Origin of the sequence: Streptomyces sp. NPDC059917, assembly GCF_042730635.1 — a bacterium.
Taxonomy (GTDB): domain Bacteria; phylum Actinomycetota; class Actinomycetes; order Streptomycetales; family Streptomycetaceae; genus Streptomyces.
In genome coordinates, this window is the sequence record NZ_JBHWLC010000047.1 from 1 (window position 1) to 43031 (window position 43031).

Annotated in this window: 29 protein-coding genes; 13 read left to right on the forward strand and 16 right to left on the reverse strand. The window is 73.1% G+C overall.

Annotation, left to right across the window (positions count from 1 at the left end; translation table 11 throughout):
- The first annotated feature begins 86 nt into the window (after window positions 1-86).
- From ACFWAR_RS25105 to ACFWAR_RS25115, 3 genes are all read left to right on the forward strand, one after another.
- Window positions 87-1163, forward strand: a complete 1077-nt coding sequence (locus tag ACFWAR_RS25105; protein WP_385781155.1) for a TIGR04222 domain-containing membrane protein — start codon at window positions 87-89, stop codon at window positions 1161-1163.
- Window positions 1164-1247: 84 nt separating this feature from the next.
- Window positions 1248-2039, forward strand: a complete 792-nt coding sequence (locus ACFWAR_RS25110; RefSeq protein ID WP_385781158.1) for a TIGR04222 domain-containing membrane protein — start codon at window positions 1248-1250, stop codon at window positions 2037-2039.
- Window positions 2040-2121: 82 nt separating this feature from the next.
- Window positions 2122-3795, forward strand: coding sequence for an alpha/beta hydrolase (locus ACFWAR_RS25115; RefSeq protein WP_385781160.1), 1674 nt, complete (start codon window positions 2122-2124; stop codon window positions 3793-3795).
- 112 nt (window positions 3796-3907) lie between these two features.
- Here the strand turns inward: ACFWAR_RS25115 and hemQ are convergent, their stop codons facing one another.
- Together hemQ and hemG are read right to left on the reverse strand one after the other, a co-directional pair.
- Window positions 3908-4621, reverse strand: coding sequence for a hydrogen peroxide-dependent heme synthase (gene hemQ / locus ACFWAR_RS25120; RefSeq protein WP_385781163.1), 714 nt, complete (start codon window positions 4619-4621; stop codon window positions 3908-3910).
- A gap of 23 nt (window positions 4622-4644) precedes the next feature.
- Window positions 4645-6168: a protoporphyrinogen oxidase gene (gene hemG / locus ACFWAR_RS25125; protein WP_385781166.1), complete on the reverse strand. Its 1524-nt coding sequence runs from the start codon at window positions 6166-6168 to the stop codon at window positions 4645-4647.
- A gap of 204 nt (window positions 6169-6372) precedes the next feature.
- Between hemG and ACFWAR_RS25130 the strand changes: the two genes are divergently transcribed.
- Entirely contained in the window at window positions 6373-7758 is a 1386-nt protein-coding gene (locus ACFWAR_RS25130; protein ID WP_385781169.1) for an FAD-dependent oxidoreductase, read from the forward strand.
- Between the two features lie 82 nt (window positions 7759-7840).
- Here ACFWAR_RS25130 and hemE read toward each other — a convergent pair whose 3' ends face one another.
- On the reverse strand, window positions 7841-8905 hold the full coding sequence (hemE, locus tag ACFWAR_RS25135) for a uroporphyrinogen decarboxylase (protein WP_385781172.1): 1065 nt from the start codon (window positions 8903-8905) through the stop codon (window positions 7841-7843).
- Window positions 8906-8996: 91 nt separating this feature from the next.
- Here hemE and ACFWAR_RS25140 point away from each other — a divergent pair, with 91 nt between their 5' ends.
- The 6 genes from ACFWAR_RS25140 (at window position 8997) to ACFWAR_RS25165 (ending at window position 16520) form a co-directional block, all read left to right on the forward strand.
- A complete protein-coding gene (locus ACFWAR_RS25140; RefSeq protein ID WP_354379178.1) occupies window positions 8997-9647 on the forward strand; it encodes a DUF3000 domain-containing protein in 651 nt (216 codons plus the stop codon).
- Window positions 9648-9967: 320 nt separating this feature from the next.
- On the forward strand, window positions 9968-10630 hold the full coding sequence (locus ACFWAR_RS25145; RefSeq protein ID WP_385781174.1) for a LuxR C-terminal-related transcriptional regulator: 663 nt from the start codon (window positions 9968-9970) through the stop codon (window positions 10628-10630).
- 148 nt (window positions 10631-10778) lie between these two features.
- Window positions 10779-12059: an HRDC domain-containing protein gene (locus tag ACFWAR_RS25150; protein ID WP_385781177.1), complete on the forward strand. Its 1281-nt coding sequence runs from the start codon at window positions 10779-10781 to the stop codon at window positions 12057-12059.
- A 161-nt stretch (window positions 12060-12220) separates the two neighbouring features.
- A complete protein-coding gene (locus tag ACFWAR_RS25155; RefSeq protein WP_385781180.1) occupies window positions 12221-12988 on the forward strand; it encodes a ferritin-like domain-containing protein in 768 nt (255 codons plus the stop codon).
- 173 nt (window positions 12989-13161) lie between these two features.
- Entirely contained in the window at window positions 13162-14382 is a 1221-nt protein-coding gene (locus ACFWAR_RS25160; RefSeq protein WP_330333263.1) for an acetyl-CoA C-acyltransferase, read from the forward strand.
- The gene (locus ACFWAR_RS25165) at window positions 14379-16520 is read left to right on the forward strand and encodes a 3-hydroxyacyl-CoA dehydrogenase NAD-binding domain-containing protein (RefSeq protein WP_385781183.1); all 2142 of its coding nucleotides are present in this window, start codon (window positions 14379-14381) and stop codon (window positions 16518-16520) included. The genes ACFWAR_RS25160 and ACFWAR_RS25165 overlap by 4 nt, the downstream gene beginning before the upstream one ends.
- A gap of 76 nt (window positions 16521-16596) precedes the next feature.
- Here the strand turns inward: ACFWAR_RS25165 and ACFWAR_RS25170 are convergent, their stop codons facing one another.
- From ACFWAR_RS25170 to ACFWAR_RS25200, 7 genes are all read right to left on the reverse strand, one after another.
- Window positions 16597-17583 carry an endonuclease/exonuclease/phosphatase family protein gene (locus ACFWAR_RS25170; RefSeq protein ID WP_385781186.1) on the reverse strand — a complete coding sequence of 329 codons (987 nt, stop codon included), beginning with the start codon at window positions 17581-17583 and terminating at the stop codon, window positions 16597-16599.
- Window positions 17580-19547 (reverse strand): PIG-L family deacetylase, encoded by a 1968-nt coding sequence (locus tag ACFWAR_RS25175; RefSeq protein ID WP_385781189.1) that lies wholly within the window; start codon window positions 19545-19547, stop codon window positions 17580-17582. The genes ACFWAR_RS25170 and ACFWAR_RS25175 overlap by 4 nt, the downstream gene beginning before the upstream one ends.
- Window positions 19544-21649: a glycosyltransferase family 4 protein gene (locus ACFWAR_RS25180; RefSeq protein ID WP_385781191.1), complete on the reverse strand. Its 2106-nt coding sequence runs from the start codon at window positions 21647-21649 to the stop codon at window positions 19544-19546. The genes ACFWAR_RS25175 and ACFWAR_RS25180 overlap by 4 nt, the downstream gene beginning before the upstream one ends.
- Complete coding sequence (locus tag ACFWAR_RS25185) at window positions 21646-23439, reverse strand: stealth family protein (RefSeq protein ID WP_385781193.1); 1794 nt, start codon at window positions 23437-23439, stop codon at window positions 21646-21648. Before ACFWAR_RS25185 ends, ACFWAR_RS25180 begins: the two co-directional genes overlap by 4 nt.
- A complete protein-coding gene (locus tag ACFWAR_RS25190) occupies window positions 23436-25247 on the reverse strand; it encodes a sugar phosphotransferase (protein WP_385781196.1) in 1812 nt (603 codons plus the stop codon). Before ACFWAR_RS25190 ends, ACFWAR_RS25185 begins: the two co-directional genes overlap by 4 nt.
- Before the next feature lie 15 nt (window positions 25248-25262).
- A complete protein-coding gene (locus ACFWAR_RS25195) occupies window positions 25263-26858 on the reverse strand; it encodes a stealth family protein (RefSeq protein WP_385781199.1) in 1596 nt (531 codons plus the stop codon).
- Between the two features lie 292 nt (window positions 26859-27150).
- Window positions 27151-28752: a hypothetical protein gene (locus ACFWAR_RS25200; protein ID WP_385781202.1), complete on the reverse strand. Its 1602-nt coding sequence runs from the start codon at window positions 28750-28752 to the stop codon at window positions 27151-27153.
- A gap of 262 nt (window positions 28753-29014) precedes the next feature.
- On the opposite strand from ACFWAR_RS25200, the gene ACFWAR_RS25205 reads away from it, so the two are divergent.
- Window positions 29015-30142 (forward strand): LCP family protein, encoded by a 1128-nt coding sequence (locus ACFWAR_RS25205; protein WP_385781206.1) that lies wholly within the window; start codon window positions 29015-29017, stop codon window positions 30140-30142.
- A gap of 36 nt (window positions 30143-30178) precedes the next feature.
- Here the strand turns inward: ACFWAR_RS25205 and ACFWAR_RS25210 are convergent, their stop codons facing one another.
- From ACFWAR_RS25210 to ACFWAR_RS25235, 6 genes are all read right to left on the reverse strand, one after another.
- Window positions 30179-31693, reverse strand: coding sequence for an amino acid permease (locus ACFWAR_RS25210; protein WP_385781208.1), 1515 nt, complete (start codon window positions 31691-31693; stop codon window positions 30179-30181).
- Window positions 31694-31840: 147 nt separating this feature from the next.
- Window positions 31841-33757 carry a 1-deoxy-D-xylulose-5-phosphate synthase gene (gene dxs, locus ACFWAR_RS25215; protein WP_385781210.1) on the reverse strand — a complete coding sequence of 639 codons (1917 nt, stop codon included), beginning with the start codon at window positions 33755-33757 and terminating at the stop codon, window positions 31841-31843.
- A gap of 291 nt (window positions 33758-34048) precedes the next feature.
- On the reverse strand, window positions 34049-35269 hold the full coding sequence (locus ACFWAR_RS25220) for a sugar ABC transporter permease (RefSeq protein WP_385781283.1): 1221 nt from the start codon (window positions 35267-35269) through the stop codon (window positions 34049-34051).
- 86 nt (window positions 35270-35355) lie between these two features.
- A complete protein-coding gene (locus ACFWAR_RS25225; RefSeq protein WP_330333251.1) occupies window positions 35356-36144 on the reverse strand; it encodes an ATP-binding cassette domain-containing protein in 789 nt (262 codons plus the stop codon).
- Between the two features lie 261 nt (window positions 36145-36405).
- A complete protein-coding gene (locus tag ACFWAR_RS25230) occupies window positions 36406-37515 on the reverse strand; it encodes a substrate-binding domain-containing protein (protein ID WP_354379164.1) in 1110 nt (369 codons plus the stop codon).
- Between the two features lie 118 nt (window positions 37516-37633).
- Window positions 37634-38836, reverse strand: a complete 1203-nt coding sequence (locus ACFWAR_RS25235) for an ROK family transcriptional regulator (protein ID WP_385781215.1) — start codon at window positions 38834-38836, stop codon at window positions 37634-37636.
- Between the two features lie 581 nt (window positions 38837-39417).
- On the opposite strand from ACFWAR_RS25235, the gene mgtA reads away from it, so the two are divergent.
- Window positions 39418-42138 carry a magnesium-translocating P-type ATPase gene (gene mgtA / locus ACFWAR_RS25240; protein WP_385781218.1) on the forward strand — a complete coding sequence of 907 codons (2721 nt, stop codon included), beginning with the start codon at window positions 39418-39420 and terminating at the stop codon, window positions 42136-42138.
- Between the two features lie 28 nt (window positions 42139-42166).
- The gene (locus tag ACFWAR_RS25245) at window positions 42167-42904 is read left to right on the forward strand and encodes an MgtC/SapB family protein (protein WP_385781221.1); all 738 of its coding nucleotides are present in this window, start codon (window positions 42167-42169) and stop codon (window positions 42902-42904) included.
- Window positions 42905-43031: the final 127 nt, after the last annotated feature.

Genomic DNA, 43031 nt, shown 5'->3' on the forward strand with positions numbered 1-43031 from the left:
GGCGGGCACCCCGCGCGCCCGGCGTCCGGCGCGGTGCCCGCCGACCGCTCCGCGGACACCGCCGCGGCGGCGGGGCGGGGTGCGAGATGAACGTGCTCGCCGGCTGCGTCTGGGTGGCCGTCCTCCTCTCCTCGCTCGCGCTGCACCTGGGGATCCGCCGCTTCCGCACCCGCCCGGCCGGTCCCGTGCCCCGGCTGCACGACCTCTCCGAGGCCGCCTTCCTCTCCGGGGGTCCGGGCCGGGTGGTCGACGCCGCGCTCGTCTCGCTGCTGTGCGACGGTCGACTCGTCGTCGGCGGTCCGGGCATCGTCCACGCCCTGCCCGGGGTACGGGCCCACGACCCCGCCGAGCGGGCGGTGCTCCTGGCGCACTCCACGGCGCCCTCGGGGGCCCTGCACGTGCTGCGGCTGGCGGCGATGCGGGATCCCGCCGTCCAGGAGATCGGTGACGACCTGGCCGACCGCGGGCTGATCGCCCTGCCCGGCACCGGCCGGATCTGGCGGCGCTGGGGGATCGTCCAGGTCGTCGTCTGCGTGCTGGGCCTCCCGCTGTCGGTCGCGGCCACCATCGTGCAGTTCGCGGGGCCGCTGGACCATTCCTTCCACGTGCCCTTCGTCGTCGAGGTGCTCCCCGCCCTGCTGGGCGGCGGGGTGGCGGGCGTGATGGGCGCCGCCCGGGCACGGGGCCGGGTCACCACGGCCGGGCGGCGGGCCCTGCACGAGATGCGCGCCCAGTACGCGCACGACCGCGGCGCACCGGTCCAGGCCGCGCTGTTGGGGCTGGTGGGCGTCCGGGATCCGTACCTGCGGGCGCAGTTGCTGCCCGCCGCCCGGCTCGGCGCCCGCGCCGCCGCCTCGTCCGCGGCTGCCCGCGGTCGCCACGGCGGCCGTCACGACGCCCACGGGACCGGGTCTTCCCCCGACGTGCTGCCCGTCGTATGGTGCGCCGGGAGCGACGGCGGCGGACCGAGCGGCTGTGGCGGGACCTCCGGGTCGAGCTGCGGCGGTTCGGGATCCGGTTGCGGCTCCTCGGGGAGCAGCTGCGGTGGCTCCTCCGGCGGTTCCGGCTGCGGCGGCTCCAGCGGTTCGAGCTGCAGCAGTTCGAGTTGCGGTGGTTCGAGTTGCAGTAGTTCGTCCGGTTCCAGCTGCTCCAGCAGTTCCTGACCCTTCATCACGAGCGCGTCACGAGGTGCTCACGCCTCGGCACCACCCCCGACCAGGAGCTTCAACACCTTGTAGAAACTGGCCATGTTCTGGGTCCTGTTCCTCCTGACGGCCTGGGCCGGAGCGCTGTTGTCGTGCGCCCGCCTGCTGAGCGCCGCGACCGACGACGCGCCGCCCGCCACCGGCGGCGCCACCGCGCACCACCACGACGAACTGACCCTGTACGAGGTCGCCTACCTGGCGGGCGGTCCCCGGCGGGTCGCCGACCTGACGCTGCTCTCCATGGAGCGCCGGCGGCGCCTGCTGCTGACCCGCACCGGGTGGGCGACCGTACTGGATCCGGTCGGCCGCGATCCGCTGGAGCGTGCGGCGCTGGACGCCTTCGGACCCGACGGACAGTCGCCGGTGGAGTCCGTCCGCACCGCGGTGGCCGCCCACGAAGCCGTACGGGCGCTCGCCGGCCGGCTCGGCGAGGCCGGGCTCGCCCTGCCCGAGGACGCCCGCGCGGGGGTCGCCTCCGGGGTCGAAGCCGTGCGCGGGGCCAGCGCGTTGATCCTCGTGATGGCCGCCGCCTCCCTCGTCGTGCCCTCCGGCGGCGCCTCCCCCACCTTCATCATGTGCTGGTTCGCGCTGCCGTTGATCCTCACGCTGGGCTGCCTGGCCATCGCCCGCGTCGAGTCCCATCCCTACTCCGCGTGGGCCTCCCCCGCCGGACAGAGGCTGCTGACCGCCCTGGACCGCGAGCGCGGGCGCGGGCGCGGCGAACCGCTCGTGGCCGTCGCCGTGCACGGGGTGCGCGCCCTCGGGGATCCGGACCTGCGCGCCGCGCTGTCCTGCGGCAACCGGGGGACGCTCCCGCGGCAACGGGAGTACTGAGCGCGACACCCGGCGGTGATCCTGTACAACCGCACCGGCCTGTCGTCCCATCAGTTGATCCGATGAGACGACAGGGGCCGCCATGCGGACGACGCCGACCCGCTACGGAGCCGCCGCGGCGCTCCTCTCCCTCGCCCTGTGCGCACCCACGGCCGCCGCCCGGGCCGCCGAGGGCCCCGCCCCCCGCCCCCTCCCGCACGCCGAGACCGCCGTCGAGCGCGCCGGGCGCCTGGGGGCCGAGATCGTGGCCCACCGGGCCGCCGCGCACCGGCTCGACTTCCGCGCCTGCCCCGCGAGCGAGGGGCTGGCCGCCCCCGTGCGCTGCGCCCTGCTGCGCGTACCGCTCGACTACGCCCGCCCCGACGGGCCGCAGATCTCGCTGACCGTCAGCCGGGTCACCGCCACCGGCGCCCGGGGCGCCCGCCAGGGCTCCCTCGTCTACAACCCCGGCGGCCCCGGCGCCTCCGGCATGTACTTCCCGCTCGTCGCCGACCTGCCCGAGTGGCGGCGCGTCGCCGCCGCCTACGACCTGGTCGGCTACGCCCCGCGCGGGGTCGGCCGCTCGGCCCCGCTCTCCTGCCGGGACCCCGCGGCGCGGCCCGAGGGTCCCACCCAGGTCCCGGAGCGGCCCTCCCCGGCCTACAAGCGCCAGCGGCTCGCCGCCGCCGAGGAGTACGCGCGGGGCTGCGCGCGCCGGGCGGGCGCGGCGCTGGCGCACTACACCACCCTCGACAACGTCCGGGACCTGTACGTGTTGCGCGCCGCGCTGGGCGAGGCGCGGCTCAACTTCCTGGGGGCCTCGTACGGGACCTACCTCGGGGCGGTCTACGCGACGCTCTATCCGGGCCAGGTGCGCCGGTTGGTCCTCGACTCGGCGGTCGATCCGGATCCGGCGCGGATCTGGTACCGCAACAACCTCGCCCAATCGGCCGCGTTCGAGCGGCGCTGGGCCGACTTCCGCGCCTGGGCGGCCCGCCACCACGACGTCTACGGGCTGGGCCGGACGGCCGCGGCGGTCGGTGCGAGCTACGAGGCGGTCCGGGCCCGGGTGGCCCGCGAGCCCGCGGGCGGGGTCGTCGGCACCGGCGAGTTGCAGGCGGCGTACCTGCGGGCGGCGTACTACGACGAGGTCTGGCCGCGGCGGGCGGCGGCGCTCGGCGCCTACCTGCGCGGCGACCCGGGGCCGCTGATCGAGCAGGCCGGGCCGGACCCGGCGGCGGCCGCCGAGGTCGAGAACGCGCGGGCGGTCTACACGGCGGTGCTGTGCAACGACGCGCCCTGGCCCGAGGACTGGGCCACCTGGGACCGCGACAACACCGAACTGGCCCGGAGCGCCCCCTTCGAGACCTGGTCCAACGCCTTCCTGAACCTGCCCTGCGCCTCCTGGCCGGCGGCCGCGCGGCGGCAGCGTCCGGTGGACGTGGGCGGGGGCGCGGGCGAGGGGGTGCGGGCGGCGCTGCCCCCGACGCTGGTGGTGGCCGCCGAGCGGGACGGGGCGACCCCCTACCCGGGGGCGCTGGAACTCCAGCGCAGGCTCGGGCCGCGGGCCGCGCTGGTCACGGAGACGGGGGCCGGTACCCACGGCGTGGTCGGCGGACGCAACGACTGCGTGGACCGGCACGTGGAGCGGTATCTGCTGACGGGTGCCACGGCGGGGTGGCGCGTCGCGTGTGCGCCGCATCCGGAGCCCGCACCGGTGTCGCTGGACGACCGGGCAGCGGGCACCCGAAGGGTGTCGCTGCCGCCAGTCGTCTGAACTTCCGGGCGGGATCTCCGGCTGCGTCGATTCGGGGGCAGGGCCTCCCGATCCCCGGAGGCCGCGTCGGTCTGAACACGCGGTCCTCCGGTCCTTCCCCCCAGGGGAGGTATCAGGCGAGCCCGGCCACCAGATCGGCGACGGACTTGCGGCGCCCGGTGTAGAAGGGCACCTCTTCGCGGACGTGCATGCGGGCCTCGGAGGCGCGCAGGTGACGCATGAGGTCGACGATGCGGTACAGCTCGTCGGCCTCGAAGGCCAGCATCCACTCGTAGTCGCCCAGCGAGAAGGAGGCGACGGTGTTGGCACGCACGTCCGGGTAGCCGCGGGCCATCATGCCGTGGTCCTTGAGCATGCGGCGACGGTCCTCGTCGGGCAGCAGGTACCAGTCGTAGCTGCGTACGAAGGGGTACACGCTGACGTAGTCGCGCGGGTTCTCGTCGGCCAGGAAGGCCGGGATGTGCGACTTGTTGAACTCGGCCGGGCGGTGCAGGGCCATGTTCGACCACACCGGCTCCAGCGCGCGGCCCAGCTTGGTGCGGCGGAACAGGTTGTAGGCGGTCTGCAGCTCGTCCGAGGTCTCGGCGTGCCACCAGATCATGATGTCCGCGTCGGCGCGCAGGCCGGAGACGTCGTAACTGCCGCGGACGGTGATGTCCTTCGCGGCGAGCTGGTCGAACAGCTCCTGGACCTCGTCGGCGTAACCGGCGCGGTCCTCCGGGAGGACGTCCTTCAGCTTGAAGACGGACCACAGGGTGTAGCGAATGACCTCGTTGAGGTCCTTGGCCTTCTTCCCCGCGTTGGGAATCTTCTCTGGTGCAGTCATGTGCCTATTGTCCCGTGTCCTGATCAGTGCTCTGTGCCTGGGGTGCCGAACGCGCTCGCGGAGCCCGCCGCGGGCGCGCCGGAGCGCCCCGCGGCCAGTGCCCCGGCCACCGCGTCGACGGCCCGGTGCGCGCTGGCGACGCACGCCGGGATGCCCACGCCGTCGTACAGCGCGCCGCACACCGCGAGCCCGGGCAGGCCCGCGACGGCCGTCCGGATCCGGGCCACCCGGTCCAGGTGCCCGACCGGGTACTGCGGCAGTCCGCCGGTCCAGCGGGTGACGGCCGAGGCCACCGGGCGGGCGGCCAGCCCCACGGCCTCGCCGAGGTCCGCGAGCGATACGTCGACCAGCTCGGCGTCCTCCCGCTCCAGGACGGCCTCGTCGCCGTGGCGGCCGACGGAGGTCCGCAGCAGGAACAGGTCCGGGTCGGTGCCCGACCAGGCCCACTTGTTGCTGGAGAAGGTCGACGCCTTGATGGTGCGGCCGTCCACCGGCGGCACCAGGAAGCCGCTGCCGGTCAGCCCGGCCGGCAGTTCGGAGCGCCGGAAGGCCAGGGTGACCAGCGCCATCGAGGCGTAGTCGACCCCGCGCAGCTCTCCGGCGGCCGCGGGCGCGAGGCGCTCCAGCAGGGTCGCCGCGGGGCCCGCGGGGGTGGCCAGGACCACGGCGTCGGCCTCGATGACCTCGGCCGGGGCGGAGCCGGAGCCGCCGGTCACCACGCGCCAGCCCGTCGGCGTGCGCAGCAGTTCGCGCACGGGCGTCCCGGTCAGGATCCGCGCCCCGGCGGCGCGGCAGGCCTCGGCGACGGCGAGCGGGAGGCGGCCGATGCCGCCCTCGATGCCCGCGAAGACGGGGCCGGTGTCCTGCGGCCGCTCGGCGGCCCGGCGCTGGATCTCCCGGACGCCCTCGGCGAGCGAGCGGTGGGTGCGGGCGGCCTCGAAGAGCTGGGGCACGGCGGCCCGCATCGAGATCCGGTAGGCGTCCCCGGCGTAGACCCCGCCGAGCAGCGGTTCCACGAGCCGGTCCACGACCTCGCGGCCGAGCCGGGCGGCGACGTACGCGCCGACGGCCACGTCCTCGCCCAGCTCGGTGGGGGCGAGCTCCGCGTCGGCGGCGATCCGGGCGAGGCCCTCGGCGGAGAGCACGCCCGAGGCGGCCAGCAGGGCCGGGTCGCCCGGGACGCCCATGACGTGGCCGCGCGGCATCGGCCGCAGGGCGCCCCGGGTCCACAGGGCGGCGGTGGCGGTGGCGGGTGCCTGCAGGGCGTCCCCGAGGCCGACGGCCCGGGCCAGCTCCACGGCTTCGGGGCGGCGGGCGAGCACGGATTCGGCGCCGAGGTCGACGGGGAGCCCGGCGAGTTCCCCGGCGCGCAGCTTGCCGCCGAGCCGCGCACCGGCCTCCAGCACGGTCACCCGCGCGCCGGTGGCGAGCAGCCGGTGGGCCGCCGCGAGTCCGGCGATGCCGCCGCCGATGACCACCGCGTGGCCGGGCCGGCCGGAGCCGCGCCGCTCATCGGGGTCGTCGTCGGCGCGTCCGCCCGTACTCATGTCCGCTTCCTGCATGGACACATCGTCTCAGACCGATCACCGCGGCCGGACCGTGACCGCGTCGGGGCCGACCCCGGGCCGACCCCGGGCCGACCCGGGGCCGCCGCGGCGCCGCCGGAATCGGAGCGGGACGTGACGGACTGAACGTCCGTTCGGACGTAGCGTGTTACCGACGTGCAGGACGACGGAGGGACGGTAGGGGCGATGGCGGCGACGGAACGACTGGTGGTGGTCGGCGGCGACGCGGCGGGGATGTCCGCCGCCTCGCAGGCCCGGCGGCTCAAGGGCCCGGCGGAGCTGGACATCGTCGCCTTCGAACGGACGGGCTTCACCTCGTACTCCGCGTGCGGGATCCCGTACTGGATCGGCGGGGCCGTCGCCGGACCGGACGAGCTGATCGCCCGGACCCCCGAGGAGCACCGGGCGCGCGGGATCGACCTGCGCACCGGGACCGAGGTGCTGGAGTTGGACCTGGCCGGCCAGCGGGTGCGCGCCCGGGATCTGGAATCGGGGTCCGAATCCTGGACGGGTTACGACCGGCTGGTCCTGGCGACCGGCGCCCGCCCGGTCCGTCCCCGGCTGCCCGGGATCGACGCGCGGGGGGTGCACGGCGTCCAGTCCCTGGACGACGGGCAGCGCCTGATGGACACCCTGGAACGCGGGGACGTCCGGCGCGCGGTGGTGGTCGGCGCGGGCTACATCGGCGTGGAGATGGCGGAGGCCCTGGTCCTGCGGGGCTTCGAGGTGACGGTCCTGCACCGGGGCGCGCAGCCGATGGCCACCTTGGACCCGGACATGGGCGGCCTGGTGCACGCGGCGATGAACGCGATGGGGATCCGTACGGTGGCGGGGGCCGAGGTCACGAAGATCCTCACCGACGAGGAGGGCCGGGCCCGCGCGGTGGCCACGGCGACGGGCGAGGAGTACCCGGCGGACGTGGTGGTGCTCGGCATCGGCGTGGAGCCGCGCACCGGCCTGGCCCGGGCGGCCGGGCTGCCGCTCGGGGAGTCGGGCGGGCTGCTGACGGACCTCGCCATGCGGGTCCGGGGGCACGAGAACATCTGGGCCGGTGGGGACTGCGTGGAGGTGCTGGACCTGGTGTCGGGCCGCACCCGGCACATCCCGCTGGGCACGCACGCCAACAAGCACGGGCAGGTGATCGGCTCGGGGGTGGGCGGCGGCTACGCGACCTTCCCCGGGGTGGTGGGCACCGCGGTGAGCAAGGTGTGCGACCTGGAGATCGCCCGTACGGGCCTGCGCGAGCGGGACGCGCGGGAGGTGGGCCTGCGCTTCGTGACCTCGACGATCCGCTCCACGAACACGGCCGGGTACTACCCGGGGGCGGCGGAGATGACGGTCAAGATGCTGGCCGAGCAGCGCTCGGGTCGGCTCCTGGGGGTCCAGATCGTGGGCGGGGCGGGGGCCGCGAAGCGGGTGGACATCGCGGCGGTGGCGCTGACGGCCGGGATGACGGTCGACCAGGTCGTCTCGCTGGACCTGGGGTACGCGCCGCCGTTCTCTCCCGTGTGGGATCCGGTGCTGGTCGCCGCGCGCAAGGCGGTGGCGGCGGTCCGCTCGGCGGGGGTCTGACCCCCGCCGCCCCGGGACCCCGGTCCTCGAACGCCGGGCGGGCTGGAATCGGCCGTGCCGATCACCGGCCCGCCCGCGCGCGTCAGCTCTGCGTCCGGGTGTGGACGTAGTCCACCAGGCGGGTCAGGGCCGTCGGGTCGGTCGTGGGGAGCACGCCGTGGCCCAGGTTGAAGATGTGGCCCTCCAGACCGGCGGCCGCGTCCAGGACCTCGCGGGTCTTGGCCTCCACGGCCTCGGTGGTGGAGAAGAGGACCGCCGGGTCCAGGTTGCCCTGGAGCGCCTTGCCGGGGCCGACCCGGCGCACGGCGTCGGCCAGCGAGACCCGGTAGTCGACGCCCACGACGTCGGCGCCGGCCTCGCCCATGAGGCCGAGGAGTTCGCCCGTGCCCACGCCGAAGTGGATCCGCGGGACGCCGTAGGAGGCGACGGACTCCAGGACCTTCGCGGAGGCGGGCATCACCGAGCGGCGGTAGTCCGCCGGGGCGAGCGCGCCGACCCAGGAGTCGAAGAGCTGGACCGCGGAGGCGCCCGCCTCGATCTGGACCTTGAGGAAGGCGGAGGTGATCTCGGCCAGCCGGTCGAGCAGCTCCGCCCACAGCTCCGGGTCCCCGTACATCAGGGCCTTGGTGTGCTCGTGGTTCTTGGACGGGCCGCCCTCGACGAGGTAGCTCGCGAGGGTGAAGGGCGCACCGGCGAAACCGATCAACGGCGTGCCGCCGAGTTCACCCGTGAGGAGGCCGATGGCCTCGGTGACGTACCAGACGTCCTCGGGGGTGAGGTCGCGCAGCTGTGCGAGGTCCTCGCGGCGGCGGATCGGCTGGGCGACGACCGGGCCGACGCCCGGCTTGATGTCCAGGTCGATGCCGATGGCCTTGAGCGGGACCACGATGTCGGAGAAGAAGATGGCCGCGTCCACGCCGTGGCGGCGCACGGGCTGCATCGTGATCTCGGTGACCAGGTCGGGCCGCATGCAGGATTCCAGCATCTGCGTGCCCTCGCGGACCTTGCGGTACTCGGGGAGCGAGCGCCCCGCCTGGCGCATGAACCACACGGGCGTGTGCGGCACCGGCTCGCGGCGGCAGGCCTTCAGGAAGGCGGAATCGTACGTCTGACTCGGCGTGCCCTTCGGGCTCTCGTTGGCGCTCACGACCCAAATCTTCGCACGTATGAAGAAGTGCCCGGCCCGGCGCGGGTGTCCCTGCGCCGTACGGGCGTCCGCTGCGCCTAGTCTTCCCCGCATGGCTGCGGCTCAGGGACGATTTTCAGATGGCGCTGACGGTGTGGACAGCGCGAAGGAGAGCTCCGTCCCGCTCCCGTTCCGGCGGGCGGTCGACGGCTTGAAGAAGGCGCGGCTGCGCCCCGGGATCGAGATCGACCCGACGAAGGCGCCCCAGCGACTGGCTCCGTACGCCTACGCGCTGGAAGCCGCGGTCGTCGACGGCGAGGACGACCTCGCCGACGGGCGGCTCATCCTGCTCCACGACCCGTCCGGGCACGACGCCTGGCACGGGACCTTCCGGCTGGTGACGCTCGTACGGGCGGAGCTGGAGCCGGAGATGGCCGCCGACCCGCTCCTCCCCGAGGTGTGCTGGTCCTGGCTGACCGGGGCGCTGGACGCGCGCGGGCTGACGTACGGGGAGGCGAGCGGCACGGTGACGATGGCCGGGTCGCACTACTTCGGCGGGCTCGCGGAGCGCCGGCCCGCGACGCAGATCGAGATCAGAGCCTCGTGGACGCCCCGCGAGGGGGTGGGCGGGGTGCCGGACACGGCGGCCCACCTGGCCGCCTGGTGCGACCTGCTGTGCCAGACCGCGGGGCTGCCGCCGGTCGGGCCCGTGGACACGGCGGTGGTCTCCCTGCCACAGCGGCGCGGTCCGCACCACCCGTAGCGAAGGGGCCGGACGGCCCTGTCGCGCGGCCCCCGCGGGTGGTCGCGCGGCGCCCCGGCGTCGGCCGCCACGGCCCCGGCGGGACCCCGGGACCCCCGCCCGCGCCGGTATCCGGCTGTCGGAACGGGGCGTCGGATGCGGCCTTCTGATCAACCCTTGATCGATCGCGCGTCCGAATTGCCCGAATTGTTACTCACTAAATCGTGATCATTCCCTAAAGCCGGGCGGGTGACGTGCCGAAGGAGTCAATGACCATCCGCACGGTGGGCAGCGGCTCCTTCCCCGGCCGCCACCCACTCGCCACTCCCTCAGGAGGCCTGGTGTCCGTTCTTCTCGAGCAGCCCGCAAGCCTGGTCGCCTACCGCCCGAACAAGCCGACGGCCATGGTTGTCGTGGCCGACCCGCGCGTCCGCTCCACCGTGACCCGCCACCTGTGGGCTCTCGGGGTTCGTGACGTCATCGAGGCTTCGTCCATCGCGGAGGCCCGCCCCCGCGTCGGAAGCCCGCGCGACATCTGCGTGGCCGACGTGCACCTGCCCGACGGTTCCGGTCTCACCCTGCTCTCCGAGACCCGTGCCGCGGGCTGGCCCAACGGCCTGGCCCTGTCCGCCGCCGACGACATCGGCGCGGTACGCAACGCCCTCGCGGGCGGAGTCAAGGGCTACGTCGTCACCGGAACCCGTACCAACATCGGGCTCCCCAGCCGGCCCGGCACCGCGCCCATCGGCGCGGCCGCCGCCCGGATGCACCGCCGCCCCCCGGGTGCCCCGAGCCACCCGGGCGGCTACCGCGAGCTGTCCGGCCGCGAGGTCGAGGTCCTGCGCCTCGTCGCGGAGGGCCAGTCCAACAAGGCCATCGGCGTCTCGATGGGCCTGTCCGCCCTGACCGTCAAGTCCCACCTCGCCCGGATCGCCCGCAAGCTGGGCACCGGCGACCGGGCCGGGATGGTCGCCGTCGCACTGCGGACCGGGATCATCCACTGACCCCGACCCCAGGGTCCCCGGCCCACGCCCCCGGTCACCGCCGGACGGCACACCGGGGCACCCGGGGGAACGTCCGTCTTCCCACCTCGCGCCCGTCGCCGGAACGTTCCGGCGACGGGCGCGGCGCATCCACCGATACCCTTGACCGGTGACCGACGCCCAAGAGACCGCAGCAGACCTGCGCACCACCACCGGGGGCGGCCCCCCGGACGACGAGGTTTCGTCCGATGGGCTGCCCATCCCCCTGCTCGAACCGCGCGAGGGCATCCCTCCCGTGGTCGCCGACGACGAGGCCCTCGCCCGTGTGGTCGCGGCCTTCGCCGCGGGCACGGGACCCGTGGCCGTCGACGCCGAGCGCGCCTCCGGGTACCGCTACGGCCAGCGCGCCTACCTGGTGCAGCTCCGCCGCGAAGGGGCCGGATCCGCGCTGATCGACCCCGTGGGGTGCCCCGACCTCTCCTCGCTCGGCGAGGCGCTGTCCGGCACCGAGTGGATCCTGCACGCCGCCACCCAGGACCTGCCGTGCCTGCGCGAAATAGGCATGGTGCCCACCTCCCTGTTCGACACCGAGCTGGCCGGTCGCCTCGCCGGCTTCCCCCGGGTCGGACTCGGCGCGATGGTCGAGAGCGTGCTCGGCTACGCGCTGGAGAAGGGCCATTCCGCCGTCGACTGGTCCACCCGCCCGCTGCCGGAGCCGTGGCTGCGCTACGCCGCTCTGGACGTGGAGCTGCTGGTGGACCTGCGCAACGCGCTGGAGAAGGAGCTGGACCGGCAGGGCAAGCTCGACTGGGCGCACCAGGAGTTCGACGCCATCGCCGCCGCCCCGCCCGCCCCGCCGCGCAAGGACCCCTGGCGGCGGACCTCCGGAATGCACAAGGTGCGGCGCCGCCGGCAGATGGCCGTCGTGCGCGAATTGTGGGAGGCCCGCGACCGGATCGCCCAGCGACGTGACGTATCCCCGGGCAAGGTTTTGGGCGATGCGGCGATCGTCGAGGCCGCCCTCGCCCTCCCGCTCAACGTGCAGGCACTGTCCGCCCTGCCCGGTTACGGGCAGCGGATCGGCCGGCGCCAGCTGGAGCAGTGGATGGCGGCCGTGGACCGCGCCAAGGCCCTGCCCGAGAACGAGCTGCCGCAGCCCGGGGCCACCCCGGCCGGCCCCCCGCCGCCGCGCTCCTGGGCGGACAAGGACCCGGCCGCCGCGGCCCGGCTGGCGGCGGCCCGCACGGCCGTCTCCGCGCTGGCCGAGGGGCTGAACCTGCCCCAGGAGAACCTGATCACCCCGGACAGCGTCCGGCGGCTGTGCTGGGAGCCCCCCTTCCGGGTCTCCGACGCTTCCGTGGCCGAGGCCCTGGCCTCCTACGGAGCCCGCGCCTGGCAGATCGAGCAGGTCACCCCGGCGCTGGTGACGGCCCTCTCGGCCACCGCCTGACCACCCCTGCCCGACCCGTCCCCCGCGCCCCGCGCGCCCAGAACCCCCGGTCCCGAGGACCGGGGGTTCTTCGTCGTCCGGCGCCGCCGCGTCTGTCCCGGTTCGGCAACAGACCCGCCGATCCGCTTTTGAACATGCTCAAATCGAGCTAGTTTTTGAACATGATCAAATGGGGGTACGACGCATGGGTACGGGACTTCGAGGCCGAGCGGGAGCGCCGCGCCCGGGTGGGCGACCCCGACTGGAGCGGGGGCGCCGTGCTGGATCCGGCGCTGGTGCGGAGCCTGCAGCGGTTCCAGGTCGGTGAGGACGGGGACGGCTCCGCGCTGATCGGCAAGGCGCGGCGCGCGGGGGACCCGGCGTACGCGCGGGCGGTCCGGCTCTTCGTGGCCGAGGAGCAGAACCACGCGCGGATGCTGGCGCTCCTGCTGGCGGCGGGCGGCGCGGACACGCTGTCCGGCCACTGGAGCGACACGGTGTTCGTCCGGCTGCGCCGGACGCTGGGGCTGCGGGTGGAGCTGCTGGTGCTCATGGTGGCCGAGGTGGTGGCGCTGCGGTACTACCGGGCGGTGCGGGACGGCGCCGCGGACCCGCTGGTGGCGGAGGTGGCGGGGCGGATCCTGGCGGACGAGGAGCGCCACGTGCCCTTCCACTGCCGACGGCTGCGGGAGGGGCTGGCGGGACTCCCCCGGCCGGGCCGCCGGGCGGTGGTCGCGGCCTGGCAGGTGCTCCTCGCGGGCGCGGCCGTGGTCGTGTCCGTCGACCACGGCCCGGCCCTGCGCGGCCTCGGGGTGCGCCGGGGCGCCTTCGTCCGGGACGTGCTGCGCTCCTCGGCCGAGCCGGGCGGCGCGATGTGCGGCGCCCCGGGGCGGCCGGTGGCGGGCGGCGCCGCGTCCCGCGCCCGGGCCCTCGGGCGCCGTACGGGCTGACGCGCCCGGGGGTCGGCGGGAGGAGCGCCGGAGTGTGACCTTCGACGCTCCTTCGGGTGGGGGTGTCCACAAGGGTTACCCGCAAGTAGCATGGGGCAGGTGAGCGGGCGCTCAGGACATCTGGCCGCGCCCCCGCGCAGCAGTGCCACCCCGCACCCTGGAGGAGAGCCATCGTGCCTCGTACCGTCAGGGACGTCGTCTTCGTCGACGGCGTCCGCACCCCGTTCGGCAAGGCGGGCCCGAAGGGCATCTACCACGAGACCCGGGCCGACGACCTCGTCGTCAAGGCGATCCGGGAGCTGCTGCGCCGCAACCCGGACCTGGACCCCGCGAAGATCGACGAGGTCGCCATCGCCGCGACCACCCAGATCGGCGACCAGGGCCTGACGCTGGGCCGCACGGCCGGCATCCTCGCGGGCCTGCCGCAGTCGGTCCCCGGCTACTCCATCGACCGCATGTGCGCCGGTGCGCTCACGGCCGTGACGACCGCCGCCGGTTCCATCGCCTTCGGCGCCTACGACGTGGTCATCGCCGGTGGCGTCGAGCACATGGGCCGCCACCCGATGGGCGAGGGCGTGGACCCGAACCCGCGCTTCGTCAGCGAGAAGCTGGTCGACGAGTCCGCCCTCTTCATGGGCATGACGGCGGAGAACCTGCACGACCGCTACCCCACCATCACCAAGCTCCGCGCCGACGAGTACGCCGTGCGCTCGCAGGAGAAGGCCGCCAAGGCGTACGCCGACGGCAAGATCCAGCAGGACCTGGTGCCGGTCTCGGTGCGCAACACCAACCCGGAGGTCGGTGAGACGGGCTGGGGCCTGGTCACCACCGACGAGCCGATGCGCCCGGGCACCACCCTGGAGAACCTGGCGAACCTCAAGACGCCGTTCCGTACGCACGGACGCGTCACCGCGGGCAACGCCGCCGGTCTCAACGACGGCGCCACCGCCTCGATCCTCGCCTCCGAGGACTTCGCCCGCGAGAACAACCTCCCGGTCAAGATGCGCCTGGTCTCCTACGCCTTCGCCGGCGTGGAGCCGGAGGTCATGGGCTACGGCCCGATCCCGGCCACCGAGAAGGCCCTCGCCCAGGGCGGCCTGTCGATCTCCGACATCGGTCTCTTCGAGATCAACGAGGCCTTCGCCGTCCAGGTGCTGGCCTTCCTGGAGCACTACGGCATCGCGGACGACGACGCGCGCGTCAACCAGTACGGCGGCGCCATCGCCTACGGTCACCCGCTCGCCTCCTCCGGCGTCCGCCTGCTCACCCAGCTGGCCCGCCAGTTCGAGGAGCAGCCGCACGTCCGCTACGGCCTGACCACCATGTGCGTCGGCTTCGGCATGGGCGCGACCACCATCTGGGAGAACCCGCACTTCGACGGAGGCAGCAAGTGAGCACCACCACCACTGAGCTCCTGAAGGGCGCGGCCGAGCTGTTCCCGGACGAGGTCGTCACGCAGGCGCACGTCCGCCACCTCGACCTGCCGTTCGGCGCCGGGCGCTTCGCGCTCGTCACGCTGGACAACGGCCTGGACCACACCAAGCCGACCACCTTCGGTCCGCAGTCCCTCGCCAACCTGAACGCGGCGATCGACCAGCTGGAGCAGGAGGCCCTCGCGGGCTCCATCGTCGGTGCGGGCCTGACCGGCAAGCCGTTCATCTTCGCGGTCGGCGCCGACCTCAAGGGCGTCGAGCTGCTCAAGAAGCACGACGAGGCGCTCGCCATCGGCAAGGGCGGCCACGACGTCTTCAAGCGCCTGGCCGCGCTGGCCGTCCCCACCTTCGCCTACTACAACGGCGCGGCGATGGGCGGCGGTGTCGAGGTCGGTCTGCACTGCACCTACCGCACCGTCTCGAAGGCCATCCCGGCCTTCTCCCTGCCCGAGGTCTTCCTCGGTCTGGTCCCCGGCTGGGGCGGCTGCGCCCTGCTGCCGAACCTGATCGGCGCGGACCGCGCGGTCTCGGTGATCATCGAGAACTCGATGAACCAGAACCGCCAGCTCAAGGGGAAGCAGGTCTTCGAGCTGGGCATCGCCGACGCCCTCTTCGAGGGTGCGGACTTCCTGGAGCAGTCGCTGATCTGGACGGCGAACGTCCTGGCCGGCAAGACCGAGGTCGTACGCGCCGAGGTCGAGCGCGGCGAGGCCTGGGACGCGGCGGTCGCCCGCGGCCGCGCCATCGCCGACTCCAAGGTGCACGGCGCGGCCCCGGCCGCCTACCGCGCGCTGGAGATCATCGAGGCCGCCAAGGACGGGGACCTCCAGAAGGGCTTCGACGCCGAGGACGCGGCCCTGGCCGACCTCATCATGGGCGGCGAACTGCGCTCCGGGATCTACGCCTTCAACCTGGTCCAGAAGCGCGCCAAGCGCCCGGCCGGCGCCCCGGACAAGGCCCTGGCCCGCCCGGTCACCAAGGTCGGCGTCGTCGGCGCGGGCCTGATGGCCTCGCAGCTGGCGCTGCTCTTCCTGCGCCGCCTGGAGGTGCCGGTGGTGCTCACCGACATCGACCAGGAGCGCGTGGACAAGGGCGTGGGCTACGTCCACGCCGAGATCCAGAAGCTGCTCGGCAAGGGCCGCATCAACCAGGACAAGGCCAACCGCCTGACCGGCCTGGTGAGCGGTGTCCTGGACAAGGCCGAGGGCTTCGCGGACGCGGACTTCATCATCGAGGCCGTGTTCGAGGAGATGTCCGTCAAGCAGAAGGTGTTCGCGGAGGTCGAGGCGGTCGCTCCGGCGCACGCGATCCTCGCCACCAACACCTCCTCGCTGTCGGTGTCGGAGATGGCCTCCAAGCTCCAGCACCCGGAGCGCGTGGTCGGCTTCCACTTCTTCAACCCGGTCGCGATCCTCCCGCTGCTGGAGATCGTCCGCGGCGAGCAGACCGACGACGCCTCGCTGGCCACGGCCTTCGGCGTGGCGCGCAAGCTGAAGAAGACCGCGGTCCTCACCAAGGACGCCCCGGCGTTCGTCGTGAACCGCATCCTCACCCGCTTCATGGGCGAGATCCAGAACGTCATCGACGAGGGCACCCCGGTGGTCACGGCGGAGAAGGCCATCGAGCCGCTCGGCCTGCCGATGTCCCCGCTGGTGCTGCTGGAGCTGGTCGGTCCGGCCATCGGTCTGCACGTGTCCGAGACCCTGAACCGCGCCTTCCCGGACCGGTTCACCGTCTCGCCGAACCTCAAGCGGGTCGTCGAGGCCGGCAAGCGCGGCTTCTACGTCTACAAGCCGGAGAACGGCTTCAAGCCGGAGCTCGACCCCGAGGTCGCCGCGCTGCTCGTCCAGGGCGACAGCGTCCTGACCGAGGAGCAGGTCCGGATGCGCGTCCTGGACGCGGTGGCGCAGGAGATCGGCCTGATGCTGGAGGAGGGTGTCGTGGCCGAGGCCCAGGACATCGACCTCTGCCTGATCACCGGCGCGGGCTGGCCCTTCCACCTGGGCGGCGTCACGCCGTACCTGGACCGCGAGGGCGTCTCGGAGCGGGTGAACGGCAAGAAGTTCCTCGCCCCGGGCCTGGCGAGCGTCCCGGCGTAACGGGAACACCACCGCACGACGGACGGCGGGCGGTACGGGAGCGATCCCGTACCGCCCGCCGTTGCGCGTTCCGGCGCTACCCGCGGAACTGGAAGACGCCCTCGTACAGGACGTGGTCCGACTCCGGAGCCTTGATCGTGGCCGCCCGGGGGGCGGTGAAGTGGGCCTCGGTGGCGAAGACGTAATCGATCTTGCGGCCGTCCTCGGCGGTCGGCGCGCCGTTGCGGCACCGCGCCGGTACGGGGTCGTGGCAGCGCACTCCCCCGGTCCCGCCCATCTTGAACCAGCGCCGGTTGCGCTCGTCCGCCTCCAGGAAGCGCCCGTCGGGCTCGTGCTGGTCCTTCTCGCCGCGCGTGTGCCCGTACAGCCCGGCCAGGGAGCCCTCGTTGGGCTGCTGGTTCAGGTCGCCCGCCAGGATCACCGGGGTGGTGGGCGCGAAGAGGGTCGGGTCGCCGAACCAGCGGTGGAGTTCCTTCAGCTGGCTGTCGGCGGTCCCCGCGTGGGTCCCGCAGAAGGTCACCGCCCGGCCCCGGGCCCGGGTGGGCAGGCAGAGCAGCCCGCGCAGCACCGGCTCCGAGCGGCCCGCGGCCCGGTAGGTCTCGCCGTCCGTGTCGGTGAAGGGCCGGTAGCTCGGCGGGCCGGTCGGCGCCTCGCGGGAGAACACCGCCAGCCCGTAGGAGCTGTCGTCGCCGCAGGCCGGCACGTTGCCGTGCATCTGCTGGTAGGCACCCTGCAGGGCCAGGCCGCGCTCCTTGAAGACGGCCTGCAGCGCCTCGAACTGGCCGCGGCAGATCTCGTTGACGCCGAGCAGGTCGGGATGGCGCAGCGCCACCTCGTCCACCAGCCGGGCGACCGAGGTGCCCTTGCCCGCGGCGCCCCGGTTGCTGCACTGGTGGGCGGCCCCGCAGATGTTCCACTGCAGGACCACCACCGCGGGCCCGGCGGCCGGATCCGCTTCCCCGGACCCGTCCCACAGCGGGGCGTCGGCGCCGCCGCGGGCCCAGCCCAGGGCCGCGGCGAGCACCAGGACCAGCCCCAGCGCCGCCAGGCGCCGCCGCCTCACGCCGTCACGACGGGCCCCAGCGGGCTGCCCGTCTCCGGGGCGAGCTGGCGGCGGACGTGGAGCCGCCCGTCCGTCCCGACGACCGCGACGACCACGGCGCCCGCCGCGTCGTAGGCGAGCGAGGGGGCCTGGACGAACATCTCGCCGCCCTCCCGCCAGCGGGCCCCGGAGACGTCCTTCTCCCGGTCGGGCAGCGAGACCGCGAGCCGGCCGCGGCCGCTGCGGTGGGCCAGGTGGGCCTCGCGGGCACCGCGCTGCGGGGCCCACAGCGCGGCGACCGCGCCCGTACCGCCGGCGCCGCCGACGCCCGCGCCCGAGCCGGGCCAGCGGCCGGTGTCGTGCTGGCGGTACGCCATGACCTGCTGGGTGCCGGCCTCGCGGAAGTAGAGGCAGGTGCGGCCGCCGCCGGAGTTCACGGCGGTGATCCCGCCGGTGGCCACGGGCCCGGTCACCAGGGAGTCGTCGCGGGTGAAGGGCGCGCCCGGCTCCTTCTGGAACCAGCGGACCACGGAGCTCTTGCCCGGTACGTACAGCTCGACGGTGCCGAACTCGGTGGTGATCGCGGTGCCCGCGTCCTGGAGGAAGCTGCCGCCGAGGCCCACCCAGGGCTCCCAGCCGCCCTGGGCGTTCTGGCGCCGCATGGAGACGCCCTGGTCGAAGTTGCGGGCGAAGACGTACAGCAGGCCCGCGCCGTCCACCGCGGCCATCGGGACCCCGAGTTCGCGCTGGCGGCGGCCGTCCGCGTGGACCCATTCCGGGGACTCCAGCGACTGCCAGCCGCTGAAGCCGCTGCCGTCGGCGTGCTGCGTCGTGTACACCAGGTCGATGCCGACCGCGCCGCCCTCGGCCGTGCGGCGGCGCTGCGCCACCACGTGCGCCGGTCCCCCGGCCACCCCGGCCAGCGCGACCGTGGGGGCGAGCCAGCCGTCGCCGAGCGGGAAGGGGCCCTGCCAGCGGCCGGTGCCCGGACCGGTCTCGGTGAAGAACACCAGGCGGCCCGCGAGCACGGTGAAGGCGTTCAGGCGGCCGCCGGGACCGAGCCGGAGCCAGTCGGTGGCGGGCGAGTAGCGGTAGGCGGTGCTGCGCATGTGGGTGCTGCGGTACGGGTTGGGGCCGAGCTGGCGGTCGCCGCAGACCTGGCAGGTGCCCTGCGGGCAGTGGGTGGCGTCCAGGCCCATGTAGGTGGCCAGGTAGTCGGCCTTCTCGGCCAGCTCCATGCGGTCCAGGTTCGGGCCCCAGAAGCGGTTGGCGTAGGCGCGGTAGAACTCGACGACCGGGGCGCGCTCCGCGCCCTCCCGGTAGCGGGCCAGGGCCGCGATGGCGAACTCGGCGGTGGTGGCGTGGTCGACGTGGTCGGAGGTGACGAACTCGCTCTTGCCGCCGTCGTGTTCCGGGTCGGGGTCCAGGGTGCGGACGGTGGTGGGCCGGATCTCGGCGAGCAGCGCGGCGAGACCGGCGACGACCATCTCGCGGGAGACCTGCTGGACCTCGGTCAGCGCCGAGCCGTGCACCGGCACGGTCGCCTGGCTGGGGTGGACGCCGTTCCACAGCTCGAACATCCGGGTGCGGGGGCCGGCGGGCGTGGGCACGCCCATGTGCAGCTGGCAGAAGTACATCCGCACGGACGGCTGGGCGAGGAGGGTGAAGCGCTCCACCGCGAAGCCGGGCACCAGCTCGGTGATCTCGCGCGCCCAGGGGCTGTCGCGCTCGCCGGTGGCCATCCGCGCGTACGCGGAGCGCAGGCCGCAGCCGCGGGCCGTGCTGTAGCCCGCGTAGTCGGTGGGCAGCGCGGCCCGCTCCGGGTCGTTGGTGTCGGCGTTGATGCCGTCGCCCTCGCCCGCCGTCAGGACGACCGTGGCGACGGGGTCGCCGTCCTGGAGCGAGCGGACCAGGTCCGGGTTCATGAAGTACAGGTCGTCGTCCTGGTGGGCGACGACGTGCAGGATCGATCGGTTTCGGTTCATCGGTCCACCACGTTCATAGCCATGGCTCCGGAGACGGAGCAGTAGGGCCGGACTCGGACCGGCCGGGACGGGTGCACGACGACGAAGCGGGACACGTCGTCGGCGGAGAGGGGAACGGCGGGGTACGGGTAGGCGCCCCGCACGTCGGGGAAGTCCTCGAAGAGGTGGCAGACGCGCACCCGGCGCCGGTGCGCGGGGTCGGGCTGGAGCCACCAGTCCCAGTCCTCCCAGCGGGCGAGGCGGTCCTCGACCAGCTGGACCAGGGGCAGTTCCATCCGGAAGGAGCGCTCGCCGAGCACCTCCACCGGGAGCGACAGCTCGCTGCGGTGCGCACCGCGCCGTACGAGCACGAAGCGGGCGCCGTGCTCCAGGGTCCGCGCTCCGCAGAGCACCCCGGTGACGGTGATCCCGTCCTCGCCGACGAGGACCCCGCTGGCTTCCGCGTGCGCCTCGCGGCGCACGGTGCGCAGCATCAGGGCGCCGTTCGGCTGCGCGTAGGGCAGGTTCCACAGGACCGGTCCGGCGCCGGGGGCTTGGAGGAGGCGGGCGCGGGCGTCGATGAGCCCCCGGGTGTCGCGGATCCCCGCCTTGAGGTGGACGGGGTCGCCCTTGCCGGTGGAGAGCATGACCCGCCACCGGCCGTCGCCGAGGTGGTCCAGGGCGGCGGGCGGGACGACGGCGGTGTGCCGCACGGCCCCCGTGGGCAGCGTCGCCCGCTCGGTGTCCAGGAGCAGGTCGGGCAGCCGGGAGCCGCTGGAGGGGCGGTGGCGCAGCAGGAAGGCGCCGCGGCCCTTGCTCCCCGCGGGGCCGTCGCAGGTCAGGGCCAGCCATCCCGCGTCCGGTGCCTCGACGTGGCACACGGCGCTCTTCGGCGACTCGGGCGGGGCGCTGTCGCCCGGCGGGCGCCCCAGCCGGGCGGCCGTGGGCCTGCGGTAGCCGGAACGGGCGGCCGCGCGGCGACCGGCGGCCTCCTCGAACAGCGCCGTGTAACGGGCGGCGATCACGGCGGGGTCGTAGCGCTCCGCGTTGCGCAGTGCGGCGGCGGCCATCGTGGCGCGCAGCGGCGCGTCGGCCATCAGTCGGCCGAGTCCCTCGGCGATGGCGGCGACGTCGCCGTTGGCGACGAGGAGGCCGTCCTCGCCGTCGCGCAGGATCTCGCGGGGGCCGACCGGGCAGTCGGTGGCGACGACGGGCAGACCGCAGCGCATGGCTTCGACCAGGGTCATCCCGAAGGACTCGGCGCTGGAGGTCACCGCCGCGATCGAGCCCTTGGCCCACTCCGACTCGATCGGCGAGAAGCCGCCCATCAGCAGGATCCGGCCGGCCAGGTCCAGGTCGTTGACCAGGGTCCGCAGCGCCCCGGCCTCGTCCCCGTCGCCGTAGATCCGCAGCCGCCAGTCCGGGAACTCGGGGGCGAGCCGGGCGAAGGCGCGGACCAGCAGGTCGTAGCGCTTGACGTGGTGCATGCGGCCCGCGCTGACGATGACCTTGCGGGTGCCGTCGGAGGGCGCGACCACCGGCCGCGGGACGCTGTTGGGGACGGCGTGCACGGGCACCCCGGGGACCGGGGTGTGCGTGCGGAAGGAGCGGGCGTCGGCCTCGGTGACCGTGGTGACGAGGTCGAGGCGCGGGTACTCCCGGGCCATCTCGGCCCGTACGGCGCCGGGGACGGCCAGGTGCGTCATGTGCTCCTGGGCCACCCGCAGCGCGCCCTCCCGGGTGTACCGGGCGACGAAGAGGTTCAGGCTGGGCCGGGTGCCGACCACGACGTCGGCGCCGGTCCCGCTCAGCTCGTCGATGATCCGCCGGTCGGACAGGGCGCTGTACTGCTCGTGGAACTCCTCCTGGCGGGGCACCACCAGGGTGGGTCCGGCCAGGTCCGGGTGGCCCCGGTCCGCGCCGGTGCGGCCGGGCCGCAGGTCCACCAGGGCACGGACGGCGACCTGCGGGGAGATGGCGAACTTGGGGGGCGCGCCGGTGCGCCGGAACACCGAGACGATCTCGACCTCGTGGTCCGCGGACAGGGCCTCGGCGAGGTTGATCACCGTCCGGTTGGTGCCGCCGATGCCGTAGATGTTGTTGATCAGGAAGGAGATCTTCATCGGTCGTGGAACTCCTTCCGCTCGAAGGGACCGGGGACGGGGAAGTAGGACCGCAGGAAGCCCTGGAGCATCCGCTCCTGGCGCTCCTGGTCGCGGCCGTCGGAGACGGTGTCGTTGACGCAGAAGGCCTGGCGGTCGCGGCGGGCCAGCAGGATGTTCAGCCGGCGCTCGACCTCGGGCCGGTCCAGGGGCAGGTAGGCGTAGGCGATGTCCGAGGGCACCGCGCGACCGGTCAGGTAGGCGTAGTAGTGGTAGAGGGAGGACGGGATGGAGATGTCGCTCGCGCTGCGGAAGCGGCTGAAGGTGGTGGCCCGGTGCGGTCCGGCGAACCGCTCCTCCATCTCGGACAGCACGCTGCGGCGCAGCGGGTAGGGGGCGTGCCGGATCTTCTGCACGAGGGTGGTGCCGAAGAGCTCCTCGATGATCCGCCGGTTGTTCTTGCCGGCCGCGTCCACCGGGCGGTCCCCGGGGGCGACGCCGGGCCGCGGTATCTGGGCGGGCGACAGGAACACCCGGGTCATCCCGTTGGACAGGAAGAAGTCCTGGGGGGTGACGGGGCGGCCGAGGAACATGTCGTCGTTGAAGTACAGGAAGTGCTCGGCGAGGCCGTCGATGTGGTGCAGTCGGCTCTCGATGGCGTGGGAGTTGAAGGTGGGCAGGGCCGCGGGGTCGTCGAATATCTCCCGGTGGTCGACCACCGTGATCCGGGGGTGGTCGGCGTCCAGCCAGTGCGGCCGCTGCCGGTCGGTGACGAGGAAGATCCGCCGGGCCCAGGGCGCGTGCTGTGCCACCGAGCGCAGCGAGTAGCGCAGTTCGTCGCGGTTGAGGTAGCGCGCGGGGTTGGCGGACTCCGCGTGGTAGCCCTCGCCGCCCTGTTCGCGGCGGCGCCGCCGCCACTCCGGGTCGTCGCCGTCGACCCAGGTGTAGACGACGTCGACGGGGAAGCGCACGTCCTCGGGGAGCGCGGCGGCGTAGGGCTCGACGGTGCGGACCTGCCGGGTGCGGTGCGTGTGGCGGGCGCAGAAGGTGGTGAGCCGACCCACGGGGACGGTGATCCGGGGGGCGTCGACGGGCACGCTGCTGGTCACCCGGTTCGGCCGGGGCGCGATCAGCCGCCCCTCCTCGTGCTGCCAGAACTCCAGGTCGCAGCCGTATTCGAGGCCGAGGGAGAGCGAGCCGCCCGGGTCCCGCCAGACCATGCCGACGCGGAGCACGGCGGCCGCGCCGGTGGTGCGGCGGCCGCGGCGCGAGCCGCCGAGCGCGGCCCGGCCGGGGGCCTGCGGGGGCCGCGGGGGCTGCTGGACCGCGTCCTCCGCACCGGCGTGGGCGACGTACAGCGGGGTCCGGCGCCCGCACGCGCGCAGGGCGTCGGCCACCCGTGGCCGGTCCTCCTCGCGCACGGCGAAGCAGGCGCGCAGGTCGCTGGCCCCGCGCACGGCGAAGTAGTCGACGCCCGCCTGCTCCAGGGCGCCCGCGACCAGTTCGAGGTTGGCCTCCCGCAGCCCGAGCGGCGAGGCCGTCGAGCGCACCAGCGCGATCCGGGCGCCGGTGCCGACCAGTACGGCCAGCCCCTCGCCCTCCTGGAAGAGGTGCGGCCAGCGCGCGCGGGCCCGCCGGGCGCGCAGCGACCGGGCCGGGCCGAAGCCGAAGCGGGCCCCGCGCAGCAGCCGCTTGACCACGGTGCGCAGCCCGACGGGGACGCGCCGGGCCAGGCCGCGGCGCAGCCGGGTGGGCAGGACGGCCCGGTAGAGGGCGACCGCCGGGGACGCTTCGGGATTGGCCGCGGTCATGAAGGGGTGCCCGCCTCCCCGCGCACGGTCCGCACCGGGGGTGCGCCGGGGTCCCCGTCGAGGTCCGTCTCGAAAGCGAAGCCCACGGCGTCGAAGCCGCTCCCGGCGTCGGTGTCGAACGCCTCGGTGGAGAAACCGGCCAGGAGGGCGGAGGCGGAGTCGAAGCCGGTGGGGGCGCTCGCGGCGGCGGTCTCCGGCGCGGCGGCGGGCTCGGCCACGGCCTGCTCGTAGGGGCTGGGCACGGGGTAGTACCGGCGCAGGAAGTCCAGTACGGACCGGGTCCCGCCGTGGTCGAGCGCGTCGGGCGAGCCCAGCCCGCTCAGCTGCATCTGCTGGGCGTCGCGGCGCACGAGGAGCCGGTCGAGCCAGCGGGTGACGCCGGGCACGGCCGCGTGCACCGCGATCGTGGCCTCGCCGGAGGGTTCGGCGTGCCCGGAGAAGTGCGCGGCGTGGTGGACGACCCCGTCCAGCGGGTGGGTCCCCTCCAGTTCCGGGGCGTACTGGCCCGCGTCGGGCGGCCGGTGGCCGCCGAAGCCGTCGGCCACCGCCGCGAGGATCTCGCGCGCGTACGGCTGGGGGCCCGGCGCGTAGCCGTGGGTCACCGCGCGCTGGGTGAAGGAGTAGGCCCAGCCGGTCCAGGGCGCGGCCGCCTCGCGCGGGGTCCAGGGCCCGCGCCGGGGCCGGGTGCCGCCGAGCGCGGTGAAGTAGTCGAAGGGCCGCACGGGGCGGCCGAGCAGGGCGCCGGGCCGGAAGTACAGGAACCGGTCGGCGAGGCCGGGCACCGCGTGCAGCTCCTGCTCCGCGTCCGGGCCGACGGGCACGATCCGCAGCCGGTCGTCGGCGTGCACCCACGGCGGGACGGGCGCGAGCGCGAGGACGTGCACCCGGTCGATCCAGGGGGCGTACTGGTGCAGGGACCGCAGGGTGGCGCGCAGCAGCGCCTGCGCCCACGGCTCGTCGTGGCACCAGAGCACGGCCGCGTCCACGGGGAAGGTGACCTCTTCCAGGCGCGGCACGTCGAAACCGGCCCGGGTGCGGGTCGGCGCGGCGCCCGCGTCGGTGTCGGCGTAACCGGTGAGCCGGTCGTGGGTGATCTCGACGGGCCGCGGGTCGTCGGCCGGGACGACCCGCTGCACCCGGTTGGGGCGCGGGCCCACCAGCCGGGGGGCGGCCCGGCCGGTGTCCGCGGTCCAGAACTCGATCTCCACGCCCTGGTTCTCGCCGACCCAGAGCGAGCCGGTGGGGTCGGCGCGCAGCCACACGACGCGGATGACCCGGGAGGCGCCGTAGTGCTTCCAGGCCTTGACGTGGCTGCCGGGGATCTTGGCGGTGTCGTCCTTGCCCGGCAGGACGGAGACCACGTATCCGGTCTGCCGTTCCAGCAGCGCGCGCAGCACGCGGCGCACGGCGCGCTTGTGCGCGCGGGGGACGGCCAGGCACATCCGGCGGTCGTCGAGCGCGGGCACGGTGAACCAGGGGATCTTCGCCGCGTCCAGCACGGTGGTGACCAGCGCGAGGTCGGTGCGGCGGGCGAGGTCGGCGGTGAGGCTCGCGTGGACATGGCCGACCCGGCCGTCCGCGGCCTTGGTCCGGCCCTCGGGCAGGTTGCTGAAGTCCGTGGTGCGCAGTCGGCGCAGGGCCCGCTGGTGCAGCCGGGACTCGCGCTGGACCAGGGCGCGGTCCAGCCGCTTCTTGAGCGTGCGGCGCACCGGTACGGGCACGGTGTTCATGGCCACGGTGCGCACGGGCCGGGGCACCAGCTTCTGGTAGACCTCGGAGGCGGAACTGTTCGATCCGGAATCTTGCATCTCGCACGCTCCTTCTCAGAGTTCGCAGGGTCCGGGGACCGGGAAGTAGGCGTCCAGGAATCCGCTCAGGAGTTCCTGCTGCACCGCCATGTCCTCCGGGGTGGAGAAGGCGTCGTTGAGGCAGAAGGAGTCCTGATCCCGGCCCTTGAGCAGGCGCTCCAGGCGCCGCGCGAGGTCCGGTACGGCCAGTTGGAGGTAGGTGAAGGCCATCGAGCCGGGCTGGGCCCGGCCGGTGAGCGCCGCGTAGTACAGCGCCAGGGACGAGGTCGGCGACAGGTCGGTCATCGCACGGAACCGGCTGGCCGAGGTACGGGCCCACTCGCGCGGGAAGTCCGCCTCGGCCTCGGCCATCGCGCTGCGGCGCAGGGCGTAGGGGATGTGCTCCATCGGCTGGGTGATGACCCGGCCGAACCGCTCCAGCAGCAGCGCCCGGTTGTTCTTGCAGGCGGCGTCGACGGGGGTGTCGGCGTCGGTCACCGGGCCCTGCGGGATGCGGTTCGGGGAGGGGAAGTAGCGGGCCGTGCCGACGGGGGTGAAGAAGGCGTGCGGGGTCAGCGGGCGGCCGAGGAACATGTCGTCGTTGAAGTAGAGGAAGTGCTCGGAGAGTCCGGGGACGTGGTGCAGTCGGCTCTCGATGGCGTGCGAGTTGAAGGTGGGCAGGTCGGCCGGGTTCCGGAAGATCTCGCGGTGGCTGACGATGCGGAAGCCCGGCAGGTCGCGCCGCATCCAGGCGGGCACCTGGTCGTCGGTGACCACGTGGACCGTGCGGATCCAGGGCGCGAACAGGTGCAGCGAGCGCAGCGAGTAGCGCAGCTCGTCGCGGTTGAGGAAGCGGGCGTCGCTGGCCGATTCGGCGTGGTAGGCCTCGCCCCGGGCGGCGGCCTTGCGGGCGGCCCAGACGGGGTCGGTGCCGTCGACCCAGGTGAAGACGGCGTCCACGGGGAAGTCGATGTCCTCGACCAGCGGGACGAGGAACTCGGGCCGGGTGGCGAGCGCGGGCGCCTCGTCGAGGGTGGTGTGGACGGGCACGAAGCGGCTGAAGAGCCGTCCGGCGCCCAGCAGGGCGGGGCCGTCGGCGGCGACGGACCAGGTGACGCGGTTGGCGCGGGGCGCGATCAGCCGGTCGCCCTCGCGGGTCCAGAACTCCACCGCGCAGCCGTACTCGTGCCCCAGGAGCAGGTGGCCGCCGGGGTCGGTCCGGTACCAGCTGACCTGGACGGCGGCGGCCGTGCGGGCGCGCTGCCACACCGCCGCGTCGTGACCGGCGACCGGTCGGGGGGTGCGCAGCGGCTCGGCGACCAGTGCGCTGACGTGCCCGGCGGCGGTGGCGAGGCGGCGGCGCAGCCCTTCGAGCACCCGGTCCCGGTCGGACGCCTCGACGGCGATGACCGTGCCGTGGTCGGACTTGCCGCGGACGGCGAAGTGGGCCACCCCCAGGGAGTCCAGGAGGGCGGCGACGGCGGCGCGGTTGGCCTCGCGGGCGGCCAACGGGGTCGCGCGGGGGTCGACGTACGCCTCGCCGCCCGCGTCGCCGACCCTCAGGGTGGGGCGGCCGGTCGCGCCGACCGGACCTTCTTCCCCCGCCCCGGCCTGTATCGCAGTACCAGGCATGTTGAACCTCTCCGCGCCTTTCACAACCGGTCTCCCACGCTGCCGAGTTCCCGGTCCGATCGTCGCAAGATACGGGAATTGTAAATCAATTTGTCGATTTGCCCGGCACCCCCCGTACGGGGTAAGGGGCTCTAGTGCCGTGACCGGAAAGGTTCACCGTGTCGCGGCGCCCGGCACGGCACCTCGCCGCGTTGTCGGCCCACGCAAGTACGTCCAGTACGAGCCGCGGTCCTCCGCCTTGCGATGCACCGCACCGGACACCGCGACCCGGCAAACCTTTCCGGCCACGGCACTAGACCACCGTCCACCCGCCGAAGGCCAGCCCCGCCACGGTCGGGTCCTGGCGCGTCACCGACAACCGGCCGTCCGCGCCCAGGGAGAGGATCGTGAGGCGGCCGAAGCCGTCGACCGCGGCCGCCGGTTCGCGCGGGCCGGGCGCGCCCAACGGCTCCCACCACAGGCCCGCCCGTTCCTGCTCGGTCGGGTAGGCGCCGACGCCGACGGCTCCCTCGGGCGTCCGGCGCAGGAGCACGGTGCAGTCGTAGGAGTCGATGTCCGCCCGCAGCACGCGGGCGCCCTCCGCCGCGCCGGGCCCGGCCGCTCCGGCGCCGCCCAGCGAGGTCGGCGCGGCGCCGTCGCGCAGGGCGTACGTCGCCCCGTCCCGCCCGTCGCAGCCGTACAGGGTGATCCGGCCCGGCCCGGTGGCGAGCGCGCTCAGCGCGGTGCCCGGCGGCGCGAGCAGCGGCAGCGGCGGCCCGGCCCGGCGCAGGTCGCCGGCCGCCGCGTCGTGGCGCCACCGCAGCACCCCGTCCCGGGACGGGGCGAACAGCACGGGCCGCCCCGCCGCGTCGAGCGCGGCGGCCAGCCCGTCCTGGACCTCGGAGCCCTGCAGGTCCCGCCAGGGCGTCCAGGAACCGTCCTCGCGCTGCGAGCGGGCGCTCACCCCGCGCCCGAAGTTGCGGAGGTACACGTGGACGCAGCCCTCGGCGTCGACCACCGCGCAGGGCACCCCGGCCGCGCGGCCCTTGCCGGTGGCCGCGCCGTTCGGATTGCCGAGCGAGCGCCAGCCGCCCACCGGGCGCCCCGTCTGGTACTGCACGGCGTGCATCACCTCGACGCCGGGGCCGTCCGGGCCGTCGGGGACCGGCCGCAGCGAGAAGAGATGGGCCCAGCCCTGCGCGCTGCGGGCCACGCAGAGCACCGGCAGCAGGGGCGGGGTGTCGAGGACCTCGCGCACCCACTCGGGTCCGCCGACGGTCCGCTCGGTCCAGCGCACCACGGCCCCGCCGAGCGCGGCGTGCGCGGTCAGCCGCCCGTCCGGGCCGCGGCCGAGGGCGATCCGCGGCCCGGGGTAGCGGACCACGGCGGTGGGGGCGGCCCGGACGCAGGAGGCCGCGGCCCGGAAGCACTCGACGGCGACGGTCGCGGCGCCGGGACGCTCCGCGCGCAGCGCGCGGACCGCTTCCAGGGCCGCGCGGGCCACCGCCGCGTGGTCGGGGTGGTCGGCGTAGGACGCGCCCTGCGCCTCGCTCCACTCGAGGTGTTCGGGATCCGGGTCCAGGGTGCACACCACGCCCGGCGCGAACCGGCGCAGCAGCGCGGCGGCCAGGTCGGCCAGCGGGGCGTGCGGGGCGGACGGCTCCGGCGGCTCGACGAAGCAGACCGTGGTGCCGGGCCGGGTGCCCAGCCGGAAGAGGCGCAACAGCCCGGCGGACCCGAGCGGTTCGCTGTCCGGCTCCCAGCGGCCGCCGCGGCCGATCACCTGGAGGAGGTGGTCGCGGGCCTGCGCGGGCCCGGGGACCAGGCAGACGACCGTCACGGCGTGCGCGGGCTGGCCCAGGGCGCGCACGAGCGCGGTGCCCGTGACGGCGAGCGCGTCGGCCGGGTGGGCCACCAAGTGGAGCGTGTGGGAGGGGTCCTGCGGCGCCGGGGCGCCGGTCGCCGGTCCGCGGCGTCCGCGCGGTGACGATCGTCCGCTCTTCACGTGACGCCCGCCCCCACCCGTCGCTCCCGCCGTTCCTTCGCGCCCGTGATCCTCGCACACACTCCCCGCCGCTCGAACACGCGCGGGAACGGCCGGCCGACGGGCGGGGTGGGCGCGGGACCCCGGTGGTCTATAGTGCGCGATCGAACAATCGAGCGGAGGACCGGGGCAGATGAAGACCAACGCCGCGTCAGCAGACAGCACGTCGGACGCGTCGCCGGACGCTGCGGGCGGCTCCGGCGACTCCACCGGCTCCGACGCCGCCCCCGCCCGCCCGACCCGCTCGCGCGGCCGCCGGGTCCTGCGGATCGCGCTGGTGGCGCTCGCGGCGGTGATCCTGCTCGGCGCGGGCGCGGGGTGGTGGGCCTACAGCCACCTCAACGGCAACATCGACAGCGTCGACCTGGACCGGGCCATCGGTGACAACCGGCCCGCGAAGGTCGTTCCCGGCGCCCAGAACGTCCTCGTGCTCGGCTCCGACTCGCGCGCCGGGGCCAACGGCGACCTCGACCACGGCGACGTCAGCGGGGCCCGCTCGGACACCGCGATGCTCGTGCACATACCCGAGGGCCGGGCGAAGGCCACCGCGGTGAGCATCCCCCGCGACACCCTGATCACCCGGCCCGAGTGCAAGGACGGCGAGGGCAGGACGCTGGCCCCCGCGAAGCGGGTCATGTTCAACTCCGTCTACTCCGTCGCCGGTCCGGCCTGCGTGGTCAAGACCGTGGAGGAGATGTCCGGGATCCGCGTGGACCACTTCGTGGAGGTGGACTTCGCCGGGTTCAAGGGCCTGGTGGACGCCCTCGGCGGGGTCACCGTGACGCTGGACAAGCCCATGTCCGGGGCCAAGGGCGGGCTCAAGCTCGACGCCGGCACGCACCGCCTGAACGGCACCGACTCGCTGAAGTTCGTCCGTACCCGTTACGGCTACGGCGACGGCAGCGACCTCGGACGGATAGGTCTCCAGCAGCAGTTCATGATGGCGCTGCTGTCCGAGATCAAGAACCAGGACGCCCTCGGCAACCCGGCCCGGCTCTACAAGCTCGCGGACGCCGGGACCAAGTCGCTCACCACCGACTCCGGCCTCGGTTCGCTCACGGCCCTCGCGGACTTCGCGCAGAGCATGAAGGGCGTCGACCCGAGCACCATGGAGACCATCATGCTGCCGGTCGACTACGACAAGATCGACCGCAACCGCGTGATCGTCGCCGAGCCGCAGGCCTCCACCCTGTGGGAGGCCCTGCGCAACGACCGCAAGATCCCGGCCGACGCGAAGAAGTCCCCGGCCACCGGCGGCTGAGCCGCCGGCGGGCGGGGACCCCCGCCGCCTCGCGGCTCAGCGGTCCTCGTGCACCGCGTCGGCCGTCATGCCCTCGCCCCGCCCCAGCCGGCTGTGCTGCTTGCCGTACAGGAAGTAGACGAAGAAGCCGATCACCATCCAGATCCCGAAGCGCAGCCAGGTCTCGGCCGGCAGGTTGAGCATCAGCCAGACCGACGCCGCGATCGACAGGACGGGCACCAGCGGCACCCACGGGGTGCGGAAGGCCCGGTGCAGGTCGGGGCGGGTGCGGCGCAGGACCATCACGCCGAGCGCCACGACCACGAAGGCGAAGAGCGTGCCGATGTTCACCAGCGTGGCCAGTTCGTTGATGCTGGTGAAACCGGCGACGATCGCGATGATCACGCCGAGCAGGATCGTCGGCCGGTACGGCGTGCGGTACTTCGGGTGGGTCCGGGAGAAGAAGCGCGGCAGCAGTCCGTCGCGGCTCATCGCGAAGAACACCCGGGTCTGCCCCAGCAACAGGATCATGCACACGGTGGTCAGGCCCACGGCCGCGCCGAAGCTGATGATGCCGCCGTAGACCGGATGCCCGGCCGATTTGAAGGCGTCGGCGAGCGGGGCGCTGGTGGAGAGGTCCTTGTAGTTCTGCATGCCGGTCACCACGATCGACACCGCCACGTAGAGCACGGTGCAGATGACCAGCGAACCGAGGATGCCGCGCGGCATGTCCTTCTGCGGCAGCTTGGTCTCCTCGGCGGCGGTGGCCACCACGTCGAAGCCGATGAAGGCGAAGAAGACGACGGAGGCCGCGGTGAAGATGCCCATGACGCCGAAGTTGGTGGGCTCGTAGCCGAAGATCAGCTGGACCAGCGGGGCGTCCAGCCCGGAGCCGCCCTTCTGGGGCTCGGCGGGCGGGATGAACGGGTGGTAGTTGGACTTCGTGATGAAGAACAGGCCCGCGATGATCACGATGAGCACCACGGTGACCTTGATCGCGACCACCACGCCCGTGATGCGCGCCGAGAGCTTCACGCCGACGACGAGGATCGCGGTCAGGACCAGCACCAGGACGAAGGCGAGCAGGTCGAAGGTGCCGCCCGCCACGTCGGGCCCCTGGAGCGAGGCCGGCAGGTGGATGCCCGCGTTGTCCATCAGCGAGCGGACGTAGCCCGACCAGCCGACCGCGACGACGGCGGTGCCGAGCGCGAACTCCAGCACCAGGTCCCAGCCGATGATCCAGGCGGGCAGCTCTCCGATCGAGGCGTAGGAGAAGGTGTACGCGGATCCCGCCACCGGCACGGTCGAGGCGAACTCGGCGTAGCACAGGGCCGCCAGCGCGCACACGACGCCCGCCGCGACGAACGCGAGGGCGGTGGCGGGGCCGGCGGTCTCCTTGGCCACCTTGCCGGTGAGGACGAAGATGCCGGTGCCGATGATGACGCCGACGCCGAAGACGGTCAGGTCCCAGGCCGAGAGGGACTTCCGCAGCGCGTGTTCCGGCTCCTCGGTGTCGCGGATCGACTGCTCGACGGACTTGGTACGGAAGGGGCTGTTCAGATTCGTACTCACCGACGCACCTCCCAGGAGCGACCACGTCGCCACTGCACGGGTACCACCGGAACGGGACGGGCCGGGAGGCCCACCCTTCAAGGGTGAACCTCCCGGCCCGTGACGTGCAACCGCAGATGATCAGGGGCGGCGACCGCCGCGCCCCGACTAGTCGACCGTGGCGGCCGGCTCGTTGTCGTAGCGGCCGTCCAGCTTGGCGACCAGGCCGGTGACCTGCCGCGCGATGTCCGGAGCGGTCAGCCCGATCTCGGCCATGACCTCCTTGCGGGAGGCGTGGTCCAGGAAGCGCTGCGGGATGCCGAAGTCGCGCAGCGGTACGTCGACCCCCGCGTCCCGCAGGGCCTGCGAGACGGCCGCGCCGACGCCGCCGGTGCGCCCGTTGTCCTCGACGGTGACGACCACCCGGTGGCCGTCGGCGAGCGGGGCCAGGGCCTCGTCCACCGGCTTGACCCAGCGCGGGTCCACGACGGTCGAGGAGATGCCCTGCTTGTCCAGCAGGTCCGCGATCTCCAGGCACATCGGGGCGAGCGCGCCGACCGAGACGATCAGTACGTCCGGTCGGGTGACCTCGGGGGCCGGAGCGCGCAGCACGTCCATGCCGCCGATCTGCCCGACGGCCGGGACGGCCGGGCCGACGACGCCCTTGGAGTAGCGCACGACGGTCGGGGCGTCCTTCACCTCGACGGCCTCGCGGAGCTGTGCGCGCAGCTGCTCGGCGTCGCGCGGGGCGGCCAGCCGCAGCCCCGGCACCACCTGCATGATCGACATGTCCCACATGCCGTTGTGGGAGGCGCCGTCCGTACCGGTGACCCCGGCCCGGTCCAGGACGAAGGTGACCCCGCACTTGTGCAGGGCGACGTCCATCAGGACCTGGTCGAAGGCGCGGTTGAGGAAGGTCGCGTAGACCGCGAAGACCGGGTGGGCGCCGCCGGTCGCCAGGCCCGCCGCCGAGGTGGCGCCGTGCTGCTCGGCGATGCCGACGTCGAAGATCCGGTCCGGGTAGGCGTCCGCGAAGCGCTTGAGGCCCACGGGCTGGAGCATGGCCGCGGTGATCGCGACGATGTCCCGCCGCTCCTTGCCCAGCTTGACCATCTCGTCGGCGAAGACGGAGGTCCAGCTGGCGGCGTCGGTGCTCACCGGCAGGCCGGTGTCCGGGTGGATCGGGCCGATGCCGTGGAAGCGGTCGGCCTCGTCCTGCTCGGCGTGCGTGTAGCCGCGGCCCTTCTGGGTCAGGCAGTGCACGATGACCGGGCCGCTGAAGCGCTTGGCGCGCTGCAGGGCGGACTCCAGGGCCTCGATGTCGTGGCCGTTGATGGGCCCGATGTACTTCAGGCCCAGGTCCTCGAACATGCCCTGCGGGGCGATGAAGTCCTTGAGGCCCTTCTTGGCGCCGTGCAGGGTCTCGTAGAGCGGCTTCCCGACGACGGGGGTGCGCTCCAGGAGGTCCTTGCCGCGGGCCAGGAAGCGCTCGTAGCCGTCCGTGGTGCGCAGGGTGGCCAGGTGGTTCGCGAGTCCGCCGATGGTGGGCCCGTAGGAGCGCTCGTTGTCGTTGACGACGATCACCAGCGGGCGGTCCTTGGCGGCGGCGATGTTGTTCAGCGCCTCCCAGGCCATGCCGCCGGTGAGGGCGCCGTCGCCGATGACGGCCGCGACGTGGTGGTCCTCGCGGCCGAGCACCTCATTGGCCTTCGCGAGGCCGTCGGCCCAGCCCAGGACCGTGGAGGCGTGCGAGTTCTCGATCACGTCGTGGTCGGACTCGGCGCGCGAGGGGTAGCCGGAGAGGCCGCCCTTGGAGCGCAGGTTCCCGAAGTCCTGGCGGCCGGTGAGCAGCTTGTGGACGTAGGCCTGGTGGCCGGTGTCGAAGAGGACCTTGTCCTTCGGCGAGTCGAAGACCCGGTGCAGGGCGATGGTCAGCTCGACCACACCGAGGTTGGGGCCGAGGTGCCCGCCGGTCTTGGAGACGGCGTCGACGAGGAAGGACCTGATCTCCGCGGCGAGCTGGTCGAGCTCCTCCTGGCTGAGCCGGTCCAGATCGCGCGGTCCCTTGATGCGGGTCAGCAGCACCCGTGCCTCCTTGCAGTTGCTTGCTGGTCTGTCGAGTCTAATGTTCCGCTCGCGGCGCCGGTCGCCGGGCTGTCTCCGTGCCGTCACGCCTTTGTCATATCTGTACACATCTGTAGGGCCTCACACGCCACGTACGAGTGGATGTACGCACAGGTGCCCGGCGCCACACGGGGTGGCGTCGGGCACTGTGGACGGCGTACGACCGGACGGGTGAGGCCCGGGCGCGCCGGGGCCGTGAGCGGGCCGGACGGGCTCCGACCAGGGCCGGATCCCGCTCCGGATCGGGTGCGACTAGGCGCGGCCCGCCGTCTTCTGCGTCTTGCGGGTGACGGAGTCGATCACCACGGTGGCCAGCAGCACCGCACCGGTGATCATGTACTGGATCGGGGTGGCGATCCCCTCCAGGGCCAGACCGTACTGGATCGATGTGATGACCATGACACCCAGGAGGGCGTTCCAGGTCCGGCCGCGACCGCCGAAGAGGCTGGTGCCGCCGATGACGGCCGCCGCGATGACGTTCATCAGCAGGTCGCCCGCGCCGGCGCTCTGGTTCGCCGCCGCGATCTTGGAGGCCCAGAACAGGCCGCCGATCGCCGCGAACGTCCCCGCGATGGCGAAGACGGTGATGCGGACCCGGTTCACGTTGATGCCCGCGCGCCGGGAGGCCTCGACGCTGCCGCCGAGGGCGAAGACCTGGCGGCCGAAGGTGGTGCGCCGCAGCAGGAAGTCCGTGCCGACCAGGGCCAGCAGGAAGAGCAGCACCGCGAGCGGCATGCCCTTGTACTGGTTGAACACGACGGCGGGACCGAAGGTGAACACCGCGAGGAGACCGGTGCGCAGCAGGATCTCGCCCAGCGGCCGCGAGGGGACGCCCGCCGACGCACGGCGCCGCGCGTCGGAGAACGAGGCGAGGAAGTACGCCGCGGTGGCGAGGGCGGCGAGCCCGTAGCCGACGGCCACGTCCGAGAAGAAGTACGTGGTCAGCTTGCCGACCACGCCCTCGGAGTCGATGTTGACCGTGCCGTTGCTGCCGAGGATCTGGAGCATCGCGCCGGACCAGAAGAGCAGCCCCGAAAGGGTGACGGCGAAGGCCGGGGCGCCGATCTTGGCGAAGAAGAAGCCGTGGAGGGAGCCGATCAGCGCGCCGCCGGCGATCGCCGCGAGGACGGCCAGCCATTCGTTGACGCCGTGGGTGACGGCGAGGACGGCGACGATCGCGCCCGATACGCCGCTGACCGAGCCGACCGAGAGGTCGATCTCGCCGAGCAGCAGGACGAAGATGATGCCGACCGCCATCATGCCGGTGGCCGTCATCGTGATCGCGATGTTGGTGAGGTTCTCGGGGCCGAGGAAGTTCGAGTTCAGGCTCTGGAAGATGCTCCAGATGATGATCAGACCGAGGACGACGGGGACGGAGCCCAGGTCACCGGCCTTGAGCTTGCGACCGAACTCGTTCAGGTACCCGGCCAGCCCCTGCTCGCGCACGAGGAGGCGGGGGTCGACGGCCGGGATGGCGTCCGCGGCGGCCGGGGCGGGGCCCGACGGCTTGGCGTGGGCGGGGCCCTTGCCGAGCGGACCGGCGGGGGGATTCTGGGTGCTCACTTGCGGGCCTCCCCGGTGCGGGCCGCCCGGCGGGTCACGGCGTTGTCCGTGGCCCCGGTGATGGCGGAGATGATCTCTTCCTGCGACGTGTCCTTCACGGAGAAGACGCCGTTGTTGCGACCGAGGCGCAGTACGGCCACCTTGTCGGCCACGGCCTTCACGTCGGCCATGTTGTGGCTGATGAGGATGACCGCGTGGCCGCGCTCGCGCAGCCGCTCCACGAGGTCGAGCACCTGTGCGGTCTGCTCGACGCCGAGGGCGGCGGTGGGCTCGTCGAGGATGACGAGCTGGGGCTCGCCCAGCATGGAGCGGGCGATCGCCACGGTCTGGCGCTGGCCGCCGGAGAGCGAGGCGATGGGGATGCGGACGCTGGGGATCCGGATGGACAGGGTGGTGAGCAGCTCGCGGGCGCGCCGCTCCATCTCCACCTCGTCGAGGACCCCGCGCCGCTTGAGCTCGCGCCCGAGGAAGAGGTTGCCGACGACATCGATGTTGTCGCACAGCGCGAGGTCCTGGTAGACCGTCGCGATGCCCAGGTTCTGGGCGTCGTGGGGCTTGGTGATCGACACCGGGCGCCCCTCCCACTCGATGACGCCGTCATCGATGGGGTGTACGCCGGCGATCGTCTTGACCAGCGTGGACTTACCGGCTCCGTTGTCGCCCACGAGGGCGACCACCTCACCTGAGTGGATCTCGAGTTCTACGTCGGTCAGGGCCTGGACGGCGCCGAACCTCTTCGAGACCCCTCGCAACGCCAGCACGGGCGCAGCGGACACATGAACCATCTCCTTCGCCGCCTGACCGGCGGGGATGTCGTGCAAAAGAGCAGGACCACAGGGGGTATGAACAAGGGTAGAGAAAAAACGTTTCCGCGCAGGGTTTCCGCAGGGAGTTCATGCGCGGGGTCACCGCGCGGAGCCACCGCGGGGAGCTTCCCCGGGGGATTCCATCCGGCGCCCCGCCGGTGGCGGGATGGAGGCGGGGCGCCGGACAGGCGTGGGGGCCGGGCGGGGGCGGGCGATCGGCCCGCCGGCCGCGGCGGGGCCTTACTTCAGGCCGAGGGTGGCGCAGGCGTCCTTGTACTTGTCGGTGCAGATCTCGTCGGCCGTGTAGACGTTGTCCCGGATGACGGTGTCCTTGATGTTCGCCTTGGTCAGCGAGACGACCGGGATCAGCACGGACGGGACGCCCTTGGTGGTGGGGCTGTCGACCTTGGACGTGGCGACGACCTCGATCCGCTCCTTCTTCGCGAGGGCGACGGCCATCTTCGCGGCGGCCTCGGCCTCGGGGGCGTACGGCTTGTAGACGCTCATGAACTGCTCGCCCGCCACGATCCGCTGCACACCGGCGAGTTCGGCGTCCTGACCGGTGACCGGGGGCAGGGTCGTCAGGCCGGCCGCCTTGAGGGCGGTGATGATGCCGCCGGCCATGCCGTCGTTGGCGGAGTAGACGCCGGTGACCTTGTCCTTGCCGAGCGCGGTGAGCGCGGCCGCCATGTTGGTGTTGGCGTTCTCCGGCTTCCACTCGACGGTGTCGTACTCCTTGCCGATGTTCACCTTGCCGTCGAGGACGGAGTGGGCGCCCTTCTTGAACAGCGCGGCGTTCGGGTCCGTGACGGAGCCGTTCATCATGACGATCTGGCCGTCCTTGGCCTTGTCGCCCAGCGCTTCGAGGAGCGCCTTGCCCTGGACCTTGCCGACCTCTTCGTTGTCGAAGGAGGTGTAGGCGTCGATCGGGCCCTCGGCGAGGCGGTCGTAGGCGACGACGGGGATGCCCGCGTCCTTGGCCCGCTTGACCGCGCCGGCGATGGCCTTGGAGTCCACCGCGTCGATGATCAGGACGTTCACCTTGTTGGTGATCATCGTGTCGACCTGCGAGTTCTGCGTGGTCGCGTCCTGCTTCGCGTTGGCGTAGACCACTTCGCCCTTGCCGCCGGTGAGATCGGCGACCTGCTTCTCGATGAGCGGCTTGTCGAACTTCTCGTAGCGCGCGGTCTGGTTCTCCGGCAGGAGCAGACCGACCTTGATCGCGTTGCCCTTGACGACATTGGTGTCCGCCTTGTCGCCGGACTCCTTCGCGCTACCGCAAGCGGCGAGCGAGACGGCCATGGCGCCCGCGGCGACGGCTACGGCGGTTCTGCGCATACGCGTGTTCATTTCTTGAACCTCCCTGACGAGGCCGCAGCGTTGCGGCCGAGGTGGATGTGAGTCAACCCCGGCCGCAAGATTGCCGTCAAGGAGTGAATCCTTAACGAGATGACAACGGTGCCATCCGTTATCTAACTGAATGCAGCAGCACCGGCTCTTGAAACCCGCCAAGCAGGGTCGAATCGCCCATCTCGCTCAGTACGAGCGCCAACGCGCCCAGCACCTCGGCCCGCCCGCCCAACGACCCCGTGAGGACCGACAACTGACGGGCCGCACTCGGGATCGCGTACCGGCCCACGGACTCGCGGATGGGGGCCAGGACGAGCTCGCCCGCGTCCGCCAGCGAACCGCCCAGCACCACCCGGCTCGGGTTCAAGAGATTGCAGAGGCTGGCCACGCCGCTGCCCACGTGCCGGCCCACGTCGGTGATCACGCGGCGGCAGCCCGGATCACCGCCCCGCGCCAGCTCGACCACGCGCTCCATGGTGAGTTCGGGCCCGTGGCTGCTCTGCAGGAGCGGCAGCACGTAGCGGGCCGCCGCGAAGGTCTCCAGGCAGCCCCGGTTGCCGCAGCGGCAGACCGGACCCGACTCGTCCAGCGTGATGTGCCCGATCTCGCCCGCGGTGCCCCCCGGCCCCCGGTAGATCTGCCCGTTGATCACCAGACCGGCGCCGACGCCGCTGGCGACCTTGATGTACGCCAGGTCCTTGACCCCGCGGCCGCTGCCCCACACCAGCTCGCCCAGGGCGCCGAGGTTCGCGTCGTTGTCGACGTACACCGGCACGCCGAGCCGCTGCGACAGTTCCTGGCGCGGGTTGATCCCGGCCCAGCCCGGGAGGATCGAGGTCGAGCCCAGGTTCCCGGACTCCCCGTCGATCGGGCCGGGGACGCCGAGGCCGACGCCGATGACCTTGTCCCGGCTCACCTCGATGCTGTCGATCAGGCGGCCGACCAGGGCTTCCGCCCGGTCGAAGCCGTCCACCCAGGAGGCGTCGACGTCCAGCGGCTCGGCCTCCTCGGCCAGCACCTGGTGGGCGAGGTTGCCGACCGCCACGCGCAGGTGCGTGTGCCCGAAGTCGACGCCGATCACGATGCCCGCGTCCCCGCTGAGCGAGACGCTGCGGGCGCGCCGGCCCCCGGCCGAGGTCGGAGTGACCTCGACGGTCCCGCCCTCCTTGAGCTCACGGACGATGTTGGAGACCGTGGCCGCCGACAGTCCGGTGGTCCGGGCGATCTCCGCCTGGGTCAACGAACCGGCGAGCCGGACCGCCCGCACGACCCGTTCGAGGTTCGCGCGGTGCAGCGATGACTGCGATCCCGGAGTCTTCACGACTCATCCACTCCTGCCATTAGCGACGGCCTGCCGTCGCCCCCCGGCCGAGGTCGCGGTCACGAGACCCCGGCGTCTCCAACTTATGAACCCTAAGTCGAGCCTTTGCGCATCCAGACGTCAAGAGGCCGACGCAGCACGAATCGGCCACTACCGGTCATAAGTACGAGAGAAACATCCCCCCGACCCGTGTTACGGTCGCTGAGGCGCCGATCCTCTGCGGCCTTTCCGGCCGGACCGGGCGCCCGTCTGTGACCGCGCTACGCAAGGAGGTGTTCGGGATGAGTCCCGATCGAAGTCCTTGCTGCGCTCTCGTCGCCTGATCGGTTCCTGATCATTTCCTGATCGGTCCCCGACCGGCCGACCCTTCCCTTCCTGAGTGCGCACGGCCCGCGGGTGTGTCCGCGGATCTCCGTGCACTTCCTCATGCCCTCCGTACGCCCGGACCTCCGTGCCCGGCGTGCGTCCCCATGCCCGTCGGCGCTCTTCCCGGCCCCGTGCCACCCCGCGCCGACCCATGACCACTCCACGTGACCGTGCGGCTCCGCGCTGCCCGGACTCCGTGGAGGGAGGTATTCGTCATGACCATGCTCACCCCTCGTACCCCCACGAAGCTCGCACCGCCGGGCCGGGCCCGCCGCGAACGCAAGTCCGCCGAGCTGGAGGCCCGTACCCGGGCCGTCGGCGAGCGGCTCTCCGGGCTCAGCGCCCGACCCGGACCGCAGGTCCTGCAGGACCTGTCCGCCACCCGCAACGGCCTCACCCACGCCGAGGCGGCACTGCGCCTGGAGCGCGACGGCGCCAACGTCGTCGCCCACGAGCGCGCCCCGCGCTGGTGGGTGCAGCTCGCCAAGGCCTTCGCCAACCCCTTCATCGCGGTCCTCGTCTTCCTGGCCGCCGTCATGTACTGGCAGGACCCCGCGGACCCGGGCGTCGTCATCCTCTCGGTGATGATCGGGGTCAGCGGACTGCTGCGCTTCTGGCAGGAGTTCCGCTCGGGCCGGGCCGCCGACGCGCTCAAGAAGCTCGTCACCACCACCTGCGCGGTGCAGCGCCGGGCGGGCAGCGGCTCCGGGCCGACCACCTTCGAAGTGCCGATGGACCAGGTGGTCCCCGGTGACATCGTCAAGCTGGCCGCCGGCGACCTGATCCCCGCCGACCTGCGCCTGATCACCTCCAAGGACCTGATGGTCGGCCAGGCCGCCCTGTCCGGCGAGTCGTTGCCCGTCGCCAAGGCCGACACCCGCGCCGATGACCTCGGACAGTTCGAGACCACCGACCCGGTCGAGGCCGACAACCTCTGCCTGATGGGTACGTCCGTCACCTCGGGCACCGCCACCGCGGTCGTCGTCGCCACCGGCGCCGACACCTACTTCGGCTCGATGGCCGGGTCCCTGGTCGGCGAGCGCCCGCAGACCAACTTCGACACCGGCGTGCGCAAGGTCAGCTTCCTGCTGATCCGCTTCATGCTGGTGATGGTCCCCGTCGTCTTCATGATCAACGGCTTCACCAAGGGCGACTGGAACGAAGCCTTCCTCTTCGGCATCGCCGTGGCGGTCGGCCTCACCCCCGAGATGCTGCCGATGGTGGTCTCGGCCAACCTGGCGCGCGGCGCGGTCGCCATGTCCCGGCACAAGGTGGTCGTCAAGCGGCTCAACGCGATCCAGAACCTGGGCGCGATGGACGTGCTCTGCACGGACAAGACCGGCACCCTCACCGAGGACCGCATCGTCCTGGACCGCTACCTCGACGTGCACGGCGCCCCGGACAACGAGGTCCTGGAGTACGGATACCTCAACGCGCACTTCCAGACGGGCCTGCGCAACCTCATGGACCAGGCGGTCATCGACCGCGTCAACGAGGCCGAGGAGGTTGTCGTCGATGCTCGGTTCTCGATGGTCGACGAGATCCCCTTCGACTTCGCCCGACGCCGGATGTCCGTGGTCCTCAACCGCAACACCCTGGTCGGATCGGTCGGCCGGTCCGAGCACGTCATGATCACCAAGGGTGCGGTGGAGGAGGTCCTCGCCCTGTGCACCCACATGACGGACCGCGGGCAGCGGGTCGAACTGACCGAGCAGCTGCGCCGGCACGTCGCCCGCATCGCCGAGGACAACAACCGCGAGGGCCTGCGCGTCCTGGCCGTCGCCACCCGCACGATCGCCACCCCGCGCGACACCTACGCCGTCGCCGACGAGGACCAGCTGACCCTGGTCGGCTTCCTCGCCTTCCTCGACCCGCCGAAGGCCGACGCGGCCCGGGCCCTGCAGGGCCTGGCCGACAAGGGCATCACGGTCAAGGTGGTCACCGGTGACAACGAGCTGGTCGCGGCGCGGGTCTGCGCCGACGTCGGCATCGACGTGGGCCACGTGGTCACGGGCGTCGAGCTCGACGCCCTGGACGAGGCGGCGCTGCGCGAGCTGGCCGCCCGTACGACGGTCTTCGCCAAGGTCAACCCGGTCCAGAAGGCCCGGATCGTGCGGGCCCTGCAGGCCGAGGGGCACACGGTCGGCTTCCTCGGGGACGGCATCAACGACGCGGCGGCCCTGCGCGACGCGGACGTCGGCATCTCGGTGGACACCGCCGTCGACATCGCGAAGGAGTCGGCGGACATCATCCTGCTGGAGAAGGACCTGACGGTCCTGGAGCAGGGCGTGATCCAGGGCCGGACCACCTTCGGCAACACGATCAAGTACATCAAGATGACGGCCAGCTCGAACTTCGGCAACGTCTTCTCGGTGCTGGTGGCGAGCGCGTTCATCCCCTTCCAGCCGATGCTCGCGATCATGCTGCTGACGCAGAACCTGGTCTACGACATCGCGCAGCTGGCCACCCCGTGGGACCGGATGGACGAGGAGTACCTGCGCAAGCCCCGCAACTGGGACGCCAAGGGCATCGGCCGCTTCATGCTCTGCATCGGCCCGATCAGCTCGATCTTCGACATCGCGATGTTCGTGATCATGTGGAACGTCTTCGCGGCCAACAGCGAGGCGCACCAGGCGCTCTTCCAGTCCGGCTGGTTCGTCGAGGGGCTGCTCTCGCAGACCCTGATCGTCCACATGATCCGTACCCGCAAGATCCCCTTCATCCAGTCGCGGGCGTCCTGGCCGGTCATGGTGATGACCGTCCTCGCGGTGCTGGTCGGGCTCTTCCTGCCCTTCTCGCCGCTGGCCGGGTCGCTGGGTCTGGTGGCGCTGCCCGCGAGCTACTTCCCGTGGCTGATCGGCGTACTGCTCGCGTACTGCACCCTCACGCAGCTGTTGAAGACCGTGTACATCAAGAAGTTCAACACCTGGCTCTGACCGGCCGCACAGAGGAAGGGGCGGGCCGATGCAGCTCACCGAATGGCAGATGGCCGGGCACCTGGCCGCCGCGCTCGGCTTCGGGGCGGCGATCGGCCTGGAACGGCAGTGGCGGGCCCGGATGGCCGGACTGCGGACGAACGCGCTGGTCGCGGGCGGGGCCGCGCTCTTCGTCCTGCTCTCGCAGTACGGCTTCATGAGCGAGGTGTCCGAGGTCCAGTACGACGGCTCGCGGGTGGCGGCGCAGATCGTGTCCGGGATCGGCTTCCTCGGCGCCGGCGTGATCATGCGCGACGGGCTGAGCGTTCGAGGTCTGAACACCGCGGCCACGCTGTGGTGTTCGGCGGCCGTGGGCTGCCTCGCCGGCACCGGGATGTTCGTCCTCGCCGCCTTCGGCACGGCGGGCGTGGTGGGGGCCAACCTCCTGCTGCGCCCGCTGGGCCGGCGGCTGGACCGCGAACCGCGGGGCGGGGCCGAGGTGGCCACCGACTTCCACTTCGAGGCGGTGTGCCTGGAGGCGGAGGAGGCCCACATCCGCCACCGGCTGGTCGACGCGCTCGGTCGGCCCGGCTACCAACTGCGCTCGATCCGCAGCCAGGACGGCCCGAAGGACGGGCTCGTGACGGTGTCGGCGCTGCTGACCGCCGAGGGGGCCGGGGGCCGGGCGCTGGAGGAAGCGGTCAGCAACCTCTCGCTCGATCCGTCGGTCTCGGCGGTCAGCTGGTCGGTGGTGCCGGACCCGTCGGCATCGGCGTCCGACGGGTGAGGCGGCGGCCGGGGACGCGGTGGTGGTCGTGCTGCACGACCTGGGGCTCGCGGCGGCGCACGCGGACCGGGTGGGGGTCGGGGCGTGGACGGTGTCGGAGCCGCTGGCCGATCATCCGCTGCTGGCC

Bases quoted from the DNA above. Each gene is read 5' to 3' on its own strand.
- ACFWAR_RS25155 (WP_385781180.1), top strand. From the start codon at position 12,221: ATGATCAAATGGGGGTACGACGCATGGGTACGGGACTTCGAGGCCGAG.
- ACFWAR_RS25205 (WP_385781206.1), top strand. From the start codon at position 29,015: ATGAAGACCAACGCCGCGTCAGCAGACAGCACGTCGGACGCGTCGCCG.
- ACFWAR_RS25115 (WP_385781160.1), top strand. From the start codon at position 2,122: ATGCGGACGACGCCGACCCGCTACGGAGCCGCCGCGGCGCTCCTCTCC.
- mgtA (WP_385781218.1), top strand. From the start codon at position 39,418: ATGACCATGCTCACCCCTCGTACCCCCACGAAGCTCGCACCGCCGGGC.
- ACFWAR_RS25190 (WP_385781196.1), bottom strand. From the start codon at position 25,247: ATGCAAGATTCCGGATCGAACAGTTCCGCCTCCGAGGTCTACCAGAAG.
- ACFWAR_RS25245 (WP_385781221.1), top strand. From the start codon at position 42,167: ATGCAGCTCACCGAATGGCAGATGGCCGGGCACCTGGCCGCCGCGCTC.
- ACFWAR_RS25175 (WP_385781189.1), bottom strand. From the start codon at position 19,547: ATGAACCGAAACCGATCGATCCTGCACGTCGTCGCCCACCAGGACGAC.
- ACFWAR_RS25185 (WP_385781193.1), bottom strand. From the start codon at position 23,439: ATGACCGCGGCCAATCCCGAAGCGTCCCCGGCGGTCGCCCTCTACCGG.
- ACFWAR_RS25105 (WP_385781155.1), top strand. From the start codon at position 87: ATGAACGTGCTCGCCGGCTGCGTCTGGGTGGCCGTCCTCCTCTCCTCG.
- ACFWAR_RS25180 (WP_385781191.1), bottom strand. From the start codon at position 21,649: ATGAAGATCTCCTTCCTGATCAACAACATCTACGGCATCGGCGGCACC.
- ACFWAR_RS25130 (WP_385781169.1), top strand. From the start codon at position 6,373: ATGGCGGCGACGGAACGACTGGTGGTGGTCGGCGGCGACGCGGCGGGG.
- hemQ (WP_385781163.1), bottom strand. From the start codon at position 4,621: ATGACTGCACCAGAGAAGATTCCCAACGCGGGGAAGAAGGCCAAGGAC.
- ACFWAR_RS25140 (WP_354379178.1), top strand. From the start codon at position 8,997: ATGGCTGCGGCTCAGGGACGATTTTCAGATGGCGCTGACGGTGTGGAC.
- ACFWAR_RS25225 (WP_330333251.1), bottom strand. From the start codon at position 36,144: ATGGTTCATGTGTCCGCTGCGCCCGTGCTGGCGTTGCGAGGGGTCTCG.
- hemG (WP_385781166.1), bottom strand. From the start codon at position 6,168: ATGAGTACGGGCGGACGCGCCGACGACGACCCCGATGAGCGGCGCGGC.
- ACFWAR_RS25195 (WP_385781199.1), bottom strand. From the start codon at position 26,858: ATGCCTGGTACTGCGATACAGGCCGGGGCGGGGGAAGAAGGTCCGGTC.
- ACFWAR_RS25230 (WP_354379164.1), bottom strand. From the start codon at position 37,515: ATGAACACGCGTATGCGCAGAACCGCCGTAGCCGTCGCCGCGGGCGCC.
- ACFWAR_RS25110 (WP_385781158.1), top strand. From the start codon at position 1,248: ATGTTCTGGGTCCTGTTCCTCCTGACGGCCTGGGCCGGAGCGCTGTTG.